Origin of the sequence: Acinetobacter sp. ANC 4862 (genome assembly GCF_004336635.1) — a bacterium.
Lineage (GTDB): Bacteria > Pseudomonadota > Gammaproteobacteria > Pseudomonadales > Moraxellaceae > Acinetobacter.
Map to the genome: position 1 here is coordinate 115343 of NZ_SJXH01000002.1, position 57465 is coordinate 172807.

General features: G+C 40.3%; 61 protein-coding genes, 3 pseudogenes and 1 other annotated feature (2 of these 65 only partly in view). Of the genes and pseudogenes, 34 read left to right on the forward strand and 30 right to left on the reverse strand.

Annotation, left to right across the window (positions count from 1 at the left end; all coding sequences use genetic code 11):
- Positions 1-86 carry the beginning of a hypothetical protein gene (locus E0409_RS01455; RefSeq protein ID WP_131286867.1) on the reverse strand. It extends 94 nt beyond the left edge of the window, so only the first 86 of its 180 coding nucleotides appear in the window; it begins with the start codon at positions 84-86; its stop codon lies off the left edge, out of view.
- A gap of 418 nt (positions 87-504) precedes the next feature.
- On the opposite strand from E0409_RS01455, the gene E0409_RS01460 reads away from it, so the two are divergent.
- The 6 genes from E0409_RS01460 (at position 505) to E0409_RS01480 (ending at position 5427) form a co-directional block, all read left to right on the forward strand.
- Positions 505-1587 (forward strand): OmpW/AlkL family protein, encoded by a 1083-nt coding sequence (locus E0409_RS01460; RefSeq protein ID WP_131286869.1) that lies wholly within the window; start codon positions 505-507, stop codon positions 1585-1587.
- 157 nt (positions 1588-1744) lie between these two features.
- On the forward strand, positions 1745-2959 hold the full coding sequence (locus E0409_RS01465) for an MFS transporter (RefSeq protein ID WP_131286871.1): 1215 nt from the start codon (positions 1745-1747) through the stop codon (positions 2957-2959).
- Positions 2952-3086, forward strand: coding sequence for a hypothetical protein (locus tag E0409_RS16890; protein ID WP_286364046.1), 135 nt, complete (start codon positions 2952-2954; stop codon positions 3084-3086). Before E0409_RS01465 ends, E0409_RS16890 begins: the two co-directional genes overlap by 8 nt.
- A gap of 184 nt (positions 3087-3270) precedes the next feature.
- Positions 3271-4233 carry a TauD/TfdA dioxygenase family protein gene (locus tag E0409_RS01470; RefSeq protein ID WP_131286873.1) on the forward strand — a complete coding sequence of 321 codons (963 nt, stop codon included), beginning with the start codon at positions 3271-3273 and terminating at the stop codon, positions 4231-4233.
- Positions 4234-4316: 83 nt separating this feature from the next.
- Positions 4317-4514 carry a pirin family protein gene (locus E0409_RS16935; RefSeq protein WP_131286875.1) on the forward strand — a complete coding sequence of 66 codons (198 nt, stop codon included), beginning with the start codon at positions 4317-4319 and terminating at the stop codon, positions 4512-4514.
- A 211-nt stretch (positions 4515-4725) separates the two neighbouring features.
- Positions 4726-5427, forward strand: coding sequence for a DUF1003 domain-containing protein (locus tag E0409_RS01480; protein ID WP_131286877.1), 702 nt, complete (start codon positions 4726-4728; stop codon positions 5425-5427).
- A 225-nt stretch (positions 5428-5652) separates the two neighbouring features.
- Here E0409_RS01480 and sthA read toward each other — a convergent pair whose 3' ends face one another.
- Positions 5653-7065 (reverse strand): Si-specific NAD(P)(+) transhydrogenase, encoded by a 1413-nt coding sequence (gene sthA, locus E0409_RS01485; protein WP_131286879.1) that lies wholly within the window; start codon positions 7063-7065, stop codon positions 5653-5655.
- Positions 7066-7280: 215 nt separating this feature from the next.
- Between sthA and lipA the strand changes: the two genes are divergently transcribed.
- The gene (lipA, locus tag E0409_RS01490; RefSeq protein ID WP_131286881.1) at positions 7281-8294 is read left to right on the forward strand and encodes a lipoyl synthase; all 1014 of its coding nucleotides are present in this window, start codon (positions 7281-7283) and stop codon (positions 8292-8294) included.
- A gap of 152 nt (positions 8295-8446) precedes the next feature.
- Here lipA and E0409_RS01495 read toward each other — a convergent pair whose 3' ends face one another.
- The 11 genes from E0409_RS01495 to E0409_RS01545 all read right to left on the reverse strand — a co-directional run bounded on the left by E0409_RS01495 (position 8447) and on the right by E0409_RS01545 (position 17818).
- On the reverse strand, positions 8447-9100 hold the full coding sequence (locus tag E0409_RS01495) for a MiaE family protein (RefSeq protein WP_131286883.1): 654 nt from the start codon (positions 9098-9100) through the stop codon (positions 8447-8449).
- 12 nt (positions 9101-9112) lie between these two features.
- Positions 9113-9838, reverse strand: a complete 726-nt coding sequence (gene pdxJ / locus E0409_RS01500) for a pyridoxine 5'-phosphate synthase (protein WP_131286885.1) — start codon at positions 9836-9838, stop codon at positions 9113-9115.
- 26 nt (positions 9839-9864) lie between these two features.
- Positions 9865-10581, reverse strand: coding sequence for a DNA repair protein RecO (recO, locus tag E0409_RS01505; protein WP_131286887.1), 717 nt, complete (start codon positions 10579-10581; stop codon positions 9865-9867).
- Positions 10582-10593: 12 nt separating this feature from the next.
- Positions 10594-10785 (reverse strand): NF038104 family lipoprotein, encoded by a 192-nt coding sequence (locus tag E0409_RS01510; protein WP_131286889.1) that lies wholly within the window; start codon positions 10783-10785, stop codon positions 10594-10596.
- Between the two features lie 37 nt (positions 10786-10822).
- Positions 10823-11851: a GTPase Era gene (gene era, locus E0409_RS01515; RefSeq protein ID WP_067725015.1), complete on the reverse strand. Its 1029-nt coding sequence runs from the start codon at positions 11849-11851 to the stop codon at positions 10823-10825.
- 5 nt (positions 11852-11856) lie between these two features.
- A complete protein-coding gene (gene rnc, locus E0409_RS01520) occupies positions 11857-12549 on the reverse strand; it encodes a ribonuclease III (protein ID WP_131286891.1) in 693 nt (230 codons plus the stop codon).
- Complete coding sequence (locus E0409_RS01525; RefSeq protein WP_131286893.1) at positions 12521-12895, reverse strand: DUF4845 domain-containing protein; 375 nt, start codon at positions 12893-12895, stop codon at positions 12521-12523. The genes rnc and E0409_RS01525 overlap by 29 nt, the downstream gene beginning before the upstream one ends.
- A 21-nt stretch (positions 12896-12916) precedes the next feature.
- On the reverse strand, positions 12917-13744 hold the full coding sequence (gene lepB, locus E0409_RS01530) for a signal peptidase I (RefSeq protein WP_131286895.1): 828 nt from the start codon (positions 13742-13744) through the stop codon (positions 12917-12919).
- A gap of 21 nt (positions 13745-13765) precedes the next feature.
- The gene (gene lepA, locus E0409_RS01535; RefSeq protein WP_131286897.1) at positions 13766-15583 is read right to left on the reverse strand and encodes a translation elongation factor 4; all 1818 of its coding nucleotides are present in this window, start codon (positions 15581-15583) and stop codon (positions 13766-13768) included.
- Positions 15584-15842: 259 nt separating this feature from the next.
- Positions 15843-16298: an acyl-CoA thioesterase gene (locus E0409_RS01540; protein WP_131286899.1), complete on the reverse strand. Its 456-nt coding sequence runs from the start codon at positions 16296-16298 to the stop codon at positions 15843-15845.
- 137 nt (positions 16299-16435) lie between these two features.
- The gene (locus E0409_RS01545; RefSeq protein ID WP_131286900.1) at positions 16436-17818 is read right to left on the reverse strand and encodes a Do family serine endopeptidase; all 1383 of its coding nucleotides are present in this window, start codon (positions 17816-17818) and stop codon (positions 16436-16438) included.
- Between the two features lie 228 nt (positions 17819-18046).
- Here E0409_RS01545 and nadB point away from each other — a divergent pair, with 228 nt between their 5' ends.
- A complete protein-coding gene (gene nadB / locus E0409_RS01550) occupies positions 18047-19690 on the forward strand; it encodes an L-aspartate oxidase (protein ID WP_165541286.1) in 1644 nt (547 codons plus the stop codon).
- A 73-nt stretch (positions 19691-19763) separates the two neighbouring features.
- Here nadB and E0409_RS01555 read toward each other — a convergent pair whose 3' ends face one another.
- The 4 genes from E0409_RS01555 to pabC all read right to left on the reverse strand — a co-directional run bounded on the left by E0409_RS01555 (position 19764) and on the right by pabC (position 22740).
- The gene (locus E0409_RS01555; RefSeq protein ID WP_131286904.1) at positions 19764-20180 is read right to left on the reverse strand and encodes a PaaI family thioesterase; all 417 of its coding nucleotides are present in this window, start codon (positions 20178-20180) and stop codon (positions 19764-19766) included.
- Between the two features lie 93 nt (positions 20181-20273).
- The gene (gene tmk, locus E0409_RS01560) at positions 20274-20873 is read right to left on the reverse strand and encodes a dTMP kinase (protein WP_131286906.1); all 600 of its coding nucleotides are present in this window, start codon (positions 20871-20873) and stop codon (positions 20274-20276) included.
- A gap of 9 nt (positions 20874-20882) precedes the next feature.
- Entirely contained in the window at positions 20883-21926 is a 1044-nt protein-coding gene (gene mltG / locus E0409_RS01565; RefSeq protein ID WP_131286908.1) for an endolytic transglycosylase MltG, read from the reverse strand.
- A 1-nt stretch (position 21927) separates the two neighbouring features.
- On the reverse strand, positions 21928-22740 hold the full coding sequence (gene pabC, locus E0409_RS01570; RefSeq protein ID WP_131286910.1) for an aminodeoxychorismate lyase: 813 nt from the start codon (positions 22738-22740) through the stop codon (positions 21928-21930).
- A gap of 167 nt (positions 22741-22907) precedes the next feature.
- On the opposite strand from pabC, the gene E0409_RS01575 reads away from it, so the two are divergent.
- The 8 genes from E0409_RS01575 (at position 22908) to E0409_RS01610 (ending at position 31062) form a co-directional block, all read left to right on the forward strand.
- Positions 22908-23912: a sulfate ABC transporter substrate-binding protein gene (locus E0409_RS01575; RefSeq protein ID WP_131286912.1), complete on the forward strand. Its 1005-nt coding sequence runs from the start codon at positions 22908-22910 to the stop codon at positions 23910-23912.
- A 177-nt stretch (positions 23913-24089) separates the two neighbouring features.
- Positions 24090-25103 (forward strand): sulfate ABC transporter substrate-binding protein, encoded by a 1014-nt coding sequence (locus E0409_RS01580; protein WP_131286913.1) that lies wholly within the window; start codon positions 24090-24092, stop codon positions 25101-25103.
- A gap of 29 nt (positions 25104-25132) precedes the next feature.
- Positions 25133-25738, forward strand: a complete 606-nt coding sequence (locus E0409_RS01585) for an RBBP9/YdeN family alpha/beta hydrolase (RefSeq protein ID WP_131286915.1) — start codon at positions 25133-25135, stop codon at positions 25736-25738.
- 84 nt (positions 25739-25822) lie between these two features.
- Entirely contained in the window at positions 25823-26656 is an 834-nt protein-coding gene (cysT, locus tag E0409_RS01590; protein ID WP_131286917.1) for a sulfate ABC transporter permease subunit CysT, read from the forward strand.
- Positions 26653-27546 (forward strand): sulfate ABC transporter permease subunit CysW, encoded by an 894-nt coding sequence (gene cysW / locus E0409_RS01595; RefSeq protein WP_131286919.1) that lies wholly within the window; start codon positions 26653-26655, stop codon positions 27544-27546. Before cysT ends, cysW begins: the two co-directional genes overlap by 4 nt.
- Before the next feature lie 11 nt (positions 27547-27557).
- Positions 27558-28619, forward strand: a complete 1062-nt coding sequence (locus E0409_RS01600; protein WP_131286921.1) for a sulfate/molybdate ABC transporter ATP-binding protein — start codon at positions 27558-27560, stop codon at positions 28617-28619.
- A 54-nt stretch (positions 28620-28673) separates the two neighbouring features.
- Entirely contained in the window at positions 28674-29597 is a 924-nt protein-coding gene (locus tag E0409_RS01605; protein WP_131286923.1) for a CysB family HTH-type transcriptional regulator, read from the forward strand.
- Positions 29598-29865: 268 nt separating this feature from the next.
- The gene (locus E0409_RS01610) at positions 29866-31062 is read left to right on the forward strand and encodes an OmpP1/FadL family transporter (RefSeq protein ID WP_131286925.1); all 1197 of its coding nucleotides are present in this window, start codon (positions 29866-29868) and stop codon (positions 31060-31062) included.
- 69 nt (positions 31063-31131) lie between these two features.
- Here E0409_RS01610 and E0409_RS01615 read toward each other — a convergent pair.
- Positions 31132-31593: pseudogene (locus tag E0409_RS01615) on the reverse strand (hypothetical protein); the annotation flags it as partial.
- Between the two features lie 56 nt (positions 31594-31649).
- Here E0409_RS01615 and E0409_RS01620 point away from each other — a divergent pair.
- Positions 31650-32678 carry an IS701 family transposase gene (locus tag E0409_RS01620; protein WP_082188993.1) on the forward strand — a complete coding sequence of 343 codons (1029 nt, stop codon included), beginning with the start codon at positions 31650-31652 and terminating at the stop codon, positions 32676-32678.
- A gap of 15 nt (positions 32679-32693) precedes the next feature.
- Here the strand turns inward: E0409_RS01620 and E0409_RS01625 are convergent.
- Positions 32694-32990, reverse strand: a pseudogene (locus tag E0409_RS01625) (hypothetical protein); the annotation flags it as partial.
- A 411-nt stretch (positions 32991-33401) separates the two neighbouring features.
- Between E0409_RS01625 and dapD the strand changes: the two are divergent.
- From dapD to E0409_RS01650, 5 genes are all read left to right on the forward strand, one after another.
- The gene (dapD, locus tag E0409_RS01630) at positions 33402-34223 is read left to right on the forward strand and encodes a 2,3,4,5-tetrahydropyridine-2,6-dicarboxylate N-succinyltransferase (protein ID WP_131286927.1); all 822 of its coding nucleotides are present in this window, start codon (positions 33402-33404) and stop codon (positions 34221-34223) included.
- 115 nt (positions 34224-34338) lie between these two features.
- A complete protein-coding gene (queE, locus tag E0409_RS01635; protein WP_131286929.1) occupies positions 34339-35049 on the forward strand; it encodes a 7-carboxy-7-deazaguanine synthase QueE in 711 nt (236 codons plus the stop codon).
- 45 nt (positions 35050-35094) lie between these two features.
- A complete protein-coding gene (queC, locus tag E0409_RS01640) occupies positions 35095-35766 on the forward strand; it encodes a 7-cyano-7-deazaguanine synthase QueC (protein ID WP_131286931.1) in 672 nt (223 codons plus the stop codon).
- A 14-nt stretch (positions 35767-35780) separates the two neighbouring features.
- Positions 35781-36194, forward strand: coding sequence for a hypothetical protein (locus E0409_RS01645; RefSeq protein ID WP_131286933.1), 414 nt, complete (start codon positions 35781-35783; stop codon positions 36192-36194).
- 151 nt (positions 36195-36345) lie between these two features.
- Positions 36346-36804 carry a peroxiredoxin gene (locus tag E0409_RS01650; RefSeq protein WP_131286935.1) on the forward strand — a complete coding sequence of 153 codons (459 nt, stop codon included), beginning with the start codon at positions 36346-36348 and terminating at the stop codon, positions 36802-36804.
- A gap of 202 nt (positions 36805-37006) precedes the next feature.
- Here the strand turns inward: E0409_RS01650 and E0409_RS01655 are convergent, their stop codons facing one another.
- The 3 genes from E0409_RS01655 to E0409_RS01665 form a co-directional block, all read right to left on the reverse strand.
- The gene (locus E0409_RS01655) at positions 37007-37570 is read right to left on the reverse strand and encodes a YceI family protein (RefSeq protein WP_131287020.1); all 564 of its coding nucleotides are present in this window, start codon (positions 37568-37570) and stop codon (positions 37007-37009) included.
- A gap of 290 nt (positions 37571-37860) precedes the next feature.
- The gene (locus tag E0409_RS01660) at positions 37861-38430 is read right to left on the reverse strand and encodes a YceI family protein (RefSeq protein ID WP_131286937.1); all 570 of its coding nucleotides are present in this window, start codon (positions 38428-38430) and stop codon (positions 37861-37863) included.
- A 50-nt stretch (positions 38431-38480) separates the two neighbouring features.
- Complete coding sequence (locus tag E0409_RS01665) at positions 38481-39056, reverse strand: nicotinate-nicotinamide nucleotide adenylyltransferase (RefSeq protein WP_131286939.1); 576 nt, start codon at positions 39054-39056, stop codon at positions 38481-38483.
- Between the two features lie 104 nt (positions 39057-39160).
- Between E0409_RS01665 and E0409_RS01670 the strand changes: the two genes are divergently transcribed.
- From E0409_RS01670 to E0409_RS01685, 4 genes are all read left to right on the forward strand, one after another.
- Entirely contained in the window at positions 39161-39961 is an 801-nt protein-coding gene (locus E0409_RS01670) for an enoyl-CoA hydratase (protein ID WP_131286941.1), read from the forward strand.
- A gap of 107 nt (positions 39962-40068) precedes the next feature.
- A complete protein-coding gene (locus tag E0409_RS01675) occupies positions 40069-40836 on the forward strand; it encodes a nitroreductase family protein (RefSeq protein ID WP_131286943.1) in 768 nt (255 codons plus the stop codon).
- Between the two features lie 181 nt (positions 40837-41017).
- Entirely contained in the window at positions 41018-41617 is a 600-nt protein-coding gene (locus tag E0409_RS01680) for a hypothetical protein (RefSeq protein WP_131286945.1), read from the forward strand.
- A 123-nt stretch (positions 41618-41740) separates the two neighbouring features.
- On the forward strand, positions 41741-42346 hold the full coding sequence (locus E0409_RS01685; RefSeq protein ID WP_131286947.1) for a hypothetical protein: 606 nt from the start codon (positions 41741-41743) through the stop codon (positions 42344-42346).
- A 137-nt stretch (positions 42347-42483) separates the two neighbouring features.
- On the opposite strand, the gene E0409_RS01690 is transcribed toward E0409_RS01685, so the two are convergent.
- Complete coding sequence (locus tag E0409_RS01690; RefSeq protein WP_131286949.1) at positions 42484-42798, reverse strand: YqfO family protein; 315 nt, start codon at positions 42796-42798, stop codon at positions 42484-42486.
- 374 nt (positions 42799-43172) lie between these two features.
- Between E0409_RS01690 and E0409_RS01695 the strand changes: the two are divergent.
- Positions 43173-45482, forward strand: a pseudogene (locus tag E0409_RS01695) (acyl-CoA dehydrogenase); the annotation flags it as partial.
- Between the two features lie 37 nt (positions 45483-45519).
- Here the strand turns inward: E0409_RS01695 and E0409_RS01700 are convergent.
- Positions 45520-46739, reverse strand: a protein-coding gene (locus E0409_RS01700; RefSeq protein WP_131286953.1) for an IS3 family transposase whose coding sequence is annotated in 2 segments (ribosomal slippage) — positions 45520-46463 and positions 46463-46739 — 1221 coding nt in all. Because the reading frame shifts where the segments join, the coding sequence is not laid out codon by codon here.
- Positions 46348-46464, reverse strand: a sequence feature (AL1L pseudoknot). It overlaps the preceding gene by 117 nt.
- A gap of 130 nt (positions 46740-46869) precedes the next feature.
- Between E0409_RS01700 and E0409_RS01710 the strand changes: the two genes are divergently transcribed.
- From E0409_RS01710 to E0409_RS01740, 7 genes are all read left to right on the forward strand, one after another.
- Entirely contained in the window at positions 46870-47085 is a 216-nt protein-coding gene (locus E0409_RS01710; protein ID WP_131286955.1) for a transcriptional regulator, read from the forward strand.
- 2 nt (positions 47086-47087) lie between these two features.
- The gene (locus E0409_RS01715) at positions 47088-47801 is read left to right on the forward strand and encodes a phage antirepressor KilAC domain-containing protein (RefSeq protein ID WP_131286957.1); all 714 of its coding nucleotides are present in this window, start codon (positions 47088-47090) and stop codon (positions 47799-47801) included.
- A gap of 300 nt (positions 47802-48101) precedes the next feature.
- Positions 48102-48665: a hypothetical protein gene (locus tag E0409_RS01725; protein ID WP_131286961.1), complete on the forward strand. Its 564-nt coding sequence runs from the start codon at positions 48102-48104 to the stop codon at positions 48663-48665.
- A complete protein-coding gene (locus tag E0409_RS16435; protein WP_165541283.1) occupies positions 48658-48825 on the forward strand; it encodes a hypothetical protein in 168 nt (55 codons plus the stop codon). The genes E0409_RS01725 and E0409_RS16435 overlap by 8 nt, the downstream gene beginning before the upstream one ends.
- Positions 48815-49639 carry a helix-turn-helix domain-containing protein gene (locus E0409_RS01730; RefSeq protein ID WP_131286963.1) on the forward strand — a complete coding sequence of 275 codons (825 nt, stop codon included), beginning with the start codon at positions 48815-48817 and terminating at the stop codon, positions 49637-49639. The genes E0409_RS16435 and E0409_RS01730 overlap by 11 nt, the downstream gene beginning before the upstream one ends.
- The gene (locus E0409_RS01735; protein ID WP_131286965.1) at positions 49636-51012 is read left to right on the forward strand and encodes a replicative DNA helicase; all 1377 of its coding nucleotides are present in this window, start codon (positions 49636-49638) and stop codon (positions 51010-51012) included. Before E0409_RS01730 ends, E0409_RS01735 begins: the two co-directional genes overlap by 4 nt.
- A gap of 23 nt (positions 51013-51035) precedes the next feature.
- The gene (locus E0409_RS01740; protein WP_502699775.1) at positions 51036-51386 is read left to right on the forward strand and encodes a hypothetical protein; all 351 of its coding nucleotides are present in this window, start codon (positions 51036-51038) and stop codon (positions 51384-51386) included.
- Positions 51387-51457: 71 nt separating this feature from the next.
- Here E0409_RS01740 and E0409_RS01745 read toward each other — a convergent pair whose 3' ends face one another.
- The 6 genes from E0409_RS01745 to E0409_RS01770 all read right to left on the reverse strand — a co-directional run.
- Positions 51458-51811 carry a hypothetical protein gene (locus E0409_RS01745; protein ID WP_131286969.1) on the reverse strand — a complete coding sequence of 118 codons (354 nt, stop codon included), beginning with the start codon at positions 51809-51811 and terminating at the stop codon, positions 51458-51460.
- A gap of 97 nt (positions 51812-51908) precedes the next feature.
- Positions 51909-52343 (reverse strand): IrmA family protein, encoded by a 435-nt coding sequence (locus E0409_RS01750; protein WP_131286971.1) that lies wholly within the window; start codon positions 52341-52343, stop codon positions 51909-51911.
- Entirely contained in the window at positions 52340-52846 is a 507-nt protein-coding gene (locus E0409_RS01755; protein ID WP_131286973.1) for a hypothetical protein, read from the reverse strand. The genes E0409_RS01750 and E0409_RS01755 overlap by 4 nt, the downstream gene beginning before the upstream one ends.
- 24 nt (positions 52847-52870) lie before the next feature.
- Complete coding sequence (locus E0409_RS01760) at positions 52871-53353, reverse strand: hypothetical protein (RefSeq protein WP_131286975.1); 483 nt, start codon at positions 53351-53353, stop codon at positions 52871-52873.
- Between the two features lie 66 nt (positions 53354-53419).
- On the reverse strand, positions 53420-56560 hold the full coding sequence (locus E0409_RS01765; protein WP_131286977.1) for a hypothetical protein: 3141 nt from the start codon (positions 56558-56560) through the stop codon (positions 53420-53422).
- Positions 56557-57465: the end of a lysozyme family protein gene (locus E0409_RS01770; protein WP_131286979.1), read on the reverse strand. 1737 nt of this gene lie beyond the right edge of the window; only the last 909 of its 2646 coding nucleotides appear in the window; its start codon lies beyond the right edge, outside the window — the gene reads right to left on this strand; the stop codon is at positions 56557-56559. The genes E0409_RS01765 and E0409_RS01770 overlap by 4 nt, the downstream gene beginning before the upstream one ends.

The window sequence follows — 57465 nt, forward strand, 5'->3', positions numbered from 1 at the left end:
TCATCCGTATTTTGCTCAGTCTCTTTTTTTACAGGAAAAGGCAAATTGACCAATGGTTTCTTCTTGGGAGTATTTTGGGTGCTCATGTGATTCACTCAAGGATTTCTGAGGCATATTGTACGGAAAAATGCCTTTAAGTGCGAGATCGGATTTTTTAAATCATTTAATGCACTGCTTTTTGCAAATTCAAACACGTATTTCATCCCGATTAATGATCAAATTATTCAACAATCATAAGAGAAATAAAACCCTCAAAATATTCTAAAAAATAGATGAATATTTTCTTAATTATCCAATATTTAACTTCATTTAAAACTGTTCAAGTTTGCAACAAAATTTCTATTACCAATAGATAATCTAGCTATCTTATTGAAACAAATCGTCTAATTATTTACAGGAATATAACCAGACTTATATTTTTCAGCAACATTCAGGTGATTTTTCAATCATATAATCAAAACCAGAAAAAAACTTATAAACGTAAAATGGACATGGAGTCCCTGAATGAACAAGTCGTTATTTTGTATTATGTCGTCTCTTGCTGCTGTACCTGCAATAAGCTATGCCGATTCACCTTATTTTAGTTTACAAGATGGAAACGGTTTTAAACGTTTTTCTGTTTCTGTCGGCGCGCTACATGTTATGCCGCAAGGTAAAGCCCAACCCTTCCAAGTCAATACGGCAGTTAAAAATGGTGAGGTTTCCAAGAATGGTGATATTCAGGTCGACACCGTCTTAAACAACCTTAATCCGGAGGTCAACCAGACTGCGCTTGCCACCATTTTAAAAGGTTTAGGCTTTTTTACCGGCGGTCAGTTGGGAAGCGGACTCAGTGGCAGTTCAAAAATACAAGGATTAGAAGAATGGAATAACCTAGGTACAGGTCTGGAGGCAGATGATGTCACGACCTTGGGTATCATGACCAATTACTTCTTTACCGATCATATTTCCTTTGAAATGAAAGCCGGTATTCCCCCTAAAGTAGACTTACAGGGTAAAGGCAAAATTTACGCACCTTTCTCTGCTGTGGCCACACCACAAATTGGTAACTTACCCTTAGAATTTCTCAATATTGATTTGCAAAACGATATTTTTATTACTGATTTAGAAGCCCATGGCGCTGCCGCCACAGCTCGTGCCTGGACGCCTGCCTTTGAATTCCAATATCACTTTGGGAAAACCGGTGTCAATAAATTCCGCCCTTATGTCGGTTTAGGCGTGATGTATGCATACTTTAATGAACTGGAAATCAACCCGCATACCGAACAGGATTTAATAGCAGCCGGCCACATGATTGCCAATATTAAACAAGGTAATGCTGGCGCTTCTCTAGAGGACAAACTAAGCAAAGCCAATCCTCAAGTGGACCTGGAAGCAACCGATGCGATTGCACCTATTGCCACCTTAGGTTTTACTTATGACTTTAATGACAAATGGTTTGCGGTCGGTTCAGTTTCCTACGCGCATATGAAAAATGAAACCACGATTACCGTGTCCGATGCAACTCATGGCGAATTAATCCGATCCAAAGCTGAGATTGAAATTAATCCCTTATTGGCTTATGCAGGTGTAGGCATGCGTTTCTAAGTTTTCTCCCCATTAAAAGACGATTTTATGTCGTCTTTTTTTGATTTCATAAAACTTGCTATAACTTAATTTTATCTTTTGTTTAAGTTTTATTGAATCGTTTCCCTTTTCAAAATCGAATAACATAGCGACATCGCAATCGCAGCATGGATGAATTATGTCAGATACCCGTTTTTCCAAACCTCTTATTTACATGTTAATTGGAAGTGCGCTGATTCTGGCGTTATCCCTAGGGGTAAGACATGCTTTTGGGCTGTATCTTGTACCTATGAGTCATGAGTTTGGTTGGGGACATAATGTCTTTAGTCTTGCCATTGCGATGCAAAACTTAATCTGGGGTGCAGTACAACCCATCACTGGTGCTTTTGCGGACAAGTATGGCAGTAAAATTGTAGTTGCAGTGGGCGGTGCTTTATACAGCATCGGTTTATTGCTCATGGCCTTCAGTTCCACGGGTTTAATGCTAAATTTAAGTGTCGGTCTAATCTTGGGACTCGCCTTATCCGCCACCTCATTCCCAGTATTACTTTCCGCGGTAGGACGTGCCGCGCATCCTGAAAAGCGCAGCCTTGCAATGGGAATCGCCAGTGCCGCAGGTTCATTTGGGCAATTTATTATGTTGCCCTCAACCCTGCTACTTTTACAAAGTGTTGGATGGTCAGCAGCCTTGGTGGTCAGTGCCATTCTGATTGCCCTGATTATTCCTTTGGCATGGATGTTAAAAGCACCGATGTATGTCGCGCCTCAGACATCATCAGATATCGATAAACCCGCTTTAGGCTTTAAACAAATCCTGATGATTGCCAAAAACCATATCCCCTTTTGGTTCTTAGCTTTGGGCTTTTTTGTCTGTGGTTTTCAAGTGGTGTTTATTGGGATTCATTTACCCGGCTATCTGATTGATCATGGTTTTAATGCCACCACCGGTACTATTTTTCTGGCTTTGATTGGTTTATTTAATATTGTCGGTACATATAGTGCAGGCTGGCTCGGTGGAAGATACTCTAAACCTAAATTATTGATGGGCTTATACGGTTTGCGCGGGATTGCAATTATCACCTTTTTGGCACTGCCTTTAAGCACGTGGACAATTTATGGCTTTGGTGTGATTATGGGATTACTCTGGCTCTCTACTGTGCCGCTAACCAACGGTATTGTGGCGAATATGTTCGGAGTGAAATACCTCTCCATGCTCAGTGGTCTGGTATTTTTTACCCATCAAGTTGGTTCATTTTTTGGCGGATGGCTCGGTGGTGTCAATCACGACATGACGGGCAACTACAATATGGTTTGGATGTTTTCAATCGTGCTTAGTCTGGTGGGTGTACTGGTGCATTTCTTTGTCAATGAGGAGGCTGTGATTCATGACTGATTCTCTACGTGGCTTAAAAATCCTGATTGGCCTAGCAGTGGTGGGGTTGCTCAGTCTGGCCATTCTATTGTGGTTCAAAACACCGCAACTGTTTGAATATTTCAATCAGGTATTCTGTCCACATTAATGCTTAAAAATCAGCACTTAAACAGCAAAAAAACTGCTTTCTTTTGCTGTTTATATTAAAAACTTAATAATCATTTATTTAATTATTTTTCGTTGTTATTTCATAAGTTTAGCAGTTCTTTTGATTTTGCATTTTGGTCATTTTTGATTAGATTTTTTTCACAGCAAAATAATTTGAGAAAAAGATGACCAGCCTTCCCCAACTATCCCAAGCCATTCATGATGCACCGCGTTGGCATCAGGTAGAACAATTTCAAAACCCAAAAGAAATCAGCATTATTCCCTTACAGGGTGAAGCATTAGGTGCCGTTGTTTCTGGTTTGGATGCCCGCAAAGCCCAAGCCGGCGAAACGATCCACCGGCTGAAACAAGCCTTGGCTGAACACCTGATTTTAATTTTCAAAAACCAAAGCCTGGATGATTTACAGTACTTGGCTTTTAGCAGCTATTTTGGCTCTATTTTCCGCCCAAGTGCAGACAATCCAGTACTTGCAACGCAATCAGATACCGGCACTCCACCCGATGTTGTTCCTGTGTCTAATGCCGTGGGTCAAGGCGATTACACTGGTCATGGTGAACTTTCACCGCATGCCGATCATCAATGGACGCCACAACCTTCATTTGGTTCATTACTCTATGCCATAGAACTTCCAGAAGATGGTGGTCAAACCTCATGGTTCAATACCATTAAGGCTTATGAAGCACTCGATGAGGCAACCAAACAGCATATTGATCAATTACAACTAATCACCTACAACCCCTTTGTTCGTCGACAACAGGTTCAAAATAATGATAGCAATGGTTATGGCAGCAGTCCTTTATACCGTTTTAAAGATCAACCGATTATTGGGCATGCTTACCCACATCCTTTGATACGCACGCATCCGGAAAGTGGTCGCAAAGCGCTTTGGCTGAATACACGAAGTGAAGTGGAATTGGTGAATTATGATGATCAGGCTGGGAGTGAATTAATCGCTTCATTACGCGAACATCTACTCAAGCCAGAATTTCGTTATGAACATCAATGGCAACAAGGCGACATCGTCTTTTGGGACAATCAAGTCACGCTACATTCACGCCGCCCTTTCCCTGCCAATCAACGCCGTTTATTGAAACGCATCAGTCTTGCAGGAGGTCGACCTTTCTAAAGGTTACTTAAATAAAAACAATAAAAAAATTATAAAAATGCCCAGTTTTGAACATCCTGAAATAACAATAACCAAGATTCAAGATGTTCAAATTTTTTGTTCTGCACCTTTCACCATTTAAATTGCTCAATTCAATATTCCAGCAAATTTCGCACCCTAACTCTCCGTTGTCTAGTTGCTTGGTTATGCATCCATACCGTAGTTTTGAAACTGTCACCACTATTCAGGATGGTGAGTTAGAGCATCACCAGTCCAAAGGTAATCACGGTAAAAATTGGTGAAAATGAAAGGTTCACTGAGGATGGTTCAACTGTGGATGAATTTGTTTCCTGCTGAAAAAACAACTAAGCCACATGATCAGAAACTTTCTGAATCCAATATTTAGCATAGAAAAAATCAACAATATAGGCAGTGAAAAACTCCAAACATGGTTAAGATATAATCGACAGTGTTTATCCAATAATTTCAGGATGATTAGAAAAGAGAGTGATCATGAGTGAAAAAAATGAATCTTATAAATGTCTGGTTTGTGGAAAACATTTTCCGCTAAAAAGTCTCATCCCGATGGGTACAGTACGCAAAGCCATTACAGAAGTAATTTCACAGGATTTTCCAGAATGGTCACCTCAAAGTTATATTTGCCAGGCAGATTTAACCAAGTATCGAATTCAGTATGTTCATTCATTGTTAAAGTCTGAAAAAGGTGAAGTGACTGATCTTGAGTATGAAGTGATTAACAGCATGCAACAGCATGAACTCATCACAAAAAATGTTGAAACCAAACTCGACCAAAACTGGACTTTTGGTGAAAGACTGGCAGATAAAATTGCGTCTTTTGGTGGAAGTTGGGCCTTTCTGATTTGTTTTGGTATTTTTTTAGCCATCTGGATTATTGTGAATACGGTGGTTATGGTCTCACATCCTGCTGATCCTTATCCTTTTATCCTGTTAAATTTAATCCTGTCCTGTATAGCGGCTATTCAAGCACCGGTAATCATGATGAGCCAAAATAGACAAGAAGCAAAAGATAGATTGCGTTCACAAAATGATTATCAAATTAACTTAAAAGCTGAGCTGGAAATTCAACATTTGCATGAAAAATTAGATCATCTGTTAATGCATCAGTGGGATCGGCTGGCTGAAATACAAGAAATCCAACTTGAGTTACTCTCTGAAATGAGCAAAAAACATTAAAAAAATCTATGAATATTGTCATTCAACAACCCTGAAAATGGGAATGAGTTAATTTCCCAAATGCTGATCGCAAAAAAATACAGTCCGCAGATTTGATGAAATCCCCTGATGAACTCTACTTCACAGTGCTCATTTTATAATTGTCAAAATTTCGCTTTATGCGCTGCATAAAAAACCCGCAAGCCTTCACTTACGGGTTTTTCAATCTAAGACTTTAAATCAGACTTAGAATAAACGGTTCATACCGTTCAATGTTGCCACACGGTACGCTTCCGCCATCGTCGGATAGTTAAACGTAGTTTCAACAAAATATTTAATCGTGTTGTTACCACTATTCATCACCGCTTGACCAATGTGAATAATTTCTGAAGCATTGTTACCAAAACAATGGACACCCAAAATTTCCAGCGTGTCACGATGGAATAGAATCTTCAACTCACCGACAGTGTCACCAGTAATCTGCGCACGTGCCAAGTGACGGAAAGACGCTTGCCCTACTTCGTAAGGAATCTTTTCTTCAGTCAATTGCTGTTCAGTCTTACCAATCGAAGAAATTTCCGGAATGGTATAAATACCTGTCGGAATATCCGTTACTGGTGCAACATGTTCACCGCTCATGTTTGAACCTGCGCAACGACCTTGGTCATAAGCAGCAGAAGCAAGCGATGGCCAGCCAATCACGTCACCGGCAGCGTAGATATTTTCCACTTCAGTCTGGTACTGATCATTTACGGTTAACTGACCACGGCTGTTGGGTTGAATACCCACATTTTCCAGGCCTAAACCATCAGTATTACCTGAACGGCCGTTACACCACAAAATGGCGTCAGCTTTAATTTTCTTACCACTTTGTAAATACATCACCACATGATCATCAAATGTTTCAAGATGATCCAGTTGTTCGTTATGACGAATCAATACACCCTGTTCACGCAAACGGTAAGACAAGGCATCAGAAATTTCATCATCCAAGTAACTCAACAATTTGTGCTGTGTATTAATCAAATCAACTTTATGGTCCAGACCAATGAAGATCGACGCATATTCACAACCAATAACACCGGCACCGTAAATGATGATTTTCTGGATTGAAAAATCCAGATCCAAAATTTTATCTGAATCAAATACACGTGGATGATTAAAATCAAGCGCCGCTGGACGGTATGGACGCGAACCTGTCGCAATCACCAATTGCTGGAAAACAATGGTTTCTTTAATCCCGTCATCACTGAAAATCAGTGCGGTATTTTGATCTTGGATGTATGCACGACCATGATAAATATCAATTTTATTACGATCATAAAAACGCGAGTGTGTTTCAACCTGTTGCTGAATCACTTTATGTGCATTACGCAATACTTGTTTCATGGTGAACTGTTTCCAGTCGCCCACTTTCTGGAACATTGGGTCACGTTGGTAACGTAAAATGCTCGATACCGTTTGACGCAATGCTTTACTTGGAATAGTTCCTACATGAGTACAGTTACCACCTAACTGCTCACGAATATCAACAATTGCAACACGCTTGCCTGATTTAGCAAGTTTCATTGCTGCGCCTTCACCAGCTGGGCCTGAACCGAGAACTACCGCGTCGTATTTAACGAAAGTTCCACTAACGACCTCTTTTTTACGTGGCATTCAACGCTCCTTTAATCAAAATCTATCTTTAATCAATCTGAGTTATATTATGACGTAATTCCCATGCATTTGGTGTATTTAGCTGACATATATTGAGTGATAACCACATTTTTTAAATGAATATCGTTTTTGCCCTATTTGAGCCTAAGTTCGCTATAATACACAGGCTATTATGTCTCGCATCTCCCCCGTCAAAAACAGTGGAAAAGTTGAATATGTCTGAAAACCGTAAACCAGAACAGGGTGTCAAACTTCGTGGCGCAGAGAAGGTCGCTCGTATTCCTGTAAAAGTTGTACCTACGGTTGAAACGCCACGCAAACCGGATTGGATTCGCGTCAAAATGGCGGCTCCTGATGAAGTTCAACGGATTAAAACAACGTTACGCGCACAAAAATTACATACGGTTTGTGAAGAAGCGGCTTGCCCTAACCTGCCGGAATGTTTTGGTGGCGGTACTGCAACCTTTATGATTATGGGTGATATCTGTACCCGTCGCTGCCCGTTCTGTGACGTTGCACATGGTCGTCCAAATGCACTTGATCCGGATGAACCCCGTCATATGGCAGAAACCATTGCTAACTTAGGTTTAAAATATGCGGTGATCACCTCTGTTGACCGTGACGACCTTCGAGATGGTGGTGCTCAACACTTTGTAGACTGCATTAAAGAAGCACGTGAATTAAGCCCAAAAACCTTACTTGAAATTCTAGTTCCAGATTTCCGTGGTCGTATGGACGTGGCTTTACGCATTATGACGGAATGCCCGCCAGACGTATTCAACCACAACATTGAAACTGTGCCACGTTTGTATAAAGCGATGCGTCCAGGTTCTGACTATCAGCATTCATTAGACCTGCTTAAAATGTTTAAAGAATATTGCCCTGACGTTCCAACCAAGTGTGGATTGATGGTGGGTTTGGGTGAAACTGAAGAAGAAGTGCTGGCACTGCTTGATGATCTTCGCGCGCATGATGTGGATTACATCACCATCGGTCAGTATTTACAGCCTTCCAAGCAGCATGCACCGATTGACCGCTTCGTAACACCGGAAGAATTTGAACGCTATACAGCGCATGGTCAAAAGCTCGGTTTCAAAAATATTTGGGCAGCCCCTATGGTTCGTTCAAGCTACTTTGCCGACCGTCAATACTATGGCGAACCGGTTCCGGCTGTACGTCGTAAAGTTGATCCTGCCAAAAAAATTGCCGTACAAACCATTGAAGCTTAATTCAGTCTAAATAAAAATCAGCCTGATTTAATCATGCCAATCTAATCCATTTAGGTTGGCATTTTTGTTTTAAAATTTAAAAATAATAAGATATAAAAAATCCCCTATTCAAATAGAGGATTTTTAAAGAATTATAGATCAAAAACTATAGATTAAGCAGCTTTACTCGGTACACCACTATGAAAGCGGAATAAATCATCTGGAATTAAAATCAGGTTTTTTTCAACTTCACGAAAGTGTGCAATACGCTGCTGAATATCTTCTTTAGGATTTTTTAACTTGGAGTTTTGAGCGACATCTAGTGCTAATGCCAAGTAATCCTCAAAGTGACGAGATTCAGACTTGAGAAGATAGCGGTAGTATCTACCCAAGTCTTCATCTACAAGCGGTGCGAGCGCATAAAAACGCTCACATGAACGTGCTTCAACAAAAGCACCAATGACCATAATGTCGATTAAAGCTTCAGGCTCATACGTCCGTACTTCTTTACGCAATCCACCTGCATAACGACCCGCACTAATCGATTGCCATTCCTGCCCACGTTTGGTCATTAGTTCAAGCACTTGTTCATAGTGCAACATTTCTTCACGCACCAACTGTGCCAGCTTAACCTGTAAATCGGTAAAGAAGGTATAGCGAAACATCAGGTTCATGGCCGTACCTGCTGCTTTTTTTTCACAATTGGCATGATCTTGCATGAGTAACTCGAGGTTATTCATGGCTTCATCTAACCATGCTTTTGGCGTTTCACATCCCAAAAAGCCCAAAACGGGCTTCATAAGATCATCATAATTTATTAACGACATAATTCTAAAAACTTATCTTGCTGATTTAATGACAGCTTTCATTTGTTGAACGGCTTGAGCCAAACCCACAAACACAGCATCGGCAATAATGGAATGACCAATATTAAGTTCATGAATTTGTGGAATTTGAGCAATTGGCGTGACATTTTCAAGGTTTAAACCATGTCCTGCATTCACCAACAAACCTTTAGAAGCTGCATATTCTACCCCTTGAACAATACGCTCAAGTTCATGTTGTTGTGCTTCTACTGTTTTTGCATCTGCATAAGCACCGGTATGAATTTCAATGGTCGGCGCACCACAAGCAATTGCGGCATCAATTTGTGCAATATCGGCATCAATAAACAAAGACACTTCACAACCAATCGCAGTTAAGGCTTGGGTGGCTGCTTTAACATCTTCAAAATGCCCTAAAACATCCAGACCACCTTCAGTGGTTACTTCCTGACGTTTTTCTGGAACAAAGCAAACATGATGCGGCTTGATTTCTTTGGCAAATTCAACCATTTCAGCAGTCACAGCCATTTCCAGGTTCATATGCGTTTTCAATAACGGACGCATACGACGTACATCATCATCCTGAATATGGCGACGGTCTTCACGTAAATGCAGGGTTATCCCTTCTGCACCGGCTTGTTCACAAATCAATGCAGCCTTGACTGGATCTGGATAAGTGGTTCCGCGCGCCTGTCGCAATGTCGCCACATGGTCAATATTTACACCAAGCAATGCAGCCATAACAATTTCCTAACCATGATTAAAAATTAAGATTGAGATTTAGATTGAGTATTTTGAACCCACAATTGACGGCTTTTCAGCGGTCGGTCTCCCAAAAGAGAGGTGATCATCTGCCGATACAGTTGAGCCAACAATTGTAACTGCTCCGGGTTAAAATCCCTACCCTTTTCATAATCACGCATCGACAGAATGTGCTGTCCCGATAAAGTTGAGCGTGACTGTTGTGTGGTGGGAATAAAACCTTCATTGAGCTGAAATTGATAATTTTGAGTTGCCTGAATCTCATGCTGCTGAGCATCAGTACTAAAGTCGAGTGCATAGCCCAATTCTTCTAATAAGGCATGTTCAAACTGGCGTAAAATTTGCCGTAAAAAAAGATGAGGATTTTCGTGCTGTGCCAATTGTTGCAGTTGTTGTAAGGTCTGATGATATTGCACAAAGGTTTGTGGCATTTCGGCTTCAACTGGACACAAACGAAGAATAAGTTCATTTAAATAAAAGCCAGAAAAGAAGGCATCGCCAAAGAAAAAAACTGGCTGATTGACAATTTCTAGTTTAGTAAAATTTTTAAGATCCGATTTTCCTGAAGCTTGTAAGCAAATCGGTTGGTATTGCGGAGGTGGCGTTTGTCTTAAGATTCCATCAACACGACCATGCTCCTGCGTAAACAAATGCACGATATGACTGCGCTCACGGTATTTACGATGATGGATTAAATAGCCATGCAATATTTCATTTCGCATGAATAACTAAATCTAGTCTTTTTTCTTATTAGAATCTTTTTCTTCATCATCCCCATCAGGAATGACCGCACCTACGACGGCAGCAGTTCCTTTAACTACGCCCTTCGTGGTTTTATAAGCCACTTTTACAGGGACAGTGACAAGTTTATGAATACAGCCTTGCAGAAATAAAACACATGCTACAACTGCCAATACTTTGATCATCACTATTCCCTACAAAAGAGTTGCTTATCAAAACTGTTTAGATATCGCTATAACCTAAACTTTTCAATGCGCGTTCGTCATCAGACCAACCACCTTTCACTTTAACCCAAAGTGTCAGCATGATCTTTTGTTCAAACATTTTTTCCATATCAGCACGCGCATCCATACCAATTTTTTTCAGTTTGGCACCTTTTTCACCAATCACAATGGCCTTTTGACCTTGGCGATCAACAAAAATCGTCGCATCGATATAGGTACATGCTGGTTTTGGACGGCCCGTTTTTTCATGAACAGTCGCTTCTTCAGTCTTGAATGACTCAATCTGTACTGTTAAATCATACGGCAGTTCCTCACCTAACTGACGCATGATCTTTTCACGAATCACTTCAGATGCAAGGAAGCGCTCTGAACGATCAGTAATTTGATCCAATGCATACAAAGGTGGCTGAAACGGTAAATAGTTTTCAATCGTGTCACGCAAATGATCAAGATTTGAGGCACGCAAAGCTGAAACAGGAACAATTTCTGCGAAATTCATCAACTTCGCTCGCTCTTGAATCAATGGTAAGGCACTGTTTTTATTTTCAAAAGTGTCAATTTTATTGATCACTAGAATAACGGGCATTTCTGCATTTTTAAGTTTTTCTAAAACCAGTTCATCGTTTTGAGTCCACTTTTGAGCATCGACAACAAATAGCACCAAGTTCACATCACGTAGTGCAGAAGATGCCGCACGGTTCATCATTTTATTGATGGCACGGACTTCTTTTTTGTGCATCCCTGGCGTGTCCACAAAGACTGCCTGAGACTTTTCACGTGTATCAATACCGACAATCTTGTGACGGGTCGTTTGCGGCTTACGTGAAGTAATAGAAAGTTTTTGACCTAAAATATGGTTCATTAACGTAGATTTACCCACGTTTGGACGTCCCACAATGGCTACAAATCCACTTTTAAAATCTGCAGGAATAGTTGTGCCTTGTGAACTGAAAAAATCATTAATCAGGTCGTTGCCGTTGCTTTGCGGCTCGTGATCAGCATCGATGTGATCAGAATGTGTAGTCATGCAGATTACTGCTCCAATTGTTTTAAAATATCTGCCGCTACTGCTTGCTCAGCAAAGCGACGGCTGGATCCTTCACCATACAATACAGGCAAACCGTCGATAATACATTCCACTTTGAAATGCTGATTCGGGGCATCACCTTGAATATCCACAACATCGTAAATAGGGAGAGGCTTTTTACGAGCCTGTAAATATTCCTGTAAGCGTGATTTGGGATCTTTGAGTTGGTCTGTAGGCTCAATATGGTCTAAATATGGCTCGTACCATTTCAGTACGATCTCTTGCAAGACTTTTAAATCATTGCAGTCGACATAAATTGCACCAATAATCGCTTCTACAGTATCAGCAAGAATAGATTCTCGATGATGTCCACCCGATTTCAACTCGCCTGTGCTTAAGATTAAACACGGACCAAGTTTCAAATCGTTTGCAATTTTGCCTAATGCTTCTTGACGAACCAATGTGGCACGCATACGCGTTAAACGCCCTTCATTTTCACGAGGGTAGGCTTGATACAAATAATGGGCAATGATCATCCCTAACAACGAATCGCCTAAAAACTCTAGACGCTCGTAGTTAGATTTATGACTCACCGACCGATGTGTCAGTGCAAGCTGCAATAATTCAGGCTGTTTGAACTGATAACCGATACGGCTGACCAAGTGCATATCACTTAGTTTGGACTGACCTTTGATCAAAACTTTTCTCGAACTTTAACACTAAATCTATATTGAGTAAGAATGGCTTTCTTATCTCATAATCTTTTTTCACTTGCAGACCATCGATATTGGTAACCTGTGCAATATCTTTAAAATTGATATCACGAATCCCATTCATATCAAAACGCTGTGACATTTGCTCAGCAAATTTCTCAGGCGTTGTATTCGCTGGACTACTTTGCATTAGCTCTGTAATCTGGCCATCTACAACTCGATCATCCCAATACGGTCCCCAGACTGCAATTGCAATTTTTGCCAAAAAAGCAAAACCAATGATTGCAATCAAAATTCCAATATATGATGCACCTTGTTGATTTTTACGCATTTGTTATTTTTCCAATCATGCTTAATCAATTTTACCGTTACGATTAAATGACGGCAATTTAAAACCAGGCTCTTTATGCATCCAGATATAGAATGCACGACCTGTTAGGTTTTCTTCCGGTACAAAGCCCCAAAAACGACTGTCAGCACTTTGATCGCGATTATCCCCCATCGCGAAGTAATGACCTTGTGGAACTTTGACTTCCCAATATAAACCATTTTCAGCCGAGTATTTACCATTTTCAACATAATTAATAAATGGCGCTTGGCGTGCGACATTTACACCCTCAAGCTCACGTATTTTAAAGGTGTGCTTACCCAGTGTTTCTTGATGATAAATCGAGGTTGGCGTATCTAAAATGTCTTTTTCACGGCTAAATTCAACTGGAACTTTAGCGACCTTATTACCGTTAATTGAAAGCTGACCATGATCATAAACAATATGATCACCTGGCAAACCCACAACACGTTTAATATAACTAATGGTCGGTTGTGGTGGATAACGGAATACAATTACATCACCACGTTCGGGTTCACCCACGTCAATCACTTTGGTATTTACGATAGGTAAACGTATTCCATAGTTGAATTTATTGACCAGAATAAAATCACCAGTTTCTAATGTCGGCACCATCGAATCTGATGGAATATTAAAAGGCTCATATAAAAATGAACGCAGGATCAGAACTACTGCCAACACCGGCCAAAAGTCATAAGCCCATGTAATAATGAAATTTTCATTATCCTTGCCTAGAGTTTGTCTTTGTTTAAAGACAAACTTATCCAACAACCACACCAAAAAGAATATTAATGTGGCTGGTACAAGGATTAAATTAAAATCAAAATCCATGGGCTTATATCCTCAATCTTATTATCTTTCTACTTTCAATACAGCCAGGAACGCTTCTTGCGGGATTTCAACACTACCCACTTGCTTCATGCGTTTCTTACCTTCTTTTTGCTTGGATAGAAGTTTCTTCTTACGTGAAACGTCACCACCATAACATTTAGCCAATACATTTTTACGCATGGCTTTTACAGTCGAGCGCGCAATAATTTGTGCACCAATTGCAGCCTGAATCGCGACATCAAACATCTGACGTGGAATCAGCTCTTTCATTTTTTCAACCAGTGCAATACCACGGTGACGCGCATCATTACGATGAACAATCATCGCCAAGGCATCCACTTTTTCACCATTAATCAGGACATCCACTTTGACCAATGATGAACTTTCAAAACGGACAAAGTTATAATCGAGTGAGGCAAAACCGCGTGAACATGATTTCAATTTATCAAAGAAGTCCATCACCACTTCAGCCAAAGGTACTTCAAAGGTCAATGACACTTGTTTACCCAAGAACTTCATTTCTTTTTGAACACCACGGCGTTCAACACATAATGTCATGACGTTACCCAAGTATTCTTGAGGAACCAAGATATGACATTCAGCAATCGGTTCACGTAAATCTTCAACCATTGAACCATCAGGCATTTTCGATGGACTGTCGATGTAAATGGTTTCGCCATTTTTCATTAACGATTCATAAATTACCGTTGGTGCAGAGCTGATAAGGTCTAAATCGTACTCACGCTCTAAACGCTCTTGTACAATTTCCATGTGTAGCATGCCCAAGAAGCCACAACGGAAACCAAAACCTAAGGCATCCGAACTTTCAGGTTCGAAGAACAATGCAGAGTCATTAATTTGTAATTTATGCAGCGCTTCACGGAACGGTTCAAAATCGCTGGCATCAATTGGGAACAAACCTGCATAGACCTGCGGTTTAACCTTTTTAAAACCCGGTAATACAGCAACATCTGGTGTAGCCGCTAAAGTGATGGTATCGCCCACTGGCGCACCAAAAATATCTTTAATCCCGGCAATCACAAAGCCCACTTCACCGGCTTCTAACTCACCTGTTTCAGTGTGTTTAGGGTTAAAGATCCCTACCGAGGTCACGATATGGGTTTGACCAGTCGATTTGACCAGCATTTTATCGCCCTTACGGATACGACCTTCTTTAACACGAACCAGCGAAACCACGCCTAAGTAGTTATCGAACCAAGAATCGACAATCAAGGCTTGTAAAGCAGCATCACGATCACCGACCGGTGGCGGAATCACATTGACCAATGTTTCTAAAACACCTTCAACACCTAAACCTGTTTTCGCAGAACAGGTCGGTGCTTCTGTCGCTTCAATCCCGATAATATCTTCAATTTCTTGAATTACACGCTCAGGTTCAGCCTGAGGTAAATCAATCTTGTTTAAAACAGGAAGAACTTCAAGACCTTGTTCAATCGCGGTATAGCAGTTAGCAACAGACTGTGCTTCAACACCCTGTGCCGCATCAACAACCAATAAAGCACCTTCACAGGCTGCTAGCGAGCGTGACACTTCATACGAAAAGTCAACGTGTCCTGGAGTATCAATAAAGTTAAGTTGATACTCTTGACCATTTGGATGAGTGTAATACAAGGTGACTGACGCAGCTTTAATGGTAATTCCGCGTTCGCGCTCAATGTCCATAGAGTCAAGGACTTGCGCTTGCATTTCGCGAGCTTGCAGACCACCACAGGTTTGAATAAATCGATCTGCAAGCGTCGACTTACCATGATCGATATGTGCAATAATCGAAAAATTTCGTATATTGTTGATATTAACTGACTTTTTAGCAACTGCCATAAACTACTCTAAATCAAAACACACAATCACATACTCGAACAAACAAAGTATTTATGACGTGCAAAAAAGGATATTCCGAAGATGTTGCACAGTATAAGCAGTAGATAGTTAAAAATACATAGAGCTTTTTAAAATAGTCAGTTTCTTCTGCAAAACTTTGCTATAAACCATCCTCGCTCAAGTATTGATATATGAATGTTATGACAATAATTAAATCAGGTCTTTTAAGCCGTAGTCGACAGGAATGTAGGGATCAATATTAACCTTTTAAATTAATATTGGTGAAATCTAGCGGGTTAATCTCAGCTGCTATCGGTTGATAGGCTTGGGTAAACGTCGGTGACATGCGTTTTGGTCGACCTGTTGCGATTTCGATACATGCCCATTTGGTATTTCCTGTAAATAAAATACTTTGGTCGTGAGGACGATAGAAGACGTATTGACGGAAAGAATACAGTGCATTGAGATCATTCAACCAGGTACGCAAAATAATTTTTTCGCCTTCAAATGCCGCTTTACGATATTGCACATGATGCTCAATCGCCACCATTGCATGCTTCAATTCAAGGTATTCTTTAAGCCCCAAACCCAAAGCTTCAATATGGGCAGTCGCAACTTCCTGTATCCACTGCATATACACCACATTATTCACATGTCCCAAACTGTCAATATGATCTGCTTGAACGGTCATTTCTAAATCAAAAACTGTGCTCATATATTCTTTAAACCCGTACTCGTTACAAAAATTTCGTTCAAGGAAACACAGTCTACGTAATTTTAAGATAGAGTAAAATTGCAAAACATAAAAAAACCACTCATTTTCAGAGTGGTTTTGCTGTTCATTTATCAAGCTTATTCGATACGCATTCCCAAAATTGCGCGTTGATCTTGACGAATAATCGAAACCCGAGCAATTGAACCTTTTTTCAAGTCAGATACAGATTTAATAAAATCCTCACTATTCAGAATGGTTTTATTATTGATTTGAGTAATGATATCGCCTGCAATCAGGCGCGATTGTGCAGCAATACCGCCTCGCTTCACTTCCTCTACCAAAATACCGCCTTTAATATCTAGCTGTGCCTGTTCAGCAGCGGTTAGGTTGCGAATGCTAACGCCTATAACAGGACCTTTTTGTTGGGCGGTTTGTTCCACTTTTGCCGGGGTGTCATCTGGAGCAGTCGTCACAGTCGCCGAAATATTGCGGGTTTTATCATCGCGTAAAACTTGCAACTGAATCACTTGATTAGGCGTAGTCCGGTTTAAATAATTCAACAAATCAGAAGTTCTTGAAATGGGTGAACCATTATATTTCAAGATGACATCGCCCGACTTAAAGCCGGCTTTGGCTGCGGGTGAATTTGGCGCTACCTGTGTCACCAGTGCACCTTCAGGTTTGGACAGGTGATAAGATTCTGCAAGGGTACGATCAATATCCTGCAGCATTATTCCTAAGTATGAACGCGTGACCTTGCCATTCTTTTTCAGCTGCTCTGCCACATCCATGGCCACATCAATCGGAATAGAGAATGACAAACCCATATATCCGCCAGTACCACTAAAGATTCGTGAGTTTACCCCAACCACTTCACCATCTTGATTAAATAGTGGACCACCCGAATTCCCGGGATTCAAAGCCACATCGGTTTGAATAAATGGAACCGAGGTTTCTCCCATCATGTTGCGCATTTTTGCGCTGACAATACCGGCTGATGCAGAATAGTCAAAACCAAACGGAGAACCAATAGCCAGTACCGGCTCTCCCACTCTGAGTCGATCGACATTGCCGGTACGTAATTCAGGGAAATTCGAGCCATTGACTTTTAGAAGCGCAACATCGGTACGCTCATCACTTCCGACAACAGTCGCATCAATTTCACGGCGATCGCTCAGCATGATCGTGACTTTAGAAGCATCTTCTACCACATGATGATTCGTTAAAAGGTAACCATCTTTACTGATAAAGAATGCGCTGCCATAACCCGTTTTTTCTTGTGGTGCTTGTTGCTGTGGAATAATCACCCGATTACCAAAGAAACGTTTTAATATTTCAGGAACTTGCTGCTGTAGCAATTCTTGCTCTGTCATTTTTTTAACGACATTTACACTCACAACTGCCGGGCTAACTTGTTCTACCAGATTGGAAAAATCTACTGAGGATGCTGCTTGTGTTTGCGCTGCAGCTATCGTAAATACCGCAGCATAAATTCCTTTTTGTACATAGCGATTTTTCATATAAAGCATTCGCTCCATTTCATTATAAATATGTGTAGACAGTTTCTAGCATAAACTTTGTCTATCTTGGGTAATAATATGTTTGATTATATTTGTATAAACAACAGCTTAAAGTTTTCTTAAAAGTTTGTTGGTTTATTACTTTTTCTCATCATACATTAGCATATTTGCTCTTGTTTTTTGATCAAAAAAGCGGTGTCATTAGCGAACTTTTTTTCGAATTAGCTGATTGACATGTCTAATTTAAACACAACGCATCATTTTGATGTGATCATTGTGGGAAGTGGCGGTGCAGGTTTAAGTCTGGCTTTATCGCTACCCGATCATTTCAATATTGCAGTTTTGGCAAAATCGACCTTGACAGATGCCAGCACTTTTTATGCGCAAGGCGGTGTCGCAGCTGTTCTGGATGAAACCGACTCAATTGAACAGCACATTGATGACACCATGATTGCAGGCGCACAACTATGTGAGATTGAGGCGGTAAAACAGACAGTAGAAGGTGGCAAACCTTCGGTTGATTTCCTTTTAAAGCATGGTGTGCAATTCACCTTAGATGAGCAAGAACAACTGCATTTAACCCGTGAAGGCGGGCATTCGCAACGACGTATTATTCATGCTGCAGATGCAACCGGTCGTGCCATTTCAACCACGTTAGTTGAACGCGCCCAAGAAAAACACAACATCACTATTTTTGAAAATTATATTGCGATTGATTTAATTACTTCGCAAAAATTAGGGCTAAAAGATCAAGGCAATCGTGCTCTTGGCTTATATGCGCTGGATGAAAAAACTGAAAAAGTACATACCTTTTTAGCACCTTCTACCGCTCTTGCGTGTGGCGGGGCAATGAAAGCCTATCTGTATACCTCCAATCCCGATATTGCGACCGGCGATGGTATTGCCATGGCCTATCGTGCCGGTTGCCGCGTTGCCAATATGGAATTTAACCAGTTCCACCCGACCTGTCTTTATCATCCTCAAGCACGTTCATTTTTAATTACTGAAGCCATGCGTGGCGAAGGCGCTTATTTACGCTTACCTGATGGTGAACGTTTTATGCTGCGCTTTGACGAACGTGCTGAACTGGCACCACGTGACATTGTGGCACGTGCCATTGACTATGAAATTAAACGTTTGGGTATCCGTCATGTCTGGCTGGATATTACCCATAAAGATGAAGCGTTTATTAAAGAGCACTTCCCGACCCTCTATGCACGTTTACTTGAATTAGGAATCGACATTACCAAGGACATGATTCCAGTAGTTCCTGCAGCTCACTATACTTGTGGCGGAGTGATGGTCGATGAAAATAGCCAGACCGACATTGAAGGACTCTATGCCATTGGTGAAACCTCTTATACCGGTTTGCATGGTGCTAACCGAATGGCCAGTAACTCACTTTTAGAATGTTTTGTCTATGGAATGAGTGCGGCAAAACATATCGAAAGTAAATTCAATACCCAATATAAATCTCCCGATGTACCGGCTTGGGATGATTCTCAGGTAATGAATCCGGATGAAGATGTAGTGATTTTGCAAAACTGGGATGAACTGCGTCAAACCATGTGGAACTATGTCGGGATTGTGCGAACCACCAAACGCTTGGAACGCGCCTTACACCGGATTGAAATGCTAAAACGAGAAATCACTGAATATTATCAGGATTACCAAGTCAGCAAAAATCTGATTGAATTGCGTAATCTGGTCTTGGTTTCCGAGATGATAGTTCGCTGTGCCATGGAGCGTAAGGAATCACGAGGTTTGCATTACACCCTGGATTATCCTGAGCTTGGACCTGAACTGCGTAAAACCATCCTAATTCCACCTAGCTTTCAAGTGGAAACACCATTGGTCAATGCTGAAGCCTAGTTTTTAAAAGTGGTAAAAACAATAAAAAGCCGAACATCTCTGTTCGGCTTTTTTAATGCTGCATAACATTTATTTATCGCTGAGGCGGTATGGAATAGGTGCTTACAGCATGCGCAATAGGTTCTTCCGAATCAATAGAATATAACCATACATCCCCGACTATCAGTGCCTTGCCGACTTTCATTAATCGACAAACCGCACGAATATCCTGTTCTGCGGTAGGCTTTCTTAAAAAATTGATGGATAAATTGGTGGTGACTGCCAACGCGACAATGCCGATCTCGCCTAGTATCGCAATATAAAGCGCATAATCAGCAGCGGTCATCATGGTCGGGCCCGACACTGTTCCACCCGGTCTTAAATCAGCAGCACCCACATGATAAATAATGGATGCAGCTTTTTCAGTCACTGTTTCTATTTCGCATTTTTCCAGACTTTGTGGAAATTCAGCCTGTAAAAAAGAAATAATCTCGGCCTTGGTACTTTTCATTTATATTTCATCTTCATCCCTGATGATGCTGAATATAAAAGAATAACTCACCTTAAGCACTGATCTTTTTGATCTTTGTTTCAATCTAAAAAGTTATTTCAGATAAGCTACTGCCTGTTCAAACACCTGATCTGATGTCTGAGTGGCATCTAGACGCTTAATCCGTTCACCTTGTTGTTCCCACAGCTCTTGATAACCCGAACGCACTTTCTCAAAGAAAGTGGCTTTCTCCTGTTCAAAGCGATCTAGCGCACCACGCTCACGCGCACGCGACATCCCCAACTCAGTCGGTGCATCTAGCCAGAAGGTGATATTCGGCATATGTGAGACAAAATTGGCATTCAATAACTGCAATTTTTCTTTGCTTAAGCCACGCCCCGCACACTGATAGGCAAAACTGGCATCGGTAAAACGGTCACACAGTACGGTTTTACCCGCAGTCAATGCAGGTACAATCACTTGCTGTAAATGTTGCGCACGTGCTGCATACATTAAAAGCAATTCAGTATCATTCGACATGCTTTCTTCATGATTAACCGACAACAACAGCGAACGGATTTGCTCAGCCATTGGGGTACCACCCGGCTCGCGCGTAAGTACCACTTGCTGGCCTTGCTGTTGCAAATAGTCATAAATTTTACGAATGAGTGTGGTTTTCCCGACACCTTCAGTGCCTTCAAAACTAATAAACATCCATCACTCCTACTTCGATTTTAAAACTGACAAGTAATCCTGCACTGCACGATTATGCTCATCCAAACTTGCCGTAAATTTATGTCCACCATTACCGGTTGCCACAAAATAAATATTGTTTGATGCATCTGGATGCATCGCTGCTTCAATTGCTTTTTGACTTGGTAAGGCAATCGGAGTTGGCGGTAAACCACTGTTGGTATAGGTATTATAGGCAGTCGGTGTACGCAAATCTGTACGGGTGATATTGCCTTTATAGTTATCTCCCATACCATAAATCACGGTTGGGTCAGTTTGCAGACGCATCCCCATTTTCAAACGGCGTACAAACACACCAGCGACCTGTTCCAGTTCACGATCGAGACTGGTTTCTTTCTCAACAATTGAAGCCATAATCAAGGCTTCATATTTATCTTTATAAGGTAGGTCAGAGGCGCGATTTGCCCATGCTTCGTCCAAAGATTTCATTTGACGGTTATACAAATCTGTCAGAATCTTTTTATCTGTTTCGCCTTTGGCAAAGAAATAGGTATCCGGCGCAAACAAACCTTCAGGATGATTAAACGGAATATTCAATGCTTGCAGCATTTGATCTTGCGGAAGATTCAGCACTTCTTTGGTGACTAAATCATCTTTCTTGAGAAGTTCAATTAACTGCTTAAAGGTCGTGCCTTCAATCACCAGAATGCGATTCATTTGTGCATTTTCAGAATTCGCGAGCATATCCATCACTTGACGAATCGTCATCCCTTGACGCACTTCATATACACCGGCTTTCATAGTGTCATGAATGATAAATTTTTGATAAAGCTTTAATATAATCGGGAAACTGACTTTATCTTCTTTGGCTAAACGATTAATAAAGCCTGAATAAGTATCACCTGTTCCGATCGCCAGCAGCTGCTTTTCACCTTCGACAGGATAAGCCTTAAATAAGCTTGACCATAAAATGACTGAAGCCATGACCACGAAACCCATGAATAGAACGATGAAACCTTTCAATGGAAATACTTTTGTGGCTTTCTTTTTTGAGTTTTTGTTTGTGCTGGACATATTAACGAATCTGAGTCAATTGAAGGATATTAAACAGTTCAATACAGGCTTGAACATTCAAAGCTTGCTGATTAAGTTCAGTCACAACTTTCATTGGACTTAAGGCATTACAGAAAAACAGGCTTTCAAATTTTGAAATTTCTTCCATATCAATAAAACGCTGTTCGCAATGAATACCTTGCTGCTGCATACGAGATAAAATTTCTGTCCGCATTACACCATGGACGCCATTATAACGAAGTTCTGGGGTAATCCATGTATTGTTTAATCGAATGAAACAATTACTGCTTACTCCTTCAACAACAGTGCCTTGCACATCAGTCACCAGTGCTTCAGCCCATCCACGTCCATCGGCCTCATTTTTTAATAACACCTGTTCCAAACGATTCAGGCTTTTTAAACCGACCAGGCTGGGCATGGTCAGTCCCAAGACCTGTTGCAGTACACCCGATTTTATTTTTTCAACTTGAAAATCATCAACCACTTTGGGATAAAAAAACACCCATACATCTGCCGGATGATCAGGCAAGCTGTATCCGCGCTGCCCTTCACCACGACTAATGATGATTTTAAGCGTGCCATTCACTTCCAGAAATTGTTGTTGCAGTAAAACCAAGCTTTTTTGAATCAAGCTTAAATCTGCTTTTAACAGCAGCCGTTCACAACTTAAATGCAGTCGCGCCATATGCAAGTTTTCAAGCTCAATTTTACCATGCCGAACCCGCGCAGTCGTAAAACAGCCATCACCATAATGGAAAGCACGATCCAATAATGAAATTTCGTTTATTTCCTGTGCATTTTTAAAACATGGCATATGCAAACATCCTGTGAATGATGACTTAGTTTAAAAATAGCGACGCTGAATTGATAGCAGTTTTATTCATATCAAATTCGTTTCTTATTATTTTTTCACCCTAATAGATAACGCTATTCTCCGCCTTGTACAAAACATAAATAATTTAAATGTAAAGGATAGCAAAAATGCGCTCATTAAAAATCGGGGTTTTAGCAGCACTTATTTCGGCAACGTCTTTTAGTGCGCTTGCAAAAGACTTTTTAAATGTTTCTTACGATCCAACCCGTGAATTGTATGAAAACTATAATAAAGAGTTTGGTGCGTATTGGAAGAAGTCTACAGGTCAAGAGCTCAACTTCAAACAATCTCACGGCGGTTCCGGCAAACAGGCACGTTCAGTCATTGATGGCCTGGATGCAGACGTCGTGACTTTAGCACTGGCTGCAGACATTGATGCCATTGCAGAAAACTCAAATCTGCTGCCAAAAGACTGGCAGAAAAAGTTTCCAAATAACTCTACACCATATACATCAACCATCGTATTTTTAGTACATAAAGGTAACCCGAAAGGCATTAAAGACTGGGGTGATTTGATTAAGCCAGATGTCGGCATCATTACCCCAAATCCTAAAACGTCTGGCGGTGCACGCTGGAACTATTTAGCAGCTTGGGCTTGGGCGAAACACCAAGCAGGCGGCAATGATGCAAAAGCGCAAGAATTTGTACGTAAAATCTACAAAAATACCAAAGTACTCGACTCTGGCGCACGTGGTGCAACCACCACATTTGCTGAGCGCGGCATTGGTGATGTATTACTGGCTTGGGAAAATGAAGCGCACTTAGCGATTCGTGAACAGCCGGGCAAGTTTGAAATCATCACACCATCATTGTCTATTTTGGCAGAACCGCCAGTAGCAATTGTTGAAAAGAATGCACAGAAAGATGGCAACCTCACTGTGGCTAAAGCTTACTTAAACTACCTCTATTCACCTGCAGGTCAAACCGTTGCAGCTAAAAACTTCTATCGTCCACGCAATGCCGCTGTCTTGGCAAAATACAAACCCGTATTCAAACCTTTGAAACTGGTAACGATTGACAAGGAATTCGGTGGCTGGACTAAAGTGCAAAAAGCTCACTTTGAAAATGGCGGCATTTTTGACCAGATCGTGAAAGCAAATAGCACCAAATAATCCTGGAAGATCAAGAGCAGCATTGGCTTTATTGATAAGGCCAATGCTTTGGATCCAGAATAAGTTTAATTTATCTCTTTTATTCATATAAAATTCATTTTTTATTATTTTTTATGCATAAAGAATGGCGTTATTCTGCATTCATGTTACAAAACAGTTAAGAATATTGAGGTTGGCATGAGCATTTCAGCAAAATTAAAGTTAGGGGTTTTAGCAGCAGTGATCTCTGCAACATCTTTTAGTGCGCTGGCAAAAGACTTTTTAAATGTCTCTTATGACCCAACTCGTGAACTTTATGAAGATGTCAATAAACAGTTTGGCAAATACTGGGAAAGCCGCACCGGTCAAAAGATCAACTTCAAGCAATCTCACGGTGGTTCGGGTAAACAAGCGCGTGCGGTGATTGATGGTTTAGATGCTGATGTTGTAACACTTGCTCTTGCTGCTGATATTGATGTCATTGAACAAAAAACAAAACTGCTTCCTGCTGACTGGCAAAAGAAACTTCCTCAAAACTCAACACCTTATACATCTACAATCGTATTCTTGGTACGTAAAGGCAACCCGAAAGCTCTAAAAGACTGGGGCGACTTGGTTAAACCAGGGGTAGGCATTATCACTCCCAACCCTAAAACATCTGGTGGTGCACGCTGGAACTATTTAGCAGCTTGGGCTTGGGCAAAACACCAAGCCGGTGGTAACAACAAAACAGCGCAAGAATTCGTTCGTAAAATCTATAAAAATACCAAAGTACTCGACTCTGGTGCACGTGGTGCAACCACAACATTTGCTGAGCGCGGCATTGGTGACGTATTACTGGCTTGGGAAAATGAAGCGCACTTAGCGCTTCGTGAACAGCCCGGTAAATTCGAGATCGTAACGCCTAGCCTGTCTATTCTGGCTGAGCCACCTGTTGCGATCTTAGAAAAAAATGCTGAGAAAAAAGGCAACAAATACTTGGCGCAAGGTTACTTGAACTTCTTGTATTCACCATTGGGGCAAGAGATTTCAGCACGTAACTTCTACCGTCCACGTAACGCAAAAGTGTTAGCAAAATACAGTAATGTATTCAAGCCACTTAAACTTGTCACCATTGAGCAGGAATTTTCTGGTTGGGACAAAGTTCAAAAAGTGCACTTTGAAAATGGCGGCATCTTTGACCAAATCGTAAAAGTAAATAGCGCGAAATAATCGTGCTGGACAGATAAAGGAGCATCGACATGATTCATACCGTAATTGTTCCAGGCGTGGGGGGCAGTGAACCTGCGCATTGGCAATCTTGGTTACAACGACAACTCATGTCATGCTCTCGTGTACAGCAACAGGATTGGAATAATCCGGTACTTGAAAATTGGATCAGCGAATTTGTAAATACCGTTCGCCCGATTCAAGGTCATATTCAAATCGTGGCGCATAGCTTTGGTTGCCTCACCACTGTTGCAGCACTCGCTCAGCATCCTGAACTCAATCAAAAAATTAAAAATTTGATTTTGGTTGCACCGGCGAATCCTGCACGTTTTGGTGAAGCCGGTTTTTCACGTGATAGCCAGCAAGATTATCAACGTTATTTTCATCAGTTAAAAATTGCGGTTCCGACCACTTTACTGATTAGTGAAAATGACCCTTGGTTAAATTTTGAAGATGCCCAATGCTTGGCGCAAGCATGGAAACTCAATCCAATTAATCTGGGTCAAGTCGGACATATTAATGTTGCTTCCGGTTTTGGTCCATTTCCTGAAATTTATGATTATCTGATTTCAGAAAATGTACTGCAACATATCAATTTTTCTGATGAGAGCAAGTGTTATTTTAAATTTGCAATTTAAAGTCTGCAAATTATGCTTGTGCCGAATTAAATTTTTATTTTTGCTGACTTTATTGGTCAGCATTTTCTCTTTTGAGGAGTAATCATGTCGCAGCGATCCCGAGTGCTGCCAGGATTTGGTCTTTCTCTAGGCTTTACCCTAGCGTATTTGTCATTAATTGTTCTTATTCCTTTATCTGCAGTGTTTATTAAATCACTGGGCATTGGCTGGGACGGTTTATGGGAGATTTTAAGTTCAGAACGTATCCTAAAATCTTTGCAGTTAAGTTTTAGTGCCGCACTCATTGCAGCCTTAGTCAATGTGGTATTTGGCTTGTTACTGGCTTGGTGCTTGGTTCGTTATAGCTTTCCTGGCAAACGAATTATTGATGCTTTAGTGGATTTACCCTTTGCCTTGCCAACAGCGGTCGCAGGCATTGCACTGACTTCTTTATATGCACCTACAGGTTGGATTGGACAGTACCTAGAACCAATTGGCATTAAAGTGGCCTACACCCCGATCGGGATCACGCTTGCGTTGATTTTTATTGGCTTACCTTTTGTGGTTCGTACGGTACAACCTGTTTTAAGTGACCTGGAAACCGAACTGGAAGAAGCGGCATCAGCACTCGGTGCCAACCGTTTTCAGATTATCACCAAAATCATTTTGCCGATTCTGTTCCCCGCGCTACTGACTGGTTTTGCATTGGCATTTGCACGCGGTGTAGGTGAATATGGTTCAGTCATCTTTATTGCAGGTAACCAGCCCTATGAAACTGAAATTGCGCCACTGATGATTATTTCTCGTTTAGAAGAATATGATTACGCAGGTGCAACCACGATTGCGGTGGTGATGCTGTTAATTTCTTTTGCGATCTTATTCCTGATTAACTTGCTACAAGCGTGGGCAAGCCGCCGTACAGGGAGAACTGCACCATGAGCTTAATCACCAATAGCAATGCTTTAGCGGAAAAACTGCAATCTCGTGATGCAACCCGTGAACCGACCTGGGTACGTAATCTTCTGATTACGATTGCGCTGATCTTTTTCTTAAGCTGCCTGATTCTGCCTTTAATTCTGGTCTTTGTTGAAGCCTTTAAACAAGGGGTTGCGGTTTATTTCCAAGCTTTGATCAATCCAGATACTTTATCTGCAGTAAAACTGACTTTATTGACCGCCGCCATTGCCGTGCCATTAAACGTGGTGTTTGGTGTTGCTGCGGCCTGGTCTGTTGCGAAATTCAACTTCCGTGGTAAATCCATTTTAACCACCATTATTGACATCCCCTTCTCTGTATCGCCTGTTATCGCAGGTATGATGCTGGTACTGATTTTTGGTACTCAAGGCTGGATGGGCAACTGGCTAATGGATCACGACATCAAAGTGTTGTATGCCGTGCCTGCAATTGTGCTTGCAACCATCTTTATTACCGTTCCTTTTGTGGCTCGTGAATTGATTCCGTTAATGGAAGCGCAAGGCACTGAAGAAGAAGAAGCCGCGATTGTACTCGGTGCTTCAGGCTGGAAAACCTTCTGTAAAGTGACCTTACCAAATATTAAATGGGGTCTGATTTACGGTGTGATTTTGTGTAATGCCCGTGCGATGGGTGAATTCGGTGCAGTATCGGTGGTGTCGGGTCACATTCGTGGTGAAACCAATACTTTACCGTTACACGTCGAAATTCTTTACAACGAATATACCTTTAGTGCTGCGTTTGCGGTGTCCTCGCTGTTGGCTTTACTTGCCATTGTGACCCTGATTTTAAAAACATGGGTTGAAATACGCCAAGAAAAGCAAAACAAACGTAATGAAGATTCACAAGTTTCTTAAGGAATGACATCATGAGTATTCAAGTTAAAAATATTGAAAAACACTTTGGTGCATTCCATGCACTTAAAAACATCTCACTGGATTTTCCAGATGGTCAGCTGGTGGCATTACTCGGTCCATCAGGCTGCGGTAAAACCACCCTGCTGCGTATCATCGCTGGCTTAGAATCGGCTGATGGTGGTCAAGTGATTCTGGAAGGTGAAGATGCAACTGATGTGCATGTTCGTGAACGTCAAGTCGGTTTTGTATTCCAGCACTATGCCCTGTTCCGTCATATGACTGTATTTGACAATATTGCTTTCGGTTTACGTGTTCGTCCGCGCTCAACACGTCCTTCTGAAGCGGAAATCAAAAAACGTGTCACCCGTTTACTGGATTTAGTTCAATTGGGTTTCTTGGCCGATCGTTTCCCTGCACAGTTATCGGGTGGTCAACGTCAACGTATTGCATTGGCGCGTGCACTCGCTGTTGAGCCTCGCGTGCTGTTGCTGGATGAACCGTTTGGTGCACTCGATGCCAAAGTACGTAAAGAACTGCGCCGCTGGTTACGCACCTTGCACGATGAATTGCACATTACATCAATCTTTGTAACCCACGATCAGGAAGAAGCCTTAGAAGTGGCAGATCAAATTATCGTGATGAACAAAGGTAATGTAGAGCAGATTGGTTCACCACGTGAAGTTTATGAAAAACCGGCAACACCGTTTGTTTTCGACTTCCTGGGTCAGGCCAATCGTTTCGAAGGTCAAAATCAGCAAGGCATCATTCATCTTGGTGAAGACCGCATTCAATTGCCACAAGTGAAAGATGCCCCACAAGGTGAAATTGTTGCCTTTGCGCGTCCAAACGAACTAAGCATTCATGCCACTCCGCAAGAAAATGCCATTCAAGCCACTTTCTTACGTGAAATCTGGATTGCAGGTAAAGTGCTTGCAGAACTTCAGGATCGTCAAGGCAATTTGATTGAAATTTCGCTTAGCTCTGAAGAAGCGAAATTACATCAATTTAAACCGAATCAAACTGTGTGGTTAAGCCCAACTGCATTGCATTTATTTGCCAATGACGTCGCTTAAGAACAAATAGATGGGGCAAAAACAGCCCCATCCCCTTTTAAGGTACAAAGAATTATGAATTTCCAACAATTAAGAATTATTCGAGAAACCGTTAGACAAAACTTTAATTTAACTGAAGCTTCAGCAGCACTTTACACATCCCAATCGGGTGTGAGTAAACACATTAAAGATTTAGAAGATGAACTGGGTGTACAACTGTTTATCCGCAAAGGTAAACGTTTATTGGGTTTAACTGAACCGGGCCAGTCTTTACTGGGGATCGTAGAACGTATGCTGGTCGATGCAGACAATATTAAACGTCTTGCAGATGACTTTAACCGCGTCGATGAAGGCACGCTCACCATTGCAACCACACATACGCAAGCGCGTTATGTGTTACCGCCAATCGTGAACCAATTTAAAAAAGAATTTCCAAAAGTACATTTGATTCTGCAACAGGCCAGTCCGGTTGAAATTACGGAAATGTTGCTTCAAGGCGAAGCCGATATCGGTATTGCAACCGAATCTTTAACCACTGAAGATAATCTTGCAAGTGTGCCTTTTTATACTTGGCAACACAGCATTATCACGCCACAAAACCATCCACTGGCGAACAAAACAGATATTAGTTTAGAAGACTTGGCGCAATATCCGCTTATTACTTATCATGGCGGTTTCACAGGTCGTTCAAAAATTGATAAAGCCTTTGAAGAGGCAGGAATTGATGTGGATATTGTGATGTCAGCGCTTGATGCCGATGTCATCAAAACCTATGTTGAACTGAATATGGGCGTCGGTATTGTCAATAATGTGGCTTATGACGCAGAACGTGACTACCGTTTAAAGCAGATTCCAACCGATATTTTTGGCGTAAACACCACTTGGATTGCAGTACGTAAAGGTCATTTGCTCCGTGGCTATGGTTATGAGTTTATTTCACTCTGCTCACCAGAAGCAGACATTAAAGCACTGAAACGAGTGGCTTACCCAGAAGATTAAAAAATCACATAATTATTTAGATTGGGGATATCACAATATCCCTTTTTTAATTTTAACTCACCGTTTCTATCGTTTTACTGATCAGCAATATAAAAAATTTATCCATTCAAAAATTAAAGTATAAATAATCTTAAAATTAGGCTTGCTCATTCTAAATAAAACGACATAAAGTACACCCACTGAATAAAAAAATTCAATTACATGGTGTGTCATCAGGTTCTACACACAAAATATATAAGCGAAGTCATTATTTAATTTGGGGTTATTTATGAAAGCTACGGCATTTAGCATAACTCTGTGCATTTTTTTGCCTACACAAGTATTTTCCGCAGCCCTTGAAACTTCAAACCAAAGCATTGCGACATTTTTACAACCAAACCATTACGCTGAATTTTCAACCGCATTTGTTGATGCCAATATTTCTGGGAATACTTACCGCCCTGAAGCCAATAATCCATCAATATATACAGAAACCTCTACCCAAAATTTTGTGAATCACTTTTATCTATCTAGCGCGGCCTTAAAATTACAACTCGATTCCAATTGGTCCGCAGGTCTGATTTATGACCAACCTTTTGGTGCAGATGTCAGTTACGCTTTAGATCCTGTTGCCACGAGTCTGGATGATTTAGTCAATGCTGTCGGCTTTAAAGTGGATAGCAACAATCTCACGGCTCTTGTCGGCTATCAGCCAAATCAATCTTGGAACATATATACCGGCTTAAGTTATCAAAGCTTAAAAATGCATTTGAAAATTTCCGGTCAATCGATGGGCATACTGGCTGATTATATGGGGGAGATAAAAAAAGATTCCGCGAGTGGTTGGCTTACTGGCGTTAGTTATCAACGACCAGAATATGCCCTTAAAACCTCACTGACTTATCGTTCTAAAATTCGACATAAACAACACTTTCAGGAACAAGTCAGCACAGTTCCAGTTATCCCTTTACTCAATTTAGCTTCCGACCAAAACACGACTATAGAAACACCTCAATCGGTCAACCTTGAGTTTCAATCTGGCATAACAGCCAATAATTTAATTTATGGATCAGTGCGTTGGGTCAATTGGCAGAATTTTAAAATTGTTTCTCCCTTGATGAGTTCAGGTAACGCTACACTTGTTCCTTTAGTGAATTATCAAACAGATCAATGGAGCACAACTTTAGGTCTGGCGCATATACTGAATGACAAATGGACATTGATTACCGATATAGGACGAGACAGCGGTACCGGCAATCCTGCTTCTACCTTAAGTCCTTCAGATGGTTTTTATAGTTTTGGTGTAGGTGGTTTTTATAATATTCACTCTCATTTATTTATTGCTGCCGGCATGAAATACTTAAAGCTGAATAAAGCAAAAATTCAGCAAGTTCAAAATGGTTCAGGCAGTTTATTTGGGCCTTTATCTTCGGTAAACAATAACAATGCTGTCGCTTATGGGGTCAAAGCAGGTTATCGCTTTTAATTAAAAGTGTTTTATCTTCAAAAAACAAAAAACGAGCCGAAGCTCGTTTTTTATGCGGGAGTATTTAACTTACCAGTGGTAGCTCACACCAAGCTTAGCGACTGGCAACCACTCGTATTTATTGTCGTTACGGATTTTATTCTCTTCATCCCTAATTGCTTGGTCAATATCAGGAGAGTCTGTTACAGCTTGTAGATTATATTGTTGTAGATTTACAGAGGGGTTTCCAGTGTAGTAAGCCCCCACTTCACCAAACACACCCCAGTTTTTGTTAATTTTTGGTGCAAAACCTAAACCAACATATGGAGCGATGTCATTTTCATAGGTCATTTGACCGCGTACACCGCCAGATTGGCCAGCATTTACGAGCTGGTAATCATTACCACTAATACTCAATGTATTACCGCCACCTATACGTTTTTCTAGGTCATAATCATTATCCAAATAACCTACTCCAAGAGCCATATATAAAGCTTGTGCCCAACGGTTTTCACTTGCACCCCACGGACGAAGTTCAGCGTTTAAATAAACTAGGACTTACGCATTGACGGATTCAAAAAAGTATTAAAATACTTTATAAAGTATCTGTGATCAGACGAATTAAAAATGCTTCTACAGCAACTTGTACTCTACCCATTTATATGGGCTTTCTCATGACAGAACCGAACTCTATTAGCTGCACACAACTTGCCGAGACTTATAACATCTCGCATGATAGTGTAAATCGCTTTCTAGAGCGTGAAGACTACACACCTCACGACCTATATCAAGAAGCAATTCAACATATTGATAATAATAAACTTATAGTCAGTATTGATGATACTGTTTTAGATAAACCATATAGTCAGCATATGGACTTAGTTAGCTATTTTTGGTCAGGCAAACACCACCGATCCGTCAAGGGTATTAATCTCATTACCTTGTATGCGACAGATCAAAATGGTCAAAATATTCCAATTAATTTCCGAATTTATGACAAATCTGAAGGTAAAACCAAGAATGATTACTTTATGGATATGTTAAGTGAAGTACTCAGTTGGGGTGCAAAGATTCAATTTATTACAGGTGATAGTTGGTATTCATCGACTGGAAATCTAAAAACCATAAGAAAACATGGTATTCGATTTATGTTTGGTATCGACTGTAACCGTAAGGTTTCCCCAGAAAAAGGACAATGGTTTCAACTGCGTTTATTGCCAAATTTCCATCAGGGTCAAGTGGTCTGGCTCAAAGATTTTGGCTTTGTACAATTATTTAAGACTCAGTTAAAAGAACAGCAGAGGTTTTATATTGTTCATCAAGATGAAGATGATTTATTGTCCTTTGAGGGTTTTCATGAATTACATTCAAGTCATTGGAAAATAGAACAATATCACCGAGTGATTAAACAGGTTTGTCATATTGAAAAGTTTCAAGTAAGACGATCTAAACTGATTTCGAATCATATTTTTTCAGCCTTGATGGCCTATGTTGAGATACAAAAGAACCAGTTTGAGCGGATCTTTGAAAATGTATATCGTTGGCAGAAGAAGTTATTTAGACCAATGATCAAAAACTTCATTGATGACTTTATTCTCGATAAAAATCATCTGCTACCACAGAGAGTCTATAAATAACAGTGCGTAAGTCCTATAAACGTTGTTGTTTTCCATATCCAAATCATATTTGGTGCCATTTACTGATACATCATCTGTCCATGAGATATCACCACCATTATAACCCAGTGCCAAACCTACATATGGGTTTGCAGTCCAAAGTAAGGCACCACCATAACCCGTTGTCCCTACTTCAGCACGAACACCGGTTGGAATAAGCTGGTTGCGTTCAAATACATAGCCGTCTTGAACGACTGCATCGTCAGCTGCCATGGCTGTTCCTGCAATAGCGGTTAATACAGATACTGCCAAGATCGTAGATAAAGTTTTCATAGTAGATCTCCTCAAAAAGTTTCTAGTTCATCATTAGTGCTTTTCTAATAGTTAAAACTATAAAATATTAATTACTTAACTTTTATTCGAAATTTGCTTGGTTTTTGTTAAATTTTGATACAAATACTTTTTGCTACTGATTAATAATAATTATTTTTATAAAAACTTTTATATTATTCGCCTAAATCGATCTACCCAGCTTAATAAGATATTATATTATTCACTGTATTGTTTGCGTTGTGTTAACGCACTGATATTTTACAAACATCTCAAATAAATTCCTTAGCTTTTGTTGAGTAGAGCCATTCATAGATCTTTAATAATTAATTCCGATCTAAAGTCACTTTTTCATCTATTCTTGTCTCAATATAGTGTAAAATATTGGAAAATTTTTTTTGGAAATGGAAGATCATGTCTCAGCTTTCAACAATCATTGAACAGGCTTTTGAAAATCGTGCAAATTTCACCGCGGCTGATTGCCCTGCTGAAGTTCGTAGTGCTGTAGAACAAGCTATTGCTGGCTTAGATAACGGCACACTTCGTGTAGCTGAAAAAATTGATGGTGAATGGATTGTTCACCAGTGGCTTAAAAAAGCAGTTTTGTTATCTTTTAAATTAAACGATAACAAAACCATTGAGTCTGGTGATCTTCGTTTCTACGATAAAGTAGATACTAAGTTTGGCGATTGGACTGAAGAACAGTTTAAAGCAGCGGGTGTTCGTGTTGTTCCACCAGCAGTTGCACGTAAAGGTTCATTCCAAGCGAAAAATGTTGTATTGATGCCATCTTATGTGAACATTGGTGCATATGTTGACGAAGGTACAATGGTTGATACATGGGCAACTGTGGGTTCATGTGCGCAAATTGGTAAAAATGTACATTTGTCTGGCGGTGTAGGTATTGGTGGTGTTCTTGAACCATTACAAGCGAATCCAACGATTATTGAAGATAACTGCTTCATTGGTGCACGTTCTGAAATCGTTGAAGGCGTGATCGTTGAAGAAGGTTCTGTAATTTCAATGGGCGTATTCATTGGTCAATCGACTAAAATCTTTGACCGTGAAACTGGCGAAATCCATTACGGCCGTGTTCCTGCAGGTTCTGTAGTAGTTTCTGGTAGCCTTCCTTCTAAAGATGGTACTTGCAACCTTTATGCTGCAATTATCGTGAAAAAAGTTGACGCGAAAACTCGTGCTAAAACAAGCTTGAACGATTTATTACGCGAAGACTAATCTGTCTTAAGTCTGTTACGGAACTTTAATCGTTCCTCATCTCTACGGTCAGACATGATCGTAGAGATTTTTGTTTTTTGTACTCTCATGTTTTTTGGTGTGGTAAATTTTTGTTATGAATACTCTTCGATCTTCCGCTATTCCTGTTTCTGATCCGTCTGCGGGTTTACGCATCACGGAGATTTTCTATTCATTGCAAGGTGAAGCCAATGCCGCAGGTTTACCGACGGTTTTTATTCGTTTAACCGGTTGCCCTTTACGTTGTACTTATTGTGATACCACTTATTCTTTTGAAGGTGGTGAACGTCAATCCTTAGACGACATTATTAAAACAACACTTGATTTTAAAACACCATATATTTGTGTGACTGGCGGTGAGCCGCTTGCTCAACCCAATGCCCTGCCTTTGATGCAACGACTTGCTGATCTTGGCTGTGAAGTGTCGCTCGAAACCAGTGGCGCTTTAGATGTATCTAAGGTTGATCCGCGAGTTTCTAAAGTACTCGATTTAAAAACCCCAACTTCCGGTGAAGTTGCACGAAATTTGCTTAGTAATCTTGATCATTTAACTTCGCATGACCAAATCAAGTTTGTGATTTGTAATCGTGAAGACTATGAATGGTCAAAACAGCAGGTTGAACAATACCTACTTACCGATAAAGTCAGTACCGTTTGGTTCTCACCTGCTTTTGCGGTAGAAAAAGGTGCAGTCCGTTTGCCTCAACTTGCACGTGATTTAGCACAATGGATTTTAGAAGACCATCTCCCTGTTCGTTTCCAGTTGCAGTTGCATAAACTGCTCTGGAACGATGAAACCGGTCGTTAATTTATTTCTGTTCTTGAATACCTATATTTGTTTGGAGATTTGAATATGCGCCCTCGTGCCATAGTTTTGTTATCTGGCGGCTTAGACTCAACAACTTGTTTGGCTTGGGCGCAAGCACGTTATGAATGTATTGCTTTAAGTTTTATGTATGGTCAACGTTCGACCACTGAACTGGATGCGGCTAGAGCATTAACACAACGCGCTGGTGTAGAACATCGTGTCATTAATATTGATTTGGGTAACCTTGGTGGTTCTGCGTTAACAGACCACAGCATTGATGTACCAGAACATGAACAAGAAGGCATTCCTGTAACTTATGTTCCAGCACGTAACACAATATTTCTATCCTATGCGCTCGCGGCAGCAGAAGTTTTTGGTGCAGAAGCCATTGTGATTGGGATCAATGCTGTTGATTATTCAGGATATCCTGATTGTCGACCTGAATTTATTGATGCTTTTGAACGCATGGCTCGCCTAGCAACTAAAGATGGCGTGGAAGGCAAACCTCTTAAATTTGAAACACCTCTGTTACATTTATCCAAAGCAAATATTATTCGCTTAGGTATAGAACATGGCGTAGACTACAGTCAAACGGTGTCTTGCTACCAAGCAGACGACCAAGGACGTGCTTGTGGCAAATGTGATAGCTGCCGTTTACGTAAACAGGGTTTTGCTGACGCTGGTATTGCAGATCCAACACGTTATATACCGTCATAACAGGGTAACAGTACATGAAAAATTTAAAATCAAACATTATTCTTTCTACATTAGTTTCTGCTGTAGCATTCATGGCAACTGCTTCAAATGCTGCAGAAACAAACAAGCTCCAAGAAGCGTATAAAAGCACTAATGTAAAATCTGCTTTAATTAATGTTTGTAAAGATGAAACAGGTAAAAGTAAAAAATTATCAGCAGCAGAAGTAAGCAAATACTGTACTTGTGCGGTTGAAGCTGACGGTAAATTAACCAATGCTCAAAAATGGGAAATTCAAAGTACCATTAACCAAAAGAAAAGCCCTGCAACTTTAGCTTTTGTTCAAAAACAAAATAAAGATCTTCAAGCTTGTTTTGGTCCGCAACTTACAGGCAAGCTTAAAAGCTTAACTGAAGAAGCAATGAAATCTGCTCAACAACCTAAAAAATAAGTTAATTTAGCTTGAATAAAAAGCCTGCAATTGCAGGCTTTTTATATTTTAAAACTAAACATCAGTTCTGCATTAACTGCTCAAAAGTCGTTATCATAAACCTATAAATTTAAGATCAATATGACAAATTCAACTTGATAAGGATGAACCTATGTCTGCTATTACCCTGCCTAATCAAATTTTTCCAACCACAACTGGAGAAATCAACCTGAGTGAAATGCCATCAGAATGGCTGATTGTGTATTTTTATCCGAAGGATTCAACACCTGGTTGTACCACGCAAGCGATTGGCTTTTCTTGTTTGAAGGATCAGTTTGATGCTTTAAATACCACGATTCTGGGTATTTCACGTGATTCAGTGAAAGCCCATCAAAACTTCACTGAAAAACAGAATTTGACTATTAATCTGATCAGTGATAAAGAAGAAGTGTTGTGTAATCTCTTTGACGTGATTAAAGAAAAAAACATGTATGGCAAAAAAGTCATGGGGATTGAACGCTCAACCTTTATTTTCCATAATGGCAAATTAGTCAAAGAATACCGTAAAGTGAAAGCGGCCGGTCATGCAGAACAAGTGCTAGAAGACTTAAAAGCCCTACAAGCAGCTTAATGGCACTGTTATTGGATTTATAAAAGCCCAAAGGTTCGGGCTTTTATCCTGTTTCTTTTTTGTGAGCTCTTTTATGCAATCAAGATTCTTATATATACCTTGTGCTTAGTTTTTTAAATAAGACAATAACAAGCATGCACCCGCAGTAGATGAATTAAAAAAGACCTATAAAAAGATCTTTTAAATACCAGCAAATACAATTTTAGTTAACTTCACATTGACCCGAAAGCTGAAGATTCACTTTCTCCCCCACGCCTCCAATCCCTTTTCTCATACCAAAATCGCTACGGTTAATCACTGCAGAAGCTTGGACATCAAGTAAGTTGACATTAGAAAGATTAGGTTTAAATGTCGTTACAAAAATTACGGGCTTGGTCACACCACGCAGGGTTAAATGTCCTAAAATATTATATTTACCATTTCCTAAGTCCTTAAATTGGACACTTTTAAATCTTACCGTCTTGTATTTTTCTGCATAAAATAGGTCTTCGCCTAGAATCATATGTTTCAACAATGGTTTATTGAAGCTCAAACTATCAACATCCATAACCAGATGTGTCGATGCATTTTGCGGTGCTTTAACATCAAACTCCATACTCGATTGAACTTGATTAAATTTAGCTTTGACCACCGAAATTCCCATCGACTTGATCTCAAAACCAACATTACTTTGGGGGGTTAAAATCCATGATTGCGCAAAGGACTGGCTACTTACAGCTAAACCGATTGCTACGATAATAAGTCCATTTTTTATTGTTGCTTTCAAATTTAAATCCACCTTTTTTGATTTCTTATTGATCAGGCTTGGATTCACAATCCAACCTCAGATTAAATTTGTTTTAAGTTTTCGAATTTGCTTTTTTTATTTTTATATCAGTTTATTGAAGTTTTTGTAAAACCATTAATGACTAATGGAGAAATATTCAACATAGTTTTCTGCAAGAATTGGCTTGAGAGGGTAGTCACGTTTATCGTTATAAGAATAAAAAAATTATCCAAAAACGTAAAAAACCGGAAATTAAAAAAGATCTTAAGCCGATTTTTTAAATACATGAACTATCTTGTTTCCCATTGTCCATCTACCTCAATATTCACTTTTTCTCCTATACCACCGAATGCTTTTTTCATTCCAAAATCACTGCGATTCACCACCGCTTTAGATTCAACATCTAAAAGTTGTGGATTGGCTGTATTGGGTTTTAAAACTGTATCAAGGGTTACCGGCTGGGTGATACCGCGCAAGGTCAAATCACCTTTTATACTGTAGTGATTATCGCCTAAAGCTATAAATTCATGACTGTTAAAAGTCGCAGTGGGGTATTTTTCTACATAAAATAAATCCTCTCCCAAGATCATATTTCTCAGTGAAGGCATGCTCAAGCTTACGCTGTTTACGTCCATGACAAACTGGGCTGAGGCATTTTGTGGTGCTGCTGAATCAAAGCTCATACTGGACTGAACCTGCTCAAATTTCCCTTTTACGATAGAAAAACCCATCGACTTCACATCAAATCCCACATAAGTTTGTGGAGTAAATGTCCATTCCTGTGCATTTACATCCGCAACGAGACTCAAATTGAGTGCACCAGCAATAAAGACACTTTTCAACGTGGTTTGGATATTCATCTTATCCACTCCTAGGTCGTTGCAATTTCTTGCTCCGACTTAAAAGCTTACTAAGATTTTTCAAGATTGGTTTTATCTTGTGTCAGGTATTTGTGCTGCAATTGTTGATAAGTAGACGTGTTCTGAAATTTGTGTAAAAACTCACTGGTGCCCAGTGGAAAAGCAGATTCGATAATTTCGCCACGATAATAAGCTTCACGCAGCGGGGTCGCTGAAATTGCCCCAACTAGGCTAGCAAGTTCTACCATCTCCCACTCTGGAAAAAGTTGCAGATAGTATGAAGATTCATCCTTAAAATGACCAATTAAACCCACTTTAGCTTCTGGCTCTACCACTTCTGACACAAGGGATTTCACCAGTTTTTGCCATTTTTCATCATCATACACATCAACCACATGAACAAACTTGATTCGCTTTTGGTCTGCTGCTGAAAAGTTGGACAAAATCATCTGTTCACGTTCAGAAGCACTAAACGGATTTTTAATATTGCGTTCATTTTGTGCAGAACCCAATGCCAAAATCACATTCTGACTTTGCTCTAATGCAATTTTAATCGTTTGCATATGTGCCAGATGAAAAGGCTGAAAGCGACCAATGAAAACCAGATAATCAAATGTATAGTTCATAACAGATCAAATTTTTGATGACTCGTGAGTTGTGCCGCCTAAATAAATATGCGACATAATAAACCTCATAAAATCAAATTAAGTTTTAAAGCAAGGATAGTACGATGACACTGAGCTGTATTCAACAACCTCATGAACATTTGGATGCGAATTTAGAAAATGGCGTACTGACCTTAGCCATTAATCGACCAAAAGCAAAAAATGCATTATATGGCGAATTATACCTCTGGATTGCCAAAGCTCTGGATGAAGCTGATCAAAATAAAGAGGTTCGTGTAGTGATTTTACGTGGTGCCGATGCTGACTTCAGCGCGGGTAATGACATGCAGGATTTCATGAAGTTTATTCAAACACCACTTGCAGGCAAAGCCGGGGATGCACCTCCATTTGTGGTTTTAAAATCTGCTGCGAAATTTTCTAAACCTTTAATTGCCGCGGTTCGCGGTGTAGCCATTGGTATTGGGGTTACTATGCTTTTACACTGTGATTTGGTTTATAGCGACAACACTGCCCTATTCCAGATTCCATTTGTAAGCTTGGGTCTTTCTCCTGAAGGGGCTTCGAGCAAGTTGCTTATTCAACAAGCCGGTTATCACAAAGCCGCCGAGCTACTCTTTACTGCACAGAAATTTGACAGTGAAAAAGCCCTGAGTGCTGGTTTGGTGAATAGCATTGAAGAAGATGTGTATGCGACTGCATTGAAACAAGCGCAAACTTTGGCAGCGCTTCCATTGGCTTCAATTAAGCAAACCAAAGCTTTAATGAAACATAACTTGCAGGAAATTCTGGACTGTGTAGATGATGAAGCTGAAATCTTTATGAAGCGTGTGTCTTCACCTGAAATGGCTGAAGCGGTGGCTGCATTTATGCAAAAGCGCAAGCCAGATTTTGCGCAATTTAATTAATTTTTTTATCATTAAATAGAAAAAACCACTGAATAGTGACATTGTTCAGTGGTTTTATGCGTTTTAATAGATCTAAATTTCAAGCTTTAAAATTTGAGTGAATAGCGATGACCGATTCAAACGAAACCAAAACTGAAAAGAAACGTTATTTTGAGCCTGCTCCAATAGATATTGATGTCGAAAACTTTAAGAAAGTGATACAAAGCCGTCGTTCGGTACGTAAATTTACGAAAAAACCCATTCCTGCCGAAGTACTGGATGATTGTTTAGACCTTGCCTTGCTTGCACCAAACTCATCCAATTTGCAGCCATGGACTTTTTATGTGGTGCAGAACCCCACCAAAAAGAAACAGCTGGTTAAAGCCTGTTTAAGTCAATTGGCGGCAAAAACGGCTTCGGAGCTGATTGTTTGTATCGCGCGTACTGACCGCATTGATGAAATGGCGAAAAAGAACATCAGTGACTTTCCATTTCCTGAAGCACCAAAAGCACTAAAGCAGTACTACCGCTTTATTCCATATAACTATAAAACCGGTTATTTCAATGCTATTGGCAACTTTAAAAAAGTGGCTTTCAAAGTTGCACGTACCTTAGATAAACAATTACCTGTTACTGCATTCAACCCTGCAGATGCAAAACTATGGGCAACTAAGACCACAGCTTTGGCTTGTGAAAATCTGGTTTTGGCTTTACGCGCTTATGGTTTTGACAGCTGTATGATGGAAGGTTTTGACGAACCTATGGTGCGTAAAATTCTAAACCTGAATGATCAGCAATATCCGGTGATGGTGATTGGAGCCGGTGAACGTGCAGTAGATGGCGTGTTCTTCCCGCAGTATCGTTTTGAGCGTGAGTTGTTTGTTCAGAAGGTTTAAGTTTAAGCTTGGTATTTATAGAAATTAAATACTTTAATCTGATAGATATGTTGTGACATGGATGTCACGTAATTTACTCTTTATTTGTTAAGGTCTGTAATGGGAGATAGATCTCAACCGAATCAAAGCCAATTACAAAACAGCACTTACCTTTAAAGCAGGAAGTTGGATTAAAAGAAAAATGAAAAAATTAATACTGTTAGTGAACTTAGTTATTACTATAGTTTTATCAGGTTGTTCAGTTATACCAATGAAAAATTCCATATCATTTCAGATAAATGATCACTTAAAAGGACAGGAAGTTGTTTACAAAAACAACTGGCCTGAATGTAGCAACTTGACGATGACTCCAGATTGGATAATAAAACAAAAATATATTACATCCTATAGCCGCTGTAAGGTGTCCCCTGAAGGTTATATCCCTGAAAAAATAATTATTGAGTATGCCCCTTGGTTAACTTATGAAGAGCAAATAAAAAAAGGATATGGCGTTCCTGAAGAACTACGTTATGCTGATGGAGAAGAGGCAGCAAAAAAAAGACTTGCTATAATGGCAGCGCAACAGGAAGGTATAGCAAAAATTCCAGCCACAGCATGGAAACGCATTATATTAACTCCCCCTCAAGAAGTAGACAAATATAAGTATCAGGTTCCCGAAGGTAAAGGTAACCGTAGTCGCGGTAAAGAGATTCATTACCTCATTTCCCTTAACCCTGATGGTAGCTACGACATAAAAACTAAATTGTACTGGGTCTCAAAATATCACAAATTCTGGAATTGAACTTCTATAGGTAGTGCGACCATAAAGGATGAAGCTATCTAAATTACACACGACTTCAACTGAGTCAAAGCCAATTAAAAAACAACACTTACCTTTAATGCAGTAAGTTGGATTAAAAGAAAAATGAAAACAATATTAACAATGAGTAGTTTATTTATTTTAAGTGGTTGTCAAACAATTGCACCCACTATGAAAAATAGTATTAGTTTTGCAATAAAAGGGCAAAACAAAAGTTATATTTATAAAAATACATGGCCTGAATGTGCTAATTTTAAGATAAAATCATCCTTAAAATACAATGATTTATCAGATAGCTGTAAAGTATCCCCCGAAGGTTATGTCCCTGAACAAATTATTATTGAATATGCGCCTTGGTTAACTTATCAAGAACAGGTAAAAGTTGGATTGGCAAATACAAGAACTTTTTTTCACTTAGATGAATTATCTAGAGATAAATGGCCATCAAATGAGGTCTTAAATACCTATGCGAATAATATAGAAAGAAAAAAAATGGCTACTATCGACAAACTCCCCCCTTCTGCATGGAAACAGATTGTACTTACTCCCCCTAAAGAAGTAGAAAAATATAAGTACCAAGTTCCTGAAGGTAAAGGCAACCGTAGTCGAGGTAAAGAGATCCATTACCTCATTTCCCTGAATCCCGATGGTAGTTACGACATAAAAACCAAATTGTACTGGGTCTCAAAATATCAGGAATTCTGGAATTGAACTTCTATAGGTAGTGCGACCAGAGAAGATTAAGCTATTCAAATCTCAAATTAGATCAAAACCAATTACGGGACAGCATTAACCTTTATATCTAAGACAAGAGTTTATAATGATCAAACTCATTAAATTAAGCATAATTACTTAATATCTACCATCTGTATAAACTCAAACGCAGGCTCTTCATAAGGATGACTTGCCTTAAGCGCTTTAGCCACATTGAATGCTTTATCTTCAGAAACAATAGTTTCTACACGCCATTCTTCTACCTGTTCCAGTTCTCCGACTTCGCCAATAAATGGATTTGCGCCTTTCACTGGTTTAAACTGTCCTGTACCCAGAACCTGCCAGGCACAATACTCATAATTGCCAATCCCACCTGCCCCAGCTTCAAATACAGCGAGTTTAGTTGATTCCAGATGAGATTCGGGAACGTAGTAGATCAATTTAAGCATGCCGGTATTTCTCTAAATTCATTGATTGTTATAGTAATACTACATACGCACGCATCTCTCTGTATTATTTATTACTTATTCAAAAATAATAAAAATCTAAATAGATATAGTTACAAGTAGCTATTACTTTTCGTGACATTTCTCTTACAGTTCAATCTTTTACACTGTTCAAAAAACACTCTATCTTAAAAACAAGATTTAATTTTATAAATTCGGGATGAAAGTTTTTCATTCGCCTCCCGGTCTTAACAACAATATTTTTATTACACCTAAAGTCATTCTAATAAAACAGTGCGAGAAGTTATCTTGCAATTTTCAGATACCCTTTCCTGTTTCTCTGACTTTGATCCGGTGTAAGCAACTGGAGAAAATAAATGCTATTCATCATCAGTGTGCTTATTCAATTTTTTACAATCTGGGCGATTTTCTTTTTTGCATTGAGCCGTAATACAGGGGCAATTACAACAATTATCGTTGCGGTAGTAACCGCCTTTATTAGTCCGTGGTCGCTGATTTTTGGTATTCCGCTCATTCTCATCAGTTTAATTGTGATGATTGATTCATTACGGATGGCATTGATTACCAAGCCTGCCTATAAGGCTTTGGCGAATGCCATGCCGACAATTAGCACCACTGAGCGCGAAGCTTTGGATGCAGGCACCAGCTGGTGGGAAAAAGACCTGTTTATGGGAGCCCCCGATTGGTCCAAATTTGAAAGCTATCCTTATCCTACACTTTCTCCAGAAGAACAATCTTTTTTAGATCATGAAGTCGAGCAGTTATGCAGCATGCTAAATGACTGGGATATTCATCATCACTATAAAGACTTGCCGCCTGAAGCATGGACCTATATTCGTGAAAATGGTTTTTTAGGCCTGATTATTCCCAAAGAATATGGTGGTCGTGCATTTAGTTCATTTGCACAAAGCCGGATTATGAGCAAAATTGCCTCTCGCTCATTAACCGCTGCCGTGAGCTGTATGGTACCCAATTCTTTAGGACCGGGCGAGTTGCTGCTGCATTATGGAACTGAAGAACAAAAAAACCGCTATTTACCCGGCCTAGCCAAAGGTGATGAAATCCCCTGTTTTGGTCTTACCAGTCCAGAAGCGGGTTCAGACGCTGGCGCAATTCCGGATACCGGTGTTGTTTGTTATGGCGAGTTTGAAGGTCAGCAAGTGCTTGGCCTACGCATGAATTTTTCCAAACGCTGGATTACCCTTGCCCCGATTGCGACCGTGATTGGTCTGGCTTTTAAACTGTATGATCCTGATGGACTATTAGGTGATAGAAACAAGATGGAATATGGCATTACCTGTGCCCTGATTCCTGCCAGTCATGAGGGCGTAAAAGTGGGAGCACGGCACAATCCCGGTTCCCCTTTTATGAACGGAACAGTAGATGGCAAGGATGTGTTTATTCCACTGGACTGGATTATTGGTGGTGCTGAAAATATTGGTAAAGGCTGGCGTATGCTGATGGAATGTCTGGCAGTCGGTCGTGGTATTTCCTTACCCGCATTATCGACCGCTGCAAGTGAAGTAACGTATTTAACCGTAGGTGCCTTTGCCAAAATCCGCCAGCAATTCAAGATTTCAGTCGGCAAATTTGAGGGTGTGCAGGAAGCGACCAGTGATATTGCCAGTGATACCTATATGCTTGAAGCCTTCCGATATTTGGTCACGTGTGGTTTGAACCAAGGGGGTAAACCTGCAGTCATGACCGCAATGGCCAAATACTACGCCACTGAAACCATGCGCCGCGTCGTCAATCACGGGATGGATGTCGTTGGTGGTCGTGCCATTCAAATGGGGCCTCGCAACTTTTTAGCACTTTATTATCAAACTATTCCAGTCTCGATTACCGTTGAAGGCGCCAACATCCTCAGTCGTTCCTTAATGATTTTTGGTCAGGGTTCGATGCGTTGTCATCCTTATCTGTTTGAGGAATTGCAACTATTGCAAGCGGAAGATAAAGAAACTGCCTTAGATACCTTTAACGATATGCTGTTCAAGCATTTAGGCTATACCTTTAACCGTACTGCGCGTGCCTTTGCTTATGGCTATGTGGGTGGCTCATCTGATGCGCCTAAAAGTGTTGACGACTTTACTCGCCCCTACTACAAGATGATTAACCGTTTAAGTACTAACTTTGCGCTAACTGCCGATATGTGTTTAGGTCTACTTGCGGGAGATATTAAACGTAAAGAAATGCTTTCAGGGCGCTTGGCTGATATTCACGCCAATCTGTTTATCAGCACTGCCATTCTTAAATATTATGAACATGGCAAAAAAACGGAAGCTGAACAGGTTCATGCCAAACTGGCCCTGGAAAAATCCCTGTTTAATACGCAAGAAGCCTTTTATGGTTTATTTGCCAACTTCCCCGTCGGCATTGCGGCTAGCTTAGTCAAATTCATCTGTTTCCCGCTCGGTCGTCCTGTTAACAAACCAAGCGATGCGTTGAAACAACAGGCAGGCGAAATCATTATGCAGGACAATGCTTTCCGCGATGAACTGAAAAAACACGTGTTTTATAACACAGCTGAAGATGATGTTACTGGTCGTATGGAATCAACCTTTAACCTGTTGCTTGAGTTAGAACCGCTTTGGGACAAGTTCAAGAAAGCGGAATCGAAAGGACAGTTTAAAGGTTTAACTTTTGATGAACGTATTAGGGATGCTGAACCGTACCGGGTTTGTCGGAGACAGTTTATTTAAGTTAGGCTACCTGACCTAACGGATTAATTTTATCATAGTACATTGCTTCAAAATCAAAAGGTGACACATAACCTAGCGCACTATGTACACGTTCTTTATTGAACCAATCTACCCAGTTTAGTGTCGCAAGTTGTACATCTGCTAAACCTTGCCAATCTGCTTTTAAATATTCAATCACCTCTGTTTTGTATAAGCCATTCATCGTTTCAGCCAAAGCATTATCGTATGAATCACCGGTCGTACCGACTGATGCCCTTAAATTTGCTGCTTCTAAACGATTGGTATAGCGAATAGAAAGATACTGTACGCCTCTGTCACTATGATGAATCACGTTCTTTGGCATGCCTCGATCATGCAATGCTTGCTCCAGTGCATCGAGCACCATGTCTGTATTCATACGTGTTGATACTTTCCATCCAACAATTGCTCGTGAGAACACATCAATAATAAAGGCGGTATAGACCCAGCCTGCATTTGTTTGAATATACGTGAAGTCAGCGACCCACAGCTGGTCAGGCTGATCAGCACTAAAATTGCGTTTCACCAAGTCATCTGCTCGTTTTTGATCATCTCGGCTACGGGTAGTTTGTTTATTCTTACCACGCCAAACACCTTGTATACCTAGCTTTTGCATCAATCGAGCAACTGTACAGCGCGCAATAATATAGCCTTCACGTTTCAGTTTTTGCCAAACTTTACGTACACCATATCGACCTGAACTTTCCTTCCAAATTCGTTTAATTTGTTCAGCATGATGCAAGTCATGTAAATCTCGTTTCGCTCGATGTTCTGGATTGTCCGCGAGATCTAAAGTTCGGTAATAGGTTGAAGGTGCGATAGGTAAAATTCTACAAATCGCCTCGACTCCGTACAGCTCTTTATTATTATGGATAAAATCCACCATTATTTGTGTGGGCGGTCGAGCTCCGCCTGGGCGAAAAAAGCGGCTGCTTTGCGTAGAATTTCATTGGCTCGTTGCAGTTCTTTATTTTCGCGTTCAAGTTGTTTAATGCGTTCTTGGTCTGAAAGCTGCTGTACTTTGATTGGATTCTGTTGATTCAAATACTTCTGATGCCAGGAACGTAGTGTTTCAGGAGTACAGCCAATCTTAGGTGCAATTACTGTGATTGCAGCCCAAGTAGAAGGATAATCTTTTTCAGATTCAATCAATAATTGAACCGCTCTTTCTCTGATTTCAGGAGTATATTTTGGTTTTGTCATTGGGACATTCTCTCAAGAAAGTTGGTCTCTGACAAACCCGGTACGGTTCAGTGACGCCTTTAGGTATTCGTTACCCCAATATATTTTTGCTTAAGTACAACCAAGATTTCATATGATAATGGTTGTAATTATGCTTCAAATAAAACCAATTCGAATTCAATTCAGTACTGCATGTCAAATGCTTGACGTCACACGTGAATCACTCCGTCATACCATCCGCAAAGACCCTTCCTTCCCCAGGCCAATTAAGCAAGGCACAACAAAACAGGCTCCAGTTTTCTTCGATTATCAAGAATTAGTCGACTGGCACAACAGCAAGAAAGAAGCCGCTGAGATGGAGGCATAATTATGAATGCTTCTAATCTTTTATTAACAGCTCATCAAATGTTGAGCCTTGATATAGCCGAGCTTGTCCAGTCTGAATTACGGGCCGTTAATTTATCCATAGAACGCCTTTCTAAACGTGGAGTAATTCAACTCCCACCAATGATGAAAGTTGAAAATAAACAATCTGTTAGCCCAAACAGACACACTAATGTGTATGTTTTCTCTGGAGAACAAGGCAAGCTGGACTCAATTACTGTAGTTGCGCAGCTCTGCCCTGAATTCACCGCAGCAATAGTAAAGCGCTGGTATGAGCTTGAGCAAAAAACGCCGGTATTTGATATCAGCAACCCTCAGCATCTTTTACAAGCGATTGAAGTCCAAGCAAAACAGAATCTACAGCTGAGTGCAGAAAACAAAGCTTTGTCCGTAGCTATCGAAACTATCACTCAAACAGAACACGGCGTTAAGTTCCAACAAGCCTGCAAAATTCTAAATGTAAAGCAAGCTGACCTGGCTAAATGGCTTCGAGATAAAGGCTGGGATCGCTATCTTAATGAGGCTCGTGCTTCAACCTACTACAGTGAAAGTCGTGGTTATTGCGAAACTAAGTATTCTCACAAAGAAGGCGTAAAACCTTCTGGCCAACCATATAGCTACACGCAAACGGAATTCTTTATTCTTCCAAAAGGCATGCAGATCCTAGCTAAAGGTTTGGGGAGGCCGTATGAAATTTAAAATTATTTTTTTAATAGCTCTTCTCAAACTGAAACGATTCGGCTATATTGGATTTGTTCGATGCAAAATCATCGAATTAGTCTTGGCAGACTATCAATCATTGGCGCATACAGTCCGCTTTGGGCTTTTTTTATGCGTAAAATCTCTATGCTTCCGCATCTCTATGGTGAAGCTGGAGAGGGACACTTTCGAGTGTGCTGGTAACCTAATGAACCAGTCTGCCAACCCTTTTCAGCTTTGCCACCCTTACTTGGCAGTAAATGGCAGAGCTTCTAAATTATCATTAGGAGCGCATTCATCATGAACGCTAAAGTAAATTTTCAATTACCTGAACAACTAATTCCTTTCTACAGTGCAGCAGATGCTCTAAACGCCTACATGCTTGCATCTGAAGCTATAGCACAACTTCGTACCCTGATTAATCAAATCAGCAAATCTACAGCGCAAATTAAAGCATATGCTCACAATAATAATGTTAGTCAAGTTGTGTTTTCTGAACTCGAAAATCTAATTTCTGTTTCAAAGCTTCTTGCTGATAGCCAGGTAGATACTTACAACCTTGAGTTTAAGAGACATACGAAAGAGTCTCATGATCAGTACGATGCTGGTGATCTTTTTAATACTTACTCTCTTGCCTATGAAAATACATCCTGGCTTCAAACTATGTTTTATCAAATTAAAGATGAAGCTGAGATAGTTAAAGATGCCGTGAAGCAGAATATTCATAGCGCCGTATTTGGTGGTCTTGATAACTTAATTCATATTGCTGCATATTTGGCTGATAACCATAGCAACACTTTTGATGTTGAACGCGAAAAATATGAAATGGAGTGGAACAAAATAGGAGGAGATCAAAATGACTAAGCTTCCTATTTCTACTGAAAAAAATAAAGTTCAGCCAAGTACAGAACCTAAACCACCATTACCTTCTTCTGCCTATGCTGAGTCAATACGCATGACTGGAAGCAGACTTGCAAATGCCGTAATCAAAGCAACTCGGCAAGGAGGGTCTAGTGAGCATTGATGCAACAAGATGGGCTTGGAAAGCTCCGGTGAAAAACTCCTCACAACGTCTCGTTCTACTTTCCCTCGCAGATCGGGCAGGTGAAGAACATACTGCGTGGCCTGGTATAGAGCGCCTTGCAAAAGATACAGCCTTGAACGATAAGACTGTTCAGAAGGTCCTGCTTGAGCTTATTAAATCAGGCTTGGTTATAGATACAGGTGAGCGTAAGGGACCGACTAAACGGACTAAAGTTCTTAAACTCAACGGCGTAAAGGGTCGTGAAGAATGCACCCAAAAACAGGATGATTTAAACTCAAAGAAAGATAGTAGCTCTGATGCCAATACCCCCAAAAACGGTGACATTAAACAATCCCAAAAACGGAATGATTCCAATAATGGAAATAATCCCGAAAGTGGTACTTTGAACGATCCCGAAAACGGTATTTTGAACGATCCCAATTTTGGGATGCAGAACCAACCATTGAATCTATCAATGAATCTCTCTCAAGAACACGATTGGATTCCAGATCAAAATCAATTGATCAATGTATTAAACACTGCTGGTCAGCAACAAAATTTAGAATTGATTTTTGGATTGCCTGATTTCGAATTTCAACTTGGAGCCTTTAACGCTCACTATGCTGGCCAAGTGATGCCCAACGCAAGAAAATTGTATTCATTCGTTCGCTGGATCATCGATAAGTTTGAACGCTACCAAAAAGCTAATCCAAGTTATGTAAAACAGGCCGTTGAACAATCACAACTTCAGCAAGCTCAACCACTAATCAACCTACCCTCGAAACCTAAAAGTTTACTGGAGAGCATGCAATGAACTCTAATACCCTGCTCCCTATTCACAACCTTCAAATCGAACAGGCTGTACTGGCAGCATTGATGACCGTTGCAAACTCATACGCTCAAGTTGAAAACCTGCTTACTGAAGAAGATTTTCACGCTACACGCCATAAACTGATTTTTAACGCAATTGTAGACCTTGATAGCAAGAACTCTCCATATGATGCTGTACTCGTCAATCAATGGCTAGAAATGCGTAATTACGGCGAAGCGTCAGGCGGAGAGAAATATCTCATTCAGTTAATGAGTGATTCCCCATCAAGTTTTTATAACCTGGTGTCATATGCTGAAAAACTAAAAGACCTTACCACTTGCCGCAAAGTTGAGGCAGAAGCTCAAAAAGTAATTCAGAGTGCACGTAGCTTAACCATAAGTCGTGGGGATTTGGTTTTGAATGCTCAGACAGCCTTTGCTGATCTAAATACTGAATCAGGAAGTGAATCTTTATTCCACATTCATGATGCTGCATCAAATACGTTTCTTGAAATCAGTCGCAAGATGGAAGCAATGATTGCTGGCGAAACAATGATTAAGGGTATCCAAACCGGTATATATGATCTTGATAAAAAATTAGGTGATATTGAACCAGGATGTTTGTTGGTGGTGGCGGCAAGACCAGCCATGGGTAAAACCACAATGATGCAGCTAATCGCCAACCACGTAGCAATCATTCAGAAAAAATCAGTCTTGATTATGTCTGGTGAAATGCCGAAAGAACAGATTGCTATGCGTCTCTGTTGTGCCATGGCACCTGCTGATATTGGGTTGGTACGTAACTCCCCTCACAAACTGCCAAAAGATGAATTTACGGCTTATACGAACGCCGTGGTGATGCTTAAAAATGTACCGATGCAAATCAACGATACTTCTAGACCATCGATTGCCAATATTCGTGAATCCATTCGTAAGATTCAGCACCAATATGGTTCTGTAGGTGCGGTACTGGTTGATTATCTACAGATCATGAAGACCACAAAACCATTTGCCCGGGAAGACTTGAAGATTGCTTATTTCACTGGTGAACTTAAAGCGATGGCCAAAGAGTTTAATTGCGTCATCGTCTTACTTTCACAACTTAATCGTGAACTTGAGAAACGACCAAACAAACGCCCTGTCTTATCGGATCTACGCGAGTCTGGTGCAATTGAACAGGATGCAGATCAAATTGTTTTCTTATATCGGGATGAGGTCTACAACAAAGAATCTCAATACCGAGGTATTGCTGAAGCCATAGTTGGAAAGAATCGCCACGGCGAAGCTGGTACTGCATTTATGCATGCTCAGTTGAAATACTGCCAATTTACTAACTTAGACCATGATGCGCTTAATCAAATTCAGGGGATTGAATAGCTATGTTTATAAATAATTGTGGCATGGATAGTACAGTTTTTAAAAAAGCTAATGCTGAGCGATTTATCAATTTAAGGCAGCAAAAGAAGGTCAAAGAATTTCTGGTTAAACAACGTGGTTACAAACGTCCAGACTTTAATCGAATGATTCTGGATTTGAGCCGGCTTAAATGGACACATGAAAAGATTGCGTTTGTTCTACCAGTGGCAGGTGCATCGACTGTAAGCGAATGGGCAAGGGGTGGAATACCGAATTTCGAACACGGCGAAGCTTTTATAGAATTATGGAAATCAGAAACCCGAGTAGATCGCGTACCACGTGAGGGAGAATGGCAGACCTATAAATATGAAATTGGTCAGTTAGAACTACTTTGAGTGCAAAAACATAAGCCCCAAAGATGGGGCTTTTTAACGTATAACGCTTCAATTTTTTACCTAAATCACTCTCAGCAATTAATTCCAAAACTTTTTTTGTAATAGTCCAAAGCAGAATCCAAATCCAAAAGTAGTTTCTTTTCCGTAAAGTCAGTTGGGGAAAGTTTTAATAGAGCTGGCATGTAATTCTTTTTATATTCGCCTGGGTAATCTTTACATAGGATGTGAGTCCGTGCGTCTTGTGAAGTGTCAGGATTTTCAAGTTGATTTAAGAATGCCTCAATCTTTTTATCTGATTGCTCAAACTGTGCTTTAGCTGTTATATCAATTTTGTCCGGTTCAGATGCAACTGCTTCTTCCGGTTGTTTTTGACAACCAGTAATAGCAAGGGTAAGAAATAAGCTGATAAGTATTTTTATTTTCATAGTTAAAATTATTTTAGTTATTGACCCATGCAGTATAGGAAGAAATTAGAAAAAGAAAAGCCCACCATATAGATGAGCCATTGGAAATAATTCTTTTCTACTGACCAACTTTAATTTTCATTGGTTGAAAGTCATCAATATGAACTTGCTTGGTTTTCAATAAATCCTGACGCTTGCCATTCACCACCAATACGGCGCGCTTTACATTGATCGTCCAGGTGCGATCCGCTCCACACACTTCCTCAGATTCTATAAATACATTAGTTGTGGCCTTGCCTGATAGGTTTTGAACATCGCCGTAAGTAATAACATCTTCATAAGTGCCTTTTACTTTTCCTGCTTTGTCTTTTGCCACCAGATCCAAATATAACTTATCACTCTCCCCTAAAAAGTCATGGATCGTTACATTTATTGCAGCTGAACAAATACCAGAGTTCACATAGGTTGTCGTAACATGCTGCAGAGTAATTGGGGTGGCAAATACTACTGAACTCATAAGAGCAGCCAAGGAGAAGGTTAATATTTTTTTCATAATGGAAGGCTACCTTGTATTAAAGCCATAAGTGAATCTAAGTTATCCCAACCAACATCTACAATTTTTGTTGTTAGATGCTTTAGACCTTCTACTGGTAGCTCTTTGATTGCATCAATCATTGTAGTTTTGCGTTCAGGACTAAGATCAGAACTCATGATTTTTGCAGCCAGAATAGCCTTTAATTGCTCAGTTTCAAACTTGATAGTCACGGTACCTAAGATTGCAGATAGTCCACCGTCATCAGCCAAGAAATCCATACCTTTGTGATTTAGCCTGGTATTTCCCAAGGTCCAGCTTCCTATACCGTCCAGGCTATTAGTGTAGTGAATACTCTTTGGTTCTAATAATCCATGAGATTGTAAGTAGTAGAGATTCGAATAAAGCTTATGCTGATTTTCTTTATCTCGATAATCAAGATCAGTCCAAAAGTTATATGCAGCTGGGTACACCTCAGCCATCTTTTTCATAATTTCGAGTTGGAATTCGCGGTCTAAAATCATATTCAATTTCCAAAAAGTTCTTTTCTATTTCATATCCAATAAAATCTTGGCACATCCATTCTGAGCATATGATTCTTTAGATTTGGAAAAATATTTATCAGATCCTTTGGCATCTAAATCATAGGTTATGGCTTTCGTATTATCCCTAACCTTCTGAAAAATAGCCCCGAGCATAAAATCTACATTAGGCGTCAACTTTAACTCGGGGTACATAATGCCAGGGATATATCTTCGTTTATCGTCCTGATTGATTTTTGCATTTAATAAGCCTTGCACATATACGCGTCCATGATCATATCCATTCAATAGAAATGTCTCACTTGCCTTTTGATCCCCCATGAGATCGGCCCACACAGAACAAGTAAAACTTTCGAAAGCGAGAATAGACTTATTGGCCAACTCTTTAGATGTTAGTACTTCATACGTGGCATATACATCATCTGCATGGCTAAATGTGCTGATAGCACTAGCAAAACAAATCCCCATCAAAGCTATTTTTCTTTTCACTTCAGTTCACTTTTTTATCTTACGCTCAAATACCATACAATAAAAAAGGAGCCGAAGCTCCTAATTTTATTCAGATAAATCCCACCAATAGCTATTACCCAAGTTCTCAAGCCGCTGCTGTGTACGTGGTAAATAATCTGGATCAATCATATTTTGCATTTTTGAATACAGCATACGGTCAACCACCAACTTACTGTACCAAAGGTTCTGTAATGGAATATTACTCTTCAAGGCATTTGCCACTTCCATCATCCGGGTAGATTCTTTACCTTCAATGATGTTATTGCCCATACCGGTAAGCAGCATACCTAACTTCATACCCTGACCTATTAATGGACCACTGATAAAGTCGGATGCACTTCGACCGGTTGGATCTGATAATGAAGACATGATGTCACCTAAGAATGAAAGTCCACCACCTTTCAAAATAGACTTACCGAAGAAATCAATTGTGAATACCGGCTCAGGACTCTTACCATTGGCTAAGTTCTGAGTTTGAACGATCAATGCCCCTGCTAATGTTTGATAAGCCAATAGCGAAGCTAAGAACGTCACTCTGCTCTTAATGTCCCCTTGAGCAAAGGCACGATGACCAATACGGAACATATATGCCAAAGGAAAGCCCTTAAACTGGAATAAGGTTCGGCCCAACTCCCCCTGAATAGTTCCAGCTTCACCTAAATTGATAATGCTACGCTCACGTACACCAGCCTCAATGATGGCAACTGACTCCTCATTAAATAGATGAGTCTGATACTTCATTGCTGCTTTATAACGAGCATCTGCTAATAGTTCTTGCTGACGTGGTGTGATTGAGTTATTTAAACGATTAGCGACTTTATTTCGCTTATCCTGACGCTCTTGCGCCCGACTGAGATAGCTATCAAATTCTGTATCAAGATCATTTACGCGCTTATCCAGTTCTTTAAACTTTTGAGCAATAGCTTTGTTTGCTGCACTATCAGCATCGCGCATTTTTGCACGCAACTCAATTATACGGCGTTCTGCATTGCCAAGACGATGACCTAATGACTCTGCTCTATTGCCATACTGCCATGCATTTTTTTCCACATTATTACGTGCAGAAAAGGATGCGCTATCTGAATGCCTACCTTCCTCTACTTGCTGTAAAAAATCTTGAATGCGGTTTGACTGCTTTTCAGTTTGAAGATATCTATTGATATCAGACTGAATCGCTACAGCTTCTTTTTGTGCATCAATTAAATCAATGCGATCCTGAAGAGACTGTTTCTCTGCTTGGGCTTTGACATCTTTTCTATTGGCATAGTCTTGAAGTCTTGCTGAGAGCTGTTTTTTAACATCCTCTATTCGCTGTGCTTTGTTCGCAATACGCAGATCATCTTCTGAATTACGGCGATTCAGCTCAGATATTTGACCTTCAATTTCATCTTTTAAAGCTTTAAGCTCAGGCGATGAAAAATCAATAAATATATCATCTGGTGCATTAAAGAAATCATTCTGAGTTAATACTGCAGTTCCATCTTCACGCTTACTTGGTTCCAATTGTTGCCATAATTGCCAATCACGTTCAGTAATTCCATTACCCTTTAAAATTTTTAAGTCATCTGCACCAAGATCCTTCCAATCCGTTTTACGGGTCAACTCAGCAAGCTTATTCATATGTACCAGATTAAATGCTCGTTTCGCTCCTGCGGTCACGGCGTTTAAACCCGATAGTTTCATTGTTGTTGAGGCAAAGGTGTTCATACGGGCATTAAAACGCCCTGACTTGGTAGCACTACTCACAATATCGGCATCGCCAAAACGTGACATGGAGCCAATCATCTCATTAATACCAAGCCCGAATCTTAAAGCTTCATCACGTGTAGCACCCTGCTTGAGCTGCTTCATGTATTCGGGAAGAATGGATTTGGTATAAGACAAGCCCAGCATATTGGCCACTTTCTTCATGCTGGCATGGTCACCAAAGGTAGTTAATGTGGTACCGCCTAATTTAGAAGCAACCATTAAGGCACGAAGACCACCCATGACATTACCCAAGGTAGAATCAATCGCCCGGGTATTGGCATCTAGAGTGTTATACATCGATACTGCTCGATGAGCTTGCTTATCAATCTCGCCGTGTTTCATGCCGTTCTGTGGATCAGCCTTAAGTTTAATTTTGGCTTCATCCAATAATGATTCGAATGTCAGACGCGGATTCGAACCTAAGTTTTGCATCATTGCCACTTCAGTACTCATGCGCTGAGTATGGTTTTTCAGGATTTCATGAAAGCCTGATTCATTGTAAGTACCGTATTTTTTCTGATACTCCAACCATGCATTCCCATCTTTAAAGTGTAGAGCACGAGATTCTTGGTGGCGGTTAGCCATTTTGGCACGACCACCTACAGGTGATGTACCTGCTTTGGCTTGTTTAGTCAGTACCAATAAGTCTTTATTAGCGCCGTTGGTTGAAATGGTTTTATAAACCTCCTCAAGCATGGATTTGAGCTCTAACTCATCCATGAGTTCACCAGTCTCTTTGACATACTGATTTCGATCTAAACTTGTTAAAGCATCATTCACCCATTCTGACTGATCTGTTAAAGCAACTTTCTTTTGATCATGGGATGTCATAAAACCGAAGTTGTCTAATTTTTTAATATTCCCTCCGGCACGATTGAAGCCTAAACGCATTTCTTCTAATGCTGCACTTATCTCTTTGGCCATCGCCGTGATTTCAGGATTATCAGACTTCCCTCCAAACATGACCCGAATAATGTCGTCAGTCATTGCCTTATTCACTGACATCCCAAAACGTTCTTGGGTTTTGGTAAATACATCAGCGACTAAAGACATCCAGCGGCTATGTAATGCTTGAGACTGCTTCTCTATAGATTGGATACCGCTTTGATCGGAGAAGTATGCAATCTTACGCATAAGAACCTGAACTGGATTTAATTTAGGATGATTATAAATCTCGTTCTGCAGCTGTGCCTTGATGATGGCATCTCTGGCAATGTTCTGATTGTTTTTAGCAATCTGCACGGCGAGATCCGAAGCTGTTTTCTGAGCAATCGCTTCTGCACGTTCAGCCGGGCTTTTAAATATCCAGTCTGGATCAGTTCTGGACAATGTATTTTGTGCACGGATATACAGTGATGAAATACGGTTACTGTCAGCGGCACTTAATTTTCTTTTACCTAAAGCCTTTGCAACTTGTTCTCTACATTCAGCTCTCATGCTGCCTCACTCCCAAATCTTAATGCGCAGCTTGCTAATGCCTTAACTGCCTGAATTTCATCTTTTGCGATTTCTTCTTGCTCTTTGACATAGTCCAACAGATCACGGGAAGACATCGTCACAATTTCCTCATTCCCATTTTCATCCATACGGGTAAAGGTCACTTCCATATCAGGATCTGCTTCCATAATCGAAACAGCTTCTCTACCATCTGGAGTATCAGTGAATGCGCCGTATTCACCTTTACTGGATTTAGTTAAGTCTGGTGCACCATCAACTTTAGATTTGCCTGGCTTCCAAAACTCCCGTTCTAATGCCTGAGCAGCTTTATGCTGTACTGCTGTTAATTCAAGACTATCTGCTTTGCTATTGGCTGGATGTGCAAATAGATCATTACCATTACGTGTAGCTTTTACTGGAGTGATCGTTCCGTCCTGATTAATCTGACGCTGAAAGGTCGTATTAGAGGCTTTGTTGTGGAGCTCTTGAGTTAAACTACCATCCTCCCTCGTCTGCTCGCGTTTAAGATAGTTTTGCGATCTGGTATAAGCCCAGTTATCTACCCCCTCAATAATTGAGTTCTGCTGATTGGTTGATTCAGGCAATTCATTATTAAGATTTGGATTGTCGAATTCCGCATTTGAAATGGCTAATTGCTGCTCAGGCAATACTTGTTGCTCTGGTGCAAATTGCTGAAGGTCAGAATCCAATGTATCCAAAGTACGATTGGCACTATTACTGGGACCAGATAAATCAATTTGAGGCTCGGTATACGGCGCACGATAAGCACTGTTTTCAGAATATTGATAATGCGCCGTAGCCTTGAGGTATTCCAGATCCTCTCTGGTTAATGGAGAAGATAGGGCCTCAAACTCTTCAATCATTGATTTAACACTATGCTCATC

What these genes read in the sequence shown, in the direction of transcription:
- E0409_RS01460 (WP_131286869.1), top strand. Translation starts at nt 505, where the DNA reads ATGAACAAGTCGTTATTTTGTATTATGTCGTCTCTTGCTGCTGTACCT.
- E0409_RS01465 (WP_131286871.1), top strand. Translation starts at nt 1,745, where the DNA reads ATGTCAGATACCCGTTTTTCCAAACCTCTTATTTACATGTTAATTGGA.
- E0409_RS16890 (WP_286364046.1), top strand. Translation starts at nt 2,952, where the DNA reads ATGACTGATTCTCTACGTGGCTTAAAAATCCTGATTGGCCTAGCAGTG.
- E0409_RS01470 (WP_131286873.1), top strand. Translation starts at nt 3,271, where the DNA reads ATGACCAGCCTTCCCCAACTATCCCAAGCCATTCATGATGCACCGCGT.
- E0409_RS16935 (WP_131286875.1), top strand. Translation starts at nt 4,317, where the DNA reads ATGTTCAAATTTTTTGTTCTGCACCTTTCACCATTTAAATTGCTCAAT.
- E0409_RS01480 (WP_131286877.1), top strand. Translation starts at nt 4,726, where the DNA reads ATGAGTGAAAAAAATGAATCTTATAAATGTCTGGTTTGTGGAAAACAT.
- sthA (WP_131286879.1), bottom strand. Translation starts at nt 7,065, where the DNA reads ATGCCACGTAAAAAAGAGGTCGTTAGTGGAACTTTCGTTAAATACGAC.
- lipA (WP_131286881.1), top strand. Translation starts at nt 7,281, where the DNA reads ATGTCTGAAAACCGTAAACCAGAACAGGGTGTCAAACTTCGTGGCGCA.
- E0409_RS01495 (WP_131286883.1), bottom strand. Translation starts at nt 9,100, where the DNA reads ATGTCGTTAATAAATTATGATGATCTTATGAAGCCCGTTTTGGGCTTT.
- pdxJ (WP_131286885.1), bottom strand. Translation starts at nt 9,838, where the DNA reads ATGGCTGCATTGCTTGGTGTAAATATTGACCATGTGGCGACATTGCGA.
- recO (WP_131286887.1), bottom strand. Translation starts at nt 10,581, where the DNA reads ATGCGAAATGAAATATTGCATGGCTATTTAATCCATCATCGTAAATAC.
- E0409_RS01510 (WP_131286889.1), bottom strand. Translation starts at nt 10,785, where the DNA reads ATGATCAAAGTATTGGCAGTTGTAGCATGTGTTTTATTTCTGCAAGGC.
- era (WP_067725015.1), bottom strand. Translation starts at nt 11,851, where the DNA reads ATGACTACACATTCTGATCACATCGATGCTGATCACGAGCCGCAAAGC.
- E0409_RS01525 (WP_131286893.1), bottom strand. Translation starts at nt 12,895, where the DNA reads ATGCGTAAAAATCAACAAGGTGCATCATATATTGGAATTTTGATTGCA.
- lepB (WP_131286895.1), bottom strand. Translation starts at nt 13,744, where the DNA reads ATGGATTTTGATTTTAATTTAATCCTTGTACCAGCCACATTAATATTC.
- lepA (WP_131286897.1), bottom strand. Translation starts at nt 15,583, where the DNA reads ATGGCAGTTGCTAAAAAGTCAGTTAATATCAACAATATACGAAATTTT.
- E0409_RS01540 (WP_131286899.1), bottom strand. Translation starts at nt 16,298, where the DNA reads ATGAGCACAGTTTTTGATTTAGAAATGACCGTTCAAGCAGATCATATT.
- E0409_RS01545 (WP_131286900.1), bottom strand. Translation starts at nt 17,818, where the DNA reads ATGAAAAATCGCTATGTACAAAAAGGAATTTATGCTGCGGTATTTACG.
- E0409_RS01555 (WP_131286904.1), bottom strand. Translation starts at nt 20,180, where the DNA reads ATGAAAAGTACCAAGGCCGAGATTATTTCTTTTTTACAGGCTGAATTT.
- tmk (WP_131286906.1), bottom strand. Translation starts at nt 20,873, where the DNA reads ATGTTTATTAGTTTTGAAGGCACTGAAGGTGTCGGGAAAACCACACTC.
- mltG (WP_131286908.1), bottom strand. Translation starts at nt 21,926, where the DNA reads ATGTCCAGCACAAACAAAAACTCAAAAAAGAAAGCCACAAAAGTATTT.
- pabC (WP_131286910.1), bottom strand. Translation starts at nt 22,740, where the DNA reads ATGCCATGTTTTAAAAATGCACAGGAAATAAACGAAATTTCATTATTG.
- E0409_RS01575 (WP_131286912.1), top strand. Translation starts at nt 22,908, where the DNA reads ATGCGCTCATTAAAAATCGGGGTTTTAGCAGCACTTATTTCGGCAACG.
- E0409_RS01580 (WP_131286913.1), top strand. Translation starts at nt 24,090, where the DNA reads ATGAGCATTTCAGCAAAATTAAAGTTAGGGGTTTTAGCAGCAGTGATC.
- E0409_RS01585 (WP_131286915.1), top strand. Translation starts at nt 25,133, where the DNA reads ATGATTCATACCGTAATTGTTCCAGGCGTGGGGGGCAGTGAACCTGCG.
- cysT (WP_131286917.1), top strand. Translation starts at nt 25,823, where the DNA reads ATGTCGCAGCGATCCCGAGTGCTGCCAGGATTTGGTCTTTCTCTAGGC.
- cysW (WP_131286919.1), top strand. Translation starts at nt 26,653, where the DNA reads ATGAGCTTAATCACCAATAGCAATGCTTTAGCGGAAAAACTGCAATCT.
- E0409_RS01600 (WP_131286921.1), top strand. Translation starts at nt 27,558, where the DNA reads ATGAGTATTCAAGTTAAAAATATTGAAAAACACTTTGGTGCATTCCAT.
- E0409_RS01605 (WP_131286923.1), top strand. Translation starts at nt 28,674, where the DNA reads ATGAATTTCCAACAATTAAGAATTATTCGAGAAACCGTTAGACAAAAC.
- E0409_RS01610 (WP_131286925.1), top strand. Translation starts at nt 29,866, where the DNA reads ATGAAAGCTACGGCATTTAGCATAACTCTGTGCATTTTTTTGCCTACA.
- dapD (WP_131286927.1), top strand. Translation starts at nt 33,402, where the DNA reads ATGTCTCAGCTTTCAACAATCATTGAACAGGCTTTTGAAAATCGTGCA.
- queE (WP_131286929.1), top strand. Translation starts at nt 34,339, where the DNA reads ATGAATACTCTTCGATCTTCCGCTATTCCTGTTTCTGATCCGTCTGCG.
- queC (WP_131286931.1), top strand. Translation starts at nt 35,095, where the DNA reads ATGCGCCCTCGTGCCATAGTTTTGTTATCTGGCGGCTTAGACTCAACA.
- E0409_RS01645 (WP_131286933.1), top strand. Translation starts at nt 35,781, where the DNA reads ATGAAAAATTTAAAATCAAACATTATTCTTTCTACATTAGTTTCTGCT.
- E0409_RS01650 (WP_131286935.1), top strand. Translation starts at nt 36,346, where the DNA reads ATGTCTGCTATTACCCTGCCTAATCAAATTTTTCCAACCACAACTGGA.
- E0409_RS01660 (WP_131286937.1), bottom strand. Translation starts at nt 38,430, where the DNA reads ATGAATATCCAAACCACGTTGAAAAGTGTCTTTATTGCTGGTGCACTC.
- E0409_RS01665 (WP_131286939.1), bottom strand. Translation starts at nt 39,056, where the DNA reads ATGAACTATACATTTGATTATCTGGTTTTCATTGGTCGCTTTCAGCCT.
- E0409_RS01670 (WP_131286941.1), top strand. Translation starts at nt 39,161, where the DNA reads ATGACACTGAGCTGTATTCAACAACCTCATGAACATTTGGATGCGAAT.
- E0409_RS01675 (WP_131286943.1), top strand. Translation starts at nt 40,069, where the DNA reads ATGACCGATTCAAACGAAACCAAAACTGAAAAGAAACGTTATTTTGAG.
- E0409_RS01680 (WP_131286945.1), top strand. Translation starts at nt 41,018, where the DNA reads ATGAAAAAATTAATACTGTTAGTGAACTTAGTTATTACTATAGTTTTA.
- E0409_RS01685 (WP_131286947.1), top strand. Translation starts at nt 41,741, where the DNA reads ATGAAAACAATATTAACAATGAGTAGTTTATTTATTTTAAGTGGTTGT.
- E0409_RS01690 (WP_131286949.1), bottom strand. Translation starts at nt 42,798, where the DNA reads ATGCTTAAATTGATCTACTACGTTCCCGAATCTCATCTGGAATCAACT.
- E0409_RS01710 (WP_131286955.1), top strand. Translation starts at nt 46,870, where the DNA reads ATGCTTCAAATAAAACCAATTCGAATTCAATTCAGTACTGCATGTCAA.
- E0409_RS01715 (WP_131286957.1), top strand. Translation starts at nt 47,088, where the DNA reads ATGAATGCTTCTAATCTTTTATTAACAGCTCATCAAATGTTGAGCCTT.
- E0409_RS01725 (WP_131286961.1), top strand. Translation starts at nt 48,102, where the DNA reads ATGAACGCTAAAGTAAATTTTCAATTACCTGAACAACTAATTCCTTTC.
- E0409_RS16435 (WP_165541283.1), top strand. Translation starts at nt 48,658, where the DNA reads ATGACTAAGCTTCCTATTTCTACTGAAAAAAATAAAGTTCAGCCAAGT.
- E0409_RS01735 (WP_131286965.1), top strand. Translation starts at nt 49,636, where the DNA reads ATGAACTCTAATACCCTGCTCCCTATTCACAACCTTCAAATCGAACAG.
- E0409_RS01740 (WP_502699775.1), top strand. Translation starts at nt 51,036, where the DNA reads ATGGATAGTACAGTTTTTAAAAAAGCTAATGCTGAGCGATTTATCAAT.
- E0409_RS01745 (WP_131286969.1), bottom strand. Translation starts at nt 51,811, where the DNA reads ATGAAAATAAAAATACTTATCAGCTTATTTCTTACCCTTGCTATTACT.
- E0409_RS01750 (WP_131286971.1), bottom strand. Translation starts at nt 52,343, where the DNA reads ATGAAAAAAATATTAACCTTCTCCTTGGCTGCTCTTATGAGTTCAGTA.
- E0409_RS01755 (WP_131286973.1), bottom strand. Translation starts at nt 52,846, where the DNA reads ATGATTTTAGACCGCGAATTCCAACTCGAAATTATGAAAAAGATGGCT.
- E0409_RS01765 (WP_131286977.1), bottom strand. Translation starts at nt 56,560, where the DNA reads ATGAGAGCTGAATGTAGAGAACAAGTTGCAAAGGCTTTAGGTAAAAGA.